The 42,744-nt window shown below is 63.9% G+C and carries 40 protein-coding genes and 1 tRNA gene (1 of these 41 running past the window's edge); 26 read left to right on the top strand and 15 right to left on the bottom strand.

All coding sequences use genetic code 11. From position 1 onward, the window contains the following. Positions 1-165 precede the first annotated feature (165 nt). The 5 genes from ATE70_RS17320 (at position 166) to ATE70_RS17300 (ending at position 4,607) form a co-directional block, all read left to right on the top strand. Positions 166-966 (top strand): dienelactone hydrolase family protein, encoded by an 801-nt coding sequence (locus ATE70_RS17320; protein ID WP_058539085.1) that lies wholly within the window; start codon positions 166-168, stop codon positions 964-966. 48 nt (positions 967-1,014) lie between these two features. Beyond that, positions 1,015-1,731: a ribonuclease PH gene (gene rph, locus ATE70_RS17315; RefSeq protein WP_058539084.1), complete on the top strand. Its 717-nt coding sequence runs from the start codon at positions 1,015-1,017 to the stop codon at positions 1,729-1,731. Position 1,732: 1 nt separating this feature from the next. After that, positions 1,733-2,356, top strand: a complete 624-nt coding sequence (rdgB, locus tag ATE70_RS17310) for an RdgB/HAM1 family non-canonical purine NTP pyrophosphatase (protein WP_058539083.1) — start codon at positions 1,733-1,735, stop codon at positions 2,354-2,356. A 107-nt stretch (positions 2,357-2,463) separates the two neighbouring features. After that, positions 2,464-3,609, top strand: a complete 1,146-nt coding sequence (hemW, locus tag ATE70_RS17305; protein ID WP_058539082.1) for a radical SAM family heme chaperone HemW — start codon at positions 2,464-2,466, stop codon at positions 3,607-3,609. Between the two features lie 107 nt (positions 3,610-3,716). Continuing rightward, entirely contained in the window at positions 3,717-4,607 is an 891-nt protein-coding gene (locus ATE70_RS17300) for a tyrosine recombinase XerC (RefSeq protein ID WP_058539081.1), read from the top strand. On the opposite strand, the gene ATE70_RS17295 is transcribed toward ATE70_RS17300, so the two are convergent. From ATE70_RS17295 to rsmI, 4 genes are all read right to left on the bottom strand, one after another. Next, positions 4,604-5,209, bottom strand: a complete 606-nt coding sequence (locus tag ATE70_RS17295) for a DedA family protein (protein WP_058539080.1) — start codon at positions 5,207-5,209, stop codon at positions 4,604-4,606. The two genes, ATE70_RS17300 and ATE70_RS17295, sit on opposite strands and share 4 nt — an antisense overlap. Before the next feature lie 22 nt (positions 5,210-5,231). After that, a complete protein-coding gene (gene gshB, locus ATE70_RS17290; protein ID WP_058539079.1) occupies positions 5,232-6,182 on the bottom strand; it encodes a glutathione synthase in 951 nt (316 codons plus the stop codon). A gap of 152 nt (positions 6,183-6,334) precedes the next feature. Then, positions 6,335-6,685, bottom strand: coding sequence for a YraN family protein (locus ATE70_RS17285; protein ID WP_058539078.1), 351 nt, complete (start codon positions 6,683-6,685; stop codon positions 6,335-6,337). Beyond that, the gene (gene rsmI, locus ATE70_RS17280; protein WP_058539077.1) at positions 6,682-7,542 is read right to left on the bottom strand and encodes a 16S rRNA (cytidine(1402)-2'-O)-methyltransferase; all 861 of its coding nucleotides are present in this window, start codon (positions 7,540-7,542) and stop codon (positions 6,682-6,684) included. The genes ATE70_RS17285 and rsmI overlap by 4 nt, the downstream gene beginning before the upstream one ends. Positions 7,543-7,603: 61 nt before the next feature. Here rsmI and ATE70_RS17275 point away from each other — a divergent pair, with 61 nt between their 5' ends. Together ATE70_RS17275 and infC are read left to right on the top strand one after the other, a co-directional pair. After that, positions 7,604-8,740, top strand: coding sequence for a penicillin-binding protein activator (locus tag ATE70_RS17275; RefSeq protein ID WP_082639961.1), 1,137 nt, complete (start codon positions 7,604-7,606; stop codon positions 8,738-8,740). A gap of 172 nt (positions 8,741-8,912) precedes the next feature. After that, positions 8,913-9,449, top strand: a complete 537-nt coding sequence (gene infC, locus ATE70_RS17270) for a translation initiation factor IF-3 (RefSeq protein ID WP_037511353.1) — start codon at positions 8,913-8,915, stop codon at positions 9,447-9,449. Between the two features lie 11 nt (positions 9,450-9,460). Here the strand turns inward: infC and ATE70_RS17265 are convergent, their stop codons facing one another. Continuing rightward, positions 9,461-10,159 (bottom strand): NRDE family protein, encoded by a 699-nt coding sequence (locus ATE70_RS17265; protein WP_058539076.1) that lies wholly within the window; start codon positions 10,157-10,159, stop codon positions 9,461-9,463. A 98-nt stretch (positions 10,160-10,257) separates the two neighbouring features. Between ATE70_RS17265 and ATE70_RS17260 the strand changes: the two genes are divergently transcribed. Genes ATE70_RS17260 through ATE70_RS17250 form a run of 3 tightly spaced genes read left to right on the top strand, consistent with a single transcriptional unit; the run spans position 10,258 to position 11,892 of the window. After that, on the top strand, positions 10,258-10,812 hold the full coding sequence (locus tag ATE70_RS17260) for a DUF4287 domain-containing protein (RefSeq protein WP_058539075.1): 555 nt from the start codon (positions 10,258-10,260) through the stop codon (positions 10,810-10,812). Positions 10,813-10,822: 10 nt separating this feature from the next. After that, entirely contained in the window at positions 10,823-11,431 is a 609-nt protein-coding gene (locus tag ATE70_RS17255) for a TetR/AcrR family transcriptional regulator (RefSeq protein ID WP_058539074.1), read from the top strand. 20 nt (positions 11,432-11,451) lie between these two features. Beyond that, positions 11,452-11,892 (top strand): hypothetical protein, encoded by a 441-nt coding sequence (locus ATE70_RS17250; protein ID WP_231732782.1) that lies wholly within the window; start codon positions 11,452-11,454, stop codon positions 11,890-11,892. Positions 11,893-12,009: 117 nt separating this feature from the next. Here ATE70_RS17250 and ATE70_RS17245 read toward each other — a convergent pair whose 3' ends face one another. Continuing rightward, entirely contained in the window at positions 12,010-13,518 is a 1,509-nt protein-coding gene (locus tag ATE70_RS17245) for a S10 family peptidase (protein WP_058539073.1), read from the bottom strand. A gap of 98 nt (positions 13,519-13,616) precedes the next feature. After that, entirely contained in the window at positions 13,617-15,803 is a 2,187-nt protein-coding gene (uvrB, locus tag ATE70_RS17240) for an excinuclease ABC subunit UvrB (protein ID WP_058539072.1), read from the bottom strand. A gap of 88 nt (positions 15,804-15,891) precedes the next feature. Here uvrB and ATE70_RS17235 point away from each other — a divergent pair, with 88 nt between their 5' ends. The 11 genes from ATE70_RS17235 (at position 15,892) to ATE70_RS17185 (ending at position 25,765) form a co-directional block, all read left to right on the top strand. Further along, entirely contained in the window at positions 15,892-16,410 is a 519-nt protein-coding gene (locus ATE70_RS17235) for a DUF3617 domain-containing protein (protein WP_058539071.1), read from the top strand. Between the two features lie 167 nt (positions 16,411-16,577). After that, positions 16,578-17,243: a hypothetical protein gene (locus ATE70_RS17230; RefSeq protein WP_058539070.1), complete on the top strand. Its 666-nt coding sequence runs from the start codon at positions 16,578-16,580 to the stop codon at positions 17,241-17,243. 331 nt (positions 17,244-17,574) lie between these two features. Next, positions 17,575-19,329: a tetratricopeptide repeat protein gene (locus tag ATE70_RS17225; protein ID WP_058539069.1), complete on the top strand. Its 1,755-nt coding sequence runs from the start codon at positions 17,575-17,577 to the stop codon at positions 19,327-19,329. Positions 19,330-19,360: 31 nt separating this feature from the next. After that, positions 19,361-20,560, top strand: coding sequence for a serine hydrolase domain-containing protein (locus ATE70_RS17220; RefSeq protein ID WP_058539068.1), 1,200 nt, complete (start codon positions 19,361-19,363; stop codon positions 20,558-20,560). Between the two features lie 46 nt (positions 20,561-20,606). Then, entirely contained in the window at positions 20,607-20,843 is a 237-nt protein-coding gene (locus ATE70_RS17215) for an acyl carrier protein (protein WP_003039428.1), read from the top strand. Between the two features lie 169 nt (positions 20,844-21,012). Further along, entirely contained in the window at positions 21,013-22,272 is a 1,260-nt protein-coding gene (fabF, locus tag ATE70_RS17210) for a beta-ketoacyl-ACP synthase II (protein ID WP_058539067.1), read from the top strand. A gap of 293 nt (positions 22,273-22,565) precedes the next feature. Next, on the top strand, positions 22,566-23,507 hold the full coding sequence (mltG, locus tag ATE70_RS17205) for an endolytic transglycosylase MltG (RefSeq protein WP_058539066.1): 942 nt from the start codon (positions 22,566-22,568) through the stop codon (positions 23,505-23,507). Between the two features lie 105 nt (positions 23,508-23,612). Continuing rightward, positions 23,613-24,365 (top strand): alpha/beta fold hydrolase, encoded by a 753-nt coding sequence (locus ATE70_RS17200; RefSeq protein ID WP_082639956.1) that lies wholly within the window; start codon positions 23,613-23,615, stop codon positions 24,363-24,365. Between the two features lie 142 nt (positions 24,366-24,507). After that, entirely contained in the window at positions 24,508-25,068 is a 561-nt protein-coding gene (locus ATE70_RS17195) for a peroxiredoxin (protein ID WP_058539065.1), read from the top strand. A 73-nt stretch (positions 25,069-25,141) separates the two neighbouring features. Then, entirely contained in the window at positions 25,142-25,627 is a 486-nt protein-coding gene (locus ATE70_RS17190; protein WP_058539064.1) for a 2'-5' RNA ligase family protein, read from the top strand. Between the two features lie 61 nt (positions 25,628-25,688). Then, positions 25,689-25,765: transfer RNA gene (locus tag ATE70_RS17185), tRNA-Met, on the top strand. A gap of 695 nt (positions 25,766-26,460) precedes the next feature. Here ATE70_RS17185 and ATE70_RS17180 read toward each other — a convergent pair. Then, positions 26,461-27,651, bottom strand: coding sequence for a lipid-transfer protein (locus tag ATE70_RS17180; protein ID WP_058539063.1), 1,191 nt, complete (start codon positions 27,649-27,651; stop codon positions 26,461-26,463). A gap of 135 nt (positions 27,652-27,786) precedes the next feature. Beyond that, positions 27,787-28,680, bottom strand: a complete 894-nt coding sequence (locus tag ATE70_RS17175) for a LysR family transcriptional regulator (protein ID WP_058539062.1) — start codon at positions 28,678-28,680, stop codon at positions 27,787-27,789. A 93-nt stretch (positions 28,681-28,773) separates the two neighbouring features. Here ATE70_RS17175 and ATE70_RS17170 point away from each other — a divergent pair, with 93 nt between their 5' ends. After that, on the top strand, positions 28,774-29,916 hold the full coding sequence (locus tag ATE70_RS17170) for a CaiB/BaiF CoA transferase family protein (protein ID WP_058539061.1): 1,143 nt from the start codon (positions 28,774-28,776) through the stop codon (positions 29,914-29,916). 56 nt (positions 29,917-29,972) lie between these two features. On the opposite strand, the gene ATE70_RS17165 is transcribed toward ATE70_RS17170, so the two are convergent. From ATE70_RS17165 to ATE70_RS17140, 6 genes are all read right to left on the bottom strand, one after another. After that, positions 29,973-32,129, bottom strand: coding sequence for a TonB-dependent receptor (locus tag ATE70_RS17165; protein WP_058539060.1), 2,157 nt, complete (start codon positions 32,127-32,129; stop codon positions 29,973-29,975). A 130-nt stretch (positions 32,130-32,259) separates the two neighbouring features. Then, the gene (locus ATE70_RS17160; protein WP_058539059.1) at positions 32,260-33,039 is read right to left on the bottom strand and encodes an enoyl-CoA hydratase-related protein; all 780 of its coding nucleotides are present in this window, start codon (positions 33,037-33,039) and stop codon (positions 32,260-32,262) included. A 31-nt stretch (positions 33,040-33,070) separates the two neighbouring features. Next, complete coding sequence (locus ATE70_RS17155) at positions 33,071-34,621, bottom strand: acyl-CoA synthetase (RefSeq protein WP_058539058.1); 1,551 nt, start codon at positions 34,619-34,621, stop codon at positions 33,071-33,073. Between the two features lie 52 nt (positions 34,622-34,673). Then, positions 34,674-35,204, bottom strand: coding sequence for a DUF4442 domain-containing protein (locus ATE70_RS17150; RefSeq protein ID WP_082639955.1), 531 nt, complete (start codon positions 35,202-35,204; stop codon positions 34,674-34,676). Beyond that, positions 35,201-37,441 (bottom strand): peroxisomal multifunctional enzyme type 2, encoded by a 2,241-nt coding sequence (locus ATE70_RS17145; RefSeq protein WP_058539056.1) that lies wholly within the window; start codon positions 37,439-37,441, stop codon positions 35,201-35,203. The genes ATE70_RS17150 and ATE70_RS17145 overlap by 4 nt, the downstream gene beginning before the upstream one ends. Positions 37,442-37,470: 29 nt before the next feature. Then, positions 37,471-38,613, bottom strand: a complete 1,143-nt coding sequence (locus ATE70_RS17140) for an acyl-CoA dehydrogenase family protein (RefSeq protein WP_197411500.1) — start codon at positions 38,611-38,613, stop codon at positions 37,471-37,473. A 276-nt stretch (positions 38,614-38,889) separates the two neighbouring features. Here ATE70_RS17140 and ATE70_RS17135 point away from each other — a divergent pair, with 276 nt between their 5' ends. The 4 genes from ATE70_RS17135 to ATE70_RS17120 all read left to right on the top strand — a co-directional run. Beyond that, positions 38,890-39,075, top strand: coding sequence for a hypothetical protein (locus tag ATE70_RS17135; RefSeq protein WP_058539054.1), 186 nt, complete (start codon positions 38,890-38,892; stop codon positions 39,073-39,075). A 312-nt stretch (positions 39,076-39,387) separates the two neighbouring features. After that, positions 39,388-39,999, top strand: coding sequence for a hypothetical protein (locus tag ATE70_RS17130; RefSeq protein ID WP_058539053.1), 612 nt, complete (start codon positions 39,388-39,390; stop codon positions 39,997-39,999). Then, positions 39,996-40,742, top strand: coding sequence for an HAD-IIB family hydrolase (locus ATE70_RS17125; protein WP_058539052.1), 747 nt, complete (start codon positions 39,996-39,998; stop codon positions 40,740-40,742). Before ATE70_RS17130 ends, ATE70_RS17125 begins: the two co-directional genes overlap by 4 nt. A gap of 197 nt (positions 40,743-40,939) precedes the next feature. Further along, positions 40,940-42,744: the 5' portion of a glycosyltransferase family 4 protein gene (locus ATE70_RS17120; protein WP_231732784.1), read on the top strand. The gene runs 466 nt beyond the window's last position; 1,805 of the gene's 2,271 nt are visible here — the first part of the coding sequence; it begins with the start codon at positions 40,940-40,942; its stop codon lies off the right edge, out of view.

The raw sequence follows: 42,744 nt of genomic DNA, 5'->3' as shown, positions 1-42,744 counted from the left end.
GCGGTGGGGAGGGGGACCGCGCCCGGAGGGCGTGGTGGAGGGGCGGCGACGTCGCTTCAAAGCCCCTCCGTCAGCGCTCCGCGCTGCCACCTCCCCATCGCTGCGCGACAGGGAGGATTGCCGTTGCGTGAGATCGTCACTAGCCTCCCCGTGGGAGAGAAAATCATGACGACACCGCCACTCGACCGCGACGACCCGCTCGACGATTTCGACCATCGCGACATCACGCTGCTCGGCCGCAGACATCGTGTCTATACGATGGGTAGCGGTCCCGCCGTCATCGTGATGACCGAAATGCCCGGAATCAGCCCGCATGTCGCGCGTTTTGCGCGCTGGGTCCGCGACGCGGGCTTCACCGTCTATATGCCGCATATTTTCGGCAAGGATGGCGCAGTGCCGACGTCGGGGCAGTTCCTTCTGACCATGGGACGCGCGTGTATCAGCCGTCAGTTCCGTGCCTTTCAGGCCAACGAAAGCTCGCCCGCGACGCAGTGGCTGCGCGCGCTCGCAGCGCAGGCGCATCAGGAATGCGGCGGCAAGGGCGTCGGTGCGATCGGCATGTGCTTCACCGGCAATTTCGCGCTGTCGATGATGCTTGAACCATCGGTGCTTGCGCCGGTGCTGTCGCAGCCGTCGCTGCCGCTGAACGATCCGGCGGGTCTGCACATTCACCCGGACGAATTGGCGGCCGTGAAAGCGCGGATGGACGCCGAGGACCTGACCGTGCTCGCCTATCGCTTCGAAGGCGACAAATATTGCAAGGCGGCGCGTTTCGCGGCGTATGAAGCCGCGCTTGGTGACCGGTTCGTCGGGCGCACGCTCTCCGACAGCGCCGCGAACCCCGATACGCGGTTCGACAATCCGCACAGCGTGGTGACGCTGCACCTGATCGACGAGACGGGCCAACCGACGGTGCAGGCGCGCGACGAAATCCTCGATTTCTTCAAGATGCGGTTGAGCGAATGAGGTCGGCGGCCTAAGGGCCACCGCAATCACCAATCGAAAGGAAATTTCATGCGCCCTTCCGGCCGCGCGCCCGACCAGATGCGTCCCATCGTCATCGAAACCGAATTCACCATCCACGCCGAGGGCAGCGTCCTCGTCAGCTTCGGCAACACCAAGGTGCTGGTGACCGCCAGTGTCGACGAAAAGGTGCCGTCGTGGATGCGCGGCAAGGGCGCGGGTTGGGTGACGGCCGAATATGGCATGCTGCCCCGCGCGACGCACACGCGCGGCAGCCGCGAGGCGGCGAAGGGCAAGCAGTCGGGGCGGACGCAGGAAATCCAGCGGCTTATCGGGCGGTCTTTGCGCGCCGTCGTCGATATGAAGAAGCTCGGCGAGCGCCAGATCATCATCGACTGCGACGTCATCCAGGCCGACGGCGGGACGCGCACCGCGTCGATTTCGGGCGCGTGGGTCGCGCTGCGCTTTGCGGTCGACAAGCTGCTTGCGGCGAAGACGATCGCCGAGGATCCGATCGAGGACAAGGTCGGCGCGATCTCGTGCGGAATCTACAAGGGCACCCCGGTGCTCGACCTCGATTATGACGAGGATTCGGTCGCTGAGGCCGATGGCAATTTCGTGCTGACCGGCAAGGGCCAGATCGTCGAAGTGCAGGCAAGCGCCGAGGGTGCGACCTATGACGAGGAAGGCCTGCTCCGCCTGCTCCGCCTCGCACGCATCGGCTGCGGCGAGATTTTCGCGGCGCAGGACAAGGCGACGGGCCGCTGAGATGACGCGCAGGCTCGCCCCCGGCAGACTGGTGATTGCCAGCCACAACGCAGGAAAGGTGCGCGAGATTCGCGCGCTGCTCGAACCGTTCGGGATCGAACCGGTGTCGGCGGGCGACCTCGGGCTTCCCGAGCCCGAGGAGACGGGGACCAGCTTTCGCGAGAATGCGCTGCTGAAGGCGCATGCGAGCGCGTCCGCAGCGGGACTTCCCGCGCTCGCCGACGACAGCGGGCTCGAGGTCGCGGCGCTCTCTGGCCGGCCCGGCGTCTACACCGCCGACTGGGCCGAGCGGCAATGGTTCGAGGGCAATCCGGGCCGCGACTGGTATATGGCGATGGGCAAGGTCGAAGGCCTGCTTGCCGAACAGGGGCCAGCGGTCGACCGCAGCGCGCGTTTCATCTGCACCCTCGCGCTCGCCTGGCCCGACGGCCATGCCGAAGTGTTCGAGGGCCGGGCTGAGGGCAGCCTGACCTGGCCGCCGCGCGGGAAACTCGGTTTCGGTTATGATCCGGTCTTCGTTCCGGAAGGTAACACACTGACTTATGCCGAAATCGATCCGGCGGAAAAACATGCGATCAGCCACCGCGCCGATGCGTTTGCGAAGCTGGTGGCCGGAGTCTTCTGACCTTCCTTCGTCACCCCGGATCGGGTCCGGGGTCGCCATCGGCCCTGGGGAACTCCGCGAGAGATTCCGGCTTTCGCCGGAATGACGAAAGGGAGTAGGGGGCCAGCATGGCCGAACCGCTCGCCCTTTATGTCCATTGGCCGTTTTGCGTGTCGAAATGCCCCTATTGCGACTTCAACAGCCATGTGCGCGAGAGCGTCGATCAGGCGGTGTGGCGCGACGCGTTGCTCGCCGATCTGCGGCATGAGGCGGCGTTGCTGCCGGGGCGCGCCATCGGGTCGATCTTCTTTGGCGGAGGGACGCCCAGCCTGATGCCGCCCGCCACGGTCGCGGCAGTGATCGCGGCGGCTGGCGATGCGTGGGGGCTCGCGGATGGCGTCGAAATCACGCTGGAGGCGAATCCCAATTCGGTCGAAGTCGCCAATTTCGCCGACCTTGCCGCGGCGGGGGTCAATCGCGTTTCGATAGGGGTTCAGAGCTTCGATTCCGAAGTGCTTGAATTTCTGGGCCGCGCGCACAGCGAGGATGAGGCGCGCCGCGCGATCGCGACGGCGCAGGAGCATTTCGCGCGGGTCAGCTTCGACCTGATCTATGCGCGGCCCGGCCAGTCGATGGCGGCGTGGGAAAGCGAACTGGCGGGCGCGCTCGCCTTCGGCACCGACCATCTTTCGCTCTACCAGCTCACCATCGAACCCGGCACGCGCTTTGCGACGCTCGCGGCAAAGGGCGACCTCACCATTCCCGATGGCGACACCGCCGCCGACCTGTTCGACGCGACGCAGGCGATGACGCGCGCTGCAGGGCTGCCTCGCTATGAGGTGTCGAACCACGCGCGGGTAGGGCAGGAAAGCCGCCACAATCTCGCCTACTGGCGCTACGCCGATTATGCGGGCGTCGGCCCCGGGGCGCATGGCCGAAGGCTGGGCCAAGCGACCGAGCGGCACAAGAAGCCCGAGAATTTCGTCACGGCGGTCGAGCGCAATGGCCATGGGCTCAAGGTCGAAAGCGACCTCCCGGCGCACGAGCGCGCGACCGAGGCGATGCTTATGGGGCTGCGGCTGACCGAAGGCATCGATCTGGCGCGGATCGAGGCGCGCAGCGGGCTGGCGCGCGAGGCGTTCGTCGATGACGGCGCGGTGGCGCGGCTCGCGAAGCAGGGGCTGATGACGTACGATGGCGACCGGCTGATGGTCACCGACGACGGGATTCTCCTGTTGGACTCGATCCTTTCCGAGGTGGTTCGCACAAGCTAAGCTCCACAAACCGTTCGCATGAGCGAAGTCGAGATGCCTATCCGCGTTGCGCCACGCCGATGGGTGTCTCGACTTCGCTCGACACGAACGGAACGAGAGGGACGGGTTTGGCGCAAGAATTGATCCGCGACTGGGATGCCCATCTGGCGCATGAGAAGCGCCGGTCGGAGCATACGCGCCGCGCCTATATCGCAACCGCCGAGCGCTTTTGCGGCTTCCTGTCGCGGCACCGCGGCGGCGGGGTTGACGCACGGATGCTGAAATCCCTGACCCCGAACGACCTCCGTGCTTATTTGGCCGACCGCCGCGCCGAGGGGCTGGGCAATGCATCGGCGGCGCGCGAGCTTTCGGCGCTGCGCGGCTTTCTGCGCTTTGTCGGCGGGTCGGGCGCGAGCGTGCCGCAGATGCGGGGGCCGCGCGTCAAGAAGGGGCTGCCGCGGCCGGTGTCGCCCGCCGAAGCGCTCGCGCTGGCGCAGGATGTCGAGGATAATGCCCGCGAGGGCTGGGTCGGTGCGCGCGATTTTGCGCTGCTGTTGCTGCTCTACGGCGCAGGGCTGCGCATCGGCGAAGCGCTGTCGCTGACAGGCGCGGTATTGCCGCTCGGCGAGACGCTGCGCGTGACGGGCAAACGCGGCAAGACACGGATCGTCCCGATCTTGCCCGCGGTCGCGAGCGCGGTGTCGCGCTACGTTGCGGCTTGCCCTTATCCGATCGCCAAAGAAACGCCGATCTTCCTTGGCGCGCGCGGCGGGCCGCTCCAGCCCGGCGTTGTTCGCGCGAGCGTGCGGTCGGCGCGGCGCGCATTGGGTCTTCCCGAACGCACGACGCCGCACGCGCTGCGTCACAGCTTCGCGACGCATCTGCTCGCGGGTGGCGCCGATTTGCGCAGCCTGCAGGAATTGCTCGGTCATGCGAGCCTTGCCTCGACGCAGGTCTATACCGCGGTCGATGCCGCGCATTTGCTCGACATTTACCGGAATGCGCACCCCAGGGCTTAGTCGGCCTGCTTCGGCTTCCAGGTGATGACGCGGTAGATATAGACGACGACGAGCGAACCGATCGCGACGAGCGCGACGGGGCCAACAAAGGCGTCGAGGTTCGCGAACTTCCCCCCGAACCAGTTGCCCGCGCCCGCGAGCGCGGCGATCCAGATCGTCGATCCGGCCGCGGTCCAAGCCAGGAATTTCGCCTGGTTCATCTTCACCATGCCCGCGGGCAGCGACACCATCGTCCGCGCAACGGGCATGAAGCGCGCGACGAAAATGATCGCGGGGCCATATTTCAGGAAGAAATTGTGGAGCCGCTCGACCTCGGTCCAGTCGAGCGTCAGCCAGCGGCCGTGGCGGTCGATAAAGGGTTTGAGCCGTTCATAGCCGATCCAGCGCCCGATCCCGTACCAGACCCAATTGCCCGCGGTCGTGCCCGCGACCGCGACCGCGACGAGCGTCCAGAAATCGAAATGGCCTTTGGCGACTGCGATGCCGCCGAGCCCCATGATCACTTCGGACGGGATCGGCGGAAACACGTTCTCGAGGAACATGAGGATGAAGATCCCCACATAGCCCCAGTTCTGGATCAGATTGAGAATGAAGTCGGTCATGGCGGGGAAACGCGCGGGCGGCTCAGCCGATCCGGCGGACGATCGCGTCCCAGATCATTCCCGCCGTGTCGCTGTTGTTGAAACGGTCGATCGCGACGATCCCGGTGGGCGAGGTGACGTTGATTTCGGTGAGCCATTCGCCGCCGATCACGTCGATGCCGACGAAGACGAGACCGCGTTCGCCGAGCTGCGGGCCGAGCACGTCGCAAATCTCCTGCTCGCGCGGGGTCAGTTCGGTCGCCTCGGCAAAACCGCCGACCGCGAGGTTGGAGCGGAACTCGCCTTCGCCGGGCTTGCGGTTGATCGCGCCCGCGACCTCGCCATCGACGAGCACGATGCGCTTGTCGCCTTTCGACACGCTCGGCAGGAATTGCTGGACCATGAAGGGTTCGGGCCACACCTGTCCGAACAGCTCGACGAGCGCGCCCAAATTGCTGCCGTCGGCGTCGATGCGGAACACCGCCTTGCCGCCATTTCCGTGGAGCGGCTTGATCACCACCGCGCCATGGCGCGCCTGGAAATCCTTCACCGCGTCGAGGCTGCGTGTCACCATCGTTGGCGGCATGAACTCGGGGAAGTCGAGCACAAACACCTTCTCGGGGGCGTTGCGGACCGAGACGGGGTCGTTCACGACGAGCGTCTCGTTCGCGATGCGTTCGAGCAGCCAGGTGCCGGTGAGATAACCGAGGTCGAAGGGCGGGTCCTGCCGCATCAGCACGACATCGACGTCGCGGCCGAGGTCGAGCAGAACTTCGTCGCCGAACTTGTAATGCGCGCCGGCTTCGCGCTGCGCCTCGAGGATGCGGTGCGCTTTCGTCGTCAGCCGTCCGGCCTCCCATGTCAGGCCGCGTACATCGTAATGATAGAGCTCATAGCCGCGTTCGAGCGCCTTCAGGATCAGCGCGAAACTGCTGTCGCCCCCGATGTTGATTCCATCCATCGGGTCCATTTGTACCGCGGCGCGCAGGGTCATCTTCTTCTCCTCAAGGCGTGCGCCATCAGACAGCACCCCCAACCTGAATCGTCATCCCGGCGCAGGCCGGGATCTCATCGTTGCAACAGAGCGCGCCGGCGAGATCCCGGCCTGCGCCGGGATGACGAGAATGGAGCGTTGTTGCCGCACCCCTAAGGCTGCCATACGTGGACCAGATGGCGTGGCAGGCGCCTTGGCGCAAGGAGCATCACGTCGATCCTGATGTCGTCGCGCGGGCCGGCGAAGCGCGGGCGCAGCATTTCGGCGGCGGCGGCGACGCGGCGCAGGCGATAATGGTCGATCGCAAGGTCGAGGTCGGCGGCGCGGTCGCGCCATTTGACCTCGATGAAGGCGATCGTGCGGCCGCGCCGCGCGACAAGGTCGACCTCGCCGACGGGGACGCGGAGCCGTTCGCCGATGATGCGCCAGCCGTGGAGGCGGAGCCACCAGGCGGCGCGGCGCTCGGCCTTGCGTCCGCGTGCTTCGGCGGCGGCGCGGTTCAAGCCTGCTCTTTCAGCGTGAGTGCGCGCGCATAGACGTCATGGCGGTCGAGCCCGAAGCGTTTGGCGACCGCCTTCGCCGCCTGCGCGACGGGCTTGTCGGCCATCGCTTCGCGCAGCGCCGCGTCGAGCGTATCGTCGTCGGCTTCTTCGGCCACGGCTTCGCCGGGCGGGCCGACGATCACGACGATCTCGCCCTTCGGCGGCGCATCGGCATAGCGCGCGGAAAGCTCGGTCAGCGTGCCGGTGACGCATTGCTCGAACATCTTGCTGATCTCGCGCGCGACCGCCGCCTCGCGGTTGCCGAGTCCTTCGGCCATTGCGGCGAGCGACGCCGACAGCCGCGGCCCGCTTTCATAGAAAACCAGAGTCGCGCGCAGCCCCGCGAATTCGGCGAGCGTGTCGGCGCGCGCCTTCGCCTTGTTCGGCAGGAAGCCCGCGAAGAGGAAGCGGTCGCTCGGCAGGCCCGACAGGGTGATCGCGGCGATCGCGGCGCACGGGCCGGGCAGGGTGGTGACGTGCCGCCCCGCCGCGCGCGCGTCGCGAACGAGCTTGTAGCCGGGGTCCGAAATCAGCGGGGTTCCGGCATCCGACACCAAAACGACAATTTCGCTCTCCATACGCGCAACCAGCGCGGCGCGGGTGCGTTCGTCGCTATGATCATGATAGGGGGTCATCGGCACACGCAAACCCAGATGCGACAGCAATTTCGCGGTCACGCGCGTATCCTCTGCGGCGATCACGCCGGCGGAGGCGAGTGTCGTCGCCGCGCGCGCGCTGATGTCGCCAAGGTTGCCGATGGGCGTCGCGACGATATAGAGACCGGGCAAGGGAGAATCTGAGATGTTCGAATCTGGCATGACGCCGAAAATGGCAGAAACTGCCGACCAGCGCCAAAATAAAGCACCGGCCCGCCGCCAAATGTTGCGCGGGCTCGGCGTGATGGCGATGGCGGGTCTGCTCGCGGCGTGTCAGGTGGTGCCGAAGTCGAACGGCCCGGCGACCCCGCCGCCGCCCACCAACCCCGACGACAATGTTGGCCCCGGCCTGCCGACCGACACCGATCGCCACCGCGTCGCATTGCTCGTGCCGCAGACGGGGCCGAACGCTGACGTCGGCACCGCGATCGCCAATGCGACGACGCTCGCTTTGCTCGATTCGCGCACCGAACGCGTCCGCATCACCACCTATGATACCGCGCTCGGCGCGGCCGCGGCGGCGCGGCAGGCGGTCGCCGACGGCAACAAGCTGATCCTCGGCCCGCTGCTCAGCGAAGATGTCACCGTGGTGGCGCCGATCGCGCGCGCGGCGAAAGTGCCGGTGCTGAGCTTCTCGAACGACAGCAGCGTTGCGGGCAACGGCGTCTTCATCATGGGCTTCGTCCCCGGCCAGTCGGTCGAGCGCGTCGTCGCTTTCTCGCGGTCGAAGGGTCATCAGCGATTCGGCGCGCTGGTGCCCAAGAATGTCTATGGCGACCGTTCGGCGGCGGCGTTCCGCGCCGCGGTGGCCGAAGCGGGCGGCACGCTCGTCGCGGTCGAAAGCTATGACCGCAGCGCGACCGCGCTGACGGGTGCGGCGCGGCGCCTCGCCAACGCCGGCGCGATGGACGCGGTGTTGATCGCCGACAGCGGCGGCAACGCCATTCGCGCGGTGCCGGTGATCAAGACCACGGGGAACAAGCAGATCCTCGGCACCGAACTGTGGAACACCGACGCCGCACTCGGCAGCAGCGCGGTGATGCGGGGGTCGTGGTTCGCCAGCGTGTCGGACGGCCTCTACGGCCAGCTCGCGACCAAATATCGTACCCGCTTCGGCAAGACGCCGTACCGGCTTGCCAGCCTCGGCTATGATTCGGTGCTGCTGACGGTGCGCATCGCGCGCGACTGGAAACCGGGCACCAATTTTCCCGCGAACCGCCTGCTCGCCGCCGACGGTTTCGGCGGCATCGACGGCATCTTCCGTTTCAGTAACAGGGGTATCGCCGAACGCGCGCTCGAGGTCAGCGAAATCGGCGCGGGCGGCTTCCGCGTCGTCGATCCCGCGCCGACCAAATGGTAGCCGCCGGCTGACAGTGGCAGACTGGCCACAGTCGGCCCGAAAAGCGTTATAAGGTGAGCGCGGCGGCCTTTACGACGGCGCTTTGATCACTATATGACCACCACGCGTGTTTTTGCGTCGATGCTGCACGCCCTTTTTAAACGACCCAGGAGATACAGCTATACCACCGCCCATGACCCGTCGCCCAATGGCACCGATGCCGCCCAAAAACGGCCCGCGTTACAATGAATTTATCGCCTCCCCCAAAGTCCGCGTGATCGACGAGGAAGGCGAAAATCTGGGCGTGATGCTGACGGCCGAAGCGATTGAGCAGGCGGCTTCCGTCGGGCTGGACCTGGTTGAAGTATCCCCGAACGCCGATCCGCCGGTGTGCAAGTTCCTCGACGTCGGCAAGTTCAAATATGAGGCGCAGAAGAAGGCGAACCTCGCGCGCAAGAGCCAGAAGACGCAGGAAATCAAAGAGATCAAGATGCGTCCGAATATCGACGATCATGATTTCGACGTGAAGATGAAGAAGGTCTTCGATTTCCTTGGCGAAGGCGACAAGGTCAAGATGACCATGCGCTTCCGCGGCCGCGAAATGAGCCACACCCAGCTCGGTCTCAACGTGCTCCAGCGCGTCGCCGAACTGACGTCGGAAATCGCGAAGGTCGAGGCGCACCCGCGCACCGAAGGTCGCCAGATGCTGATGGTGATCGCGCCGAAATAAGCGCGACCGGCTCAGCCGATACGAAATTCGAGGGCGGTCGTTCCAGCGGGACGGCCGCCCTTTTCGTATCGCCGCTCGATCATCCTGACGTCGCCCGCCGCCGACACCGCGACGAGCGTCGAGGCGCGAGTGCCATAGACGTCGCCGCGCAGGAACAGCGCGGGGTCGTCCTCGGCCATCAGCGTGTCGAGCAGGATTTCGGGATCGCCGCCGGCCGCGACCGTCGCTTCGAGCGCAAGGCGCAGCCGCTCGGCGCGCGGGCAGGGCGCGTCGACGGGTTCGTTAGCGAGCGCATGGACGCCGGGCTCGAGCGGCATGATCAGCGGGACCGGCCGGTTGGTGAGCAGCCGCGTTTTGCCGTCGCCCACCGCGAAGAGGTTGAACGCGTTGAAGCGTGGCAGATCCCCGGCCGCGGGGTCGGCGAAGCGCCCTTCGCCGCGCAGCATGTCCGACACCAGCGCGCCGCGCGATTCCTTGGCGGGGTCGGGCATCGCCCCGCGGACATTGGTGACGACCACGGCGCCGCCGCTGGGGCGATGAACCCCGAGCCATGTGCCGCCGGCCTGCAGATCGCGGCCGGCGACGATGCCGCTGCCGTCGCCCCATTCGGCGAGCGGCGCGGCGGGGCGCGCGTGGAGCTCGTCGCGATTGCCGATGAGGATGAGGGGCCAGTCGGGATGGGCTTTGTGAGCAAGGGCGACGACGCACATGCCAGTGCATATCGGGCCTCGCCACCCGCTTGCCAAGCCTCTTGACAAAACGCTTGGTTGAATGTTCAATCAACTCATCTTGACGAGGGAGAACGGCGATGGCCGACGAATTCGAGAAGATGGGCGAAAGCCTCCGTGCCAAGACGGGCAAGGGGCTGGACGAATGGGTCGCTGCGGCGCGCGCGACCGGCATCGCCGGCCATATGGCGCTGGTGAACCACCTGAAATCCGAACATGGGCTCGGGCACGGCTATGCCAATATGATCGTCCATGCCGCCAACGAGTCGTCGTCGCTGTCGCAGGACGATGATGCGCTGGTCGCGGCCGCGTTCGACGGGGCGAGGGCGCATTGGCGGCCGCTATACGACCGGCTGGTCACGCTCGTGCAGGGGTTTGGCGACGATGTCGAACTGGCGCCGAAGAAGGGCTATGTCAGCCTGCGCCGCAAGAAGCAGTTCGCGCTGCTCCAGCCGTCGACCAAGGACCGCTTCGATATTGGCCTCGCGCTCAAGGGCGAGGAACCCGTCGGAAAGCTCGAAACCGCGGGCAGCTGGAATGCAATGGTCTCGCACCGCGTGCGCATCGCCGCGGATGAAGAGGCGGGCGACGATGTGGTGGGCTGGCTCCGCGGCGCCTATGATCGCGCCGGATAGGGGAAGGCCATTGAACGCCGCCGACACCCGCCAGCGCATATTGATGACAGCGATGGAGCTGTTCTGGGAGAAGGGCTATCTCTCGACCTCGGTCGCCGACATTCTTTCGCGCAGCCAGGTCCATTCGGGCAGCCTCTATCATTTCTTTCCCGGCAAGCAGGACGTGCTCGTCGGCGTGCTCGAACTCTATCGCGACGGGATCGACGAAATGCTGCTCGCCCCCAATTGGGAGGGGGTCGACGATCCGATCGACAAGATTTTCGCGCTGCTCGCCGGCTATCGCACGCACCTGATCGTTACCGATTGCACTTATGGCTGCCCGATCGGCAGCCTCGCGCTCGAGATCCACGAGCCCGACCCGGTGGTGCGCGACCTGATGGCGGCGAATTTTACGGGCTGGTCCACCGCGATCGCGGGTTGCTTCAATGCAGCGGCCGATCGCCTGCCGAAGGGCGCCGATCGCAAGGCGCTCGGCGAATTCGTGCTGACGGTGATGGAGGGCGCGGTGATGCAGGCACGCACCTATCGCGACATCGGCTATTTCGACCGCAACATTGCTGTATTGCGTGACTATATCACCACGTTGATGGCGACGGCAAAGGATGATAGCTTCGCCTGACTTTCTGGAGGGGGAGACTTATGATGACCGAAGTGCGCAAAACGCCCTGGCACCTGTGGGTGGTCGGGGTGGTGTCGCTGATCTGGAACGCCTTCGGCGCGATGGATTATACGATGACCAAAATGGGCAACGCCGAATATCTCGCGGCCTTCACACCCGAACAGCAGGCCTATTTCGCCAGCTTTCCCGTCTGGGCGAACATCGGTTGGGCGCTCGGGGTATGGGGGGCGCTGCTCGGGTCGCTGCTGCTGCTCGTGCGCAGCCGCCACGCGGTGACGGCATTCCTCGTCTCGCTGATCGGGCTGGCGCTCAGCAGCGTCTATCAGTTTGGCATGCATTATGGCGATCTGATGCGCATGTTCGGCGCCTTCCCGATGATTTTCACCGCAGTGATCTGGGTGATCGCGATCGCGCTCTTCCTTTACGCACGGTCGCAAGCGGCAAGGGGCGTGCTGCGCTGAGCGGAGGTTCCGCACTTTCGTCATTCCCGCGAAAGCGGGAACCCAGCAGCAACGGTGGCTCGCTGGGTCCCCGCTTTCGCGGGGATGACGAAGCAGGAAGTAATCGGGCTTCCGGTATCAGCGCCCCCGGATGAAGGCGCGGATATCGGCCGACAATTTGTGCCGGTCCTCGTCGCGAATATACATCATGTGGCCCGCGCCATAATAGGTGTAGCTGATGCGATCCTGCGGGATGCCGGTGCGCGACAGCGCATATTCGGCGGCGAAAAAGGGCGTCGCGAAATCATAATAGCCCTGTGCGACGAGCACTTTCAGCCCCGAATTTTCGCGTAGCGCCTGCCCGATATAGGGCGCGACATTCAGATAGCTATTGGTGTCGCGGTCGCCGATCCGCCAATCCCATTGCCCGCCGATGCGGCCGATCGACTGATATTCGCGGTCGGTCTTGAACCCCAGCCCGTCGCGGCTCCAGCTGTTGATCGCGGCGGTATAGCTCGCGTCGATGCCATAGAAGCTCGGGTCGTTGTCGGGGCCTTCGCCGGCGCTGTCATAATCCTTGCCGGTATAGCGGCTGTCGAGGCGGCCGACGGTCAGCCCGCGGTCGCGCAGCAACTCCTTGTAGAAGCGGTTCGGCGTAACGCGCAGGTCGGCGTTTTCGAGATAGGTTTCCGAGAGGCCGGTGAAGCGCGAAAGCTCGCGGCGGATCGCGGCGCGTTCCTCGCCCTGCAATTTCTGGCCCTTGAGCAAGGCGGTCGCATAGGGCCCGATCGCCCATTGCCGCGCTTCCTCGACGAACCCCTCGACCGACGGCGCGGTCGCCTTGCCATGATAGAGCGCGGTCGCGGCCATCGAGGGCAGGTTGGTGATCGGCGACAGCTCGTTGCCCGGCGTGTCGGCGCCCGCCGCGAAATCGAGCACCGTCGAGATCAGGATGATGCCGTTCAGCGCGACGTCGTTGTAGGTCTCGTTCATCAGCTGGTTCGCGACCGCCGCCGAGCGCGTCGTGCCATAGCTTTCGCCGCCGAGATATTTGGGGCTGTTCCAGCGGCCATTGTCGTTCAGCCAGCGGCGGATCACCTCGGCGACGAGCTTTGCGTCCTGCGTGACGCCGTAATAATCCTTGGGGTCGGCCTTGCCGATCAGGTGCGAAAAGCCCGTGCCCGGCGGATCGATGAAGACGACGTCGGTGACGTCGAGCAGCGCGTCGGGATTGTCGACGATCGGGTAGGGCGGGGCGCCATCGTCGACGCCGGTGCCGGGGATCGCGACGCGCTTCGGCCCGAATGCGCCCATCATCAGCCAGACGGTGCCCGATCCGGGGCCGCCGTTGAACAGGAAGGTGATCGGCCGGCCCGGATCGCGCGGTTCCTTGACATAGGATGTGGTGACGACCGCCACCTCGGGCACGCCGTCCTTGTTCTTGATGATCGTCTCGCCGATCGTCGCGGCATAGTTGATCCGCTGGCCGCCGAAGGTGCCCGATAGCTTGGTGGTGCGGACCTGCGGTTCGTAGTCGGCGGGCTTTTCAGCCTTCGCCTTGTCGTCAGCGGGCTTGTCCTGCGCGTAAAGCGCGGCAGGCGTGGTGGCGGCAAGCGCCAGGACAATAAGCGACAGACCTGTTTTCATTGATGACTCTCCCCGGTTTCGGGGCGGACCCTAAGCAGCGGCCAGAGGCGGGGCAAGAGCGCTTGTCGGAAAACGTATACGTTTTGTCGAAGCGAAGACTATCGCCCCCACTTGGTCTTGCTCTGCTTCCCGAACCGCCCCTTGCGGGTGCCCGGCTTGCCCTCGTTCGACCGCCCGACGCGCGGCGCGACTTGTTGGTCGGCGGGTAGGCCGAGCTCGTCGGCCTCCAGCTTGCGGATTTCATCGCGCAGGCGCCCGGCTTCCTCGAACTCAAGGTCCGCCGCCGCATCGCGCATCTTCTTTTCGAGGTCCTGGATATAGGCGCGCAGATTGTGCCCGACCATGTGCGTCGGCTTGTCCTCGCCGATGTCGATCGTCACCTGATCCTTCGACGCGACGTGGGCGATGATGTCGCCGATGTTGCGTTTGATCGTCGTCGGGGTGATGCCGTGCGCGACATTATATTCGGTCTGCTTTTCGCGGCGGCGATCGGTTTCGCGCATCGCGCGTTCCATGCTGCCGGTGATGCGGTCGGCGTAGAGGATGACGCGGCCGTCGACGTTGCGTGCGGCGCGGCCGATGGTCTGGACGAGGCTGGTCTCGCTGCGCAGGAAGCCTTCCTTGTCGGCGTCGAGGATCGCGACGAGCCCGCACTCGGGAATATCGAGCCCTTCGCGGAGCAGGTTGATGCCGATGAGCACGTCGAACACCCCGAGTCTCAAATCACGGATGATCTCGATGCGCTCGAGCGTCTCGACGTCCGAGTGCATGTAGCGGACCTTGAGACCCGCTTCGTGGAGGAATTCGGTGAGGTCTTCGGCCATGCGCTTGGTCAGCGTCGTGACGAGCGTGCGATAGCCCGCGGCGGCGGTCTTTTTCGCCTCGACGATCAAATCGTCGACCTGCTCCTCGACCGGCTTGATCTCGACCGGCGGGTCGATCAGGCCGGTGGGGCGGATGACCTGTTCGGCGAACACGCCCTGCGTGCGGTCCATCTCCCAGGTTCCCGGCGTCGCCGATACGCTGACCGTCTGCGGGCGCATCATGTCCCATTCGGCGAAGCGCAGCGGCCGGTTGTCGATACAGCTCGGCAGGCGGAAGCCATATTCGGCGAGGGTGATCTTGCGGCGGTGATCGCCCTTCGACATCGCGCCGATCTGCGGGATCGTCTGGTGGCTCTCGTCAACAAAGAGCAGCGCGTTGTCGGGAAGATATTCGAACAGGGTCGGCGGCGGTTCGCCGGGCAGGCGGCCGGTCAGGAAGCGGCTGTAATTTTCGATGCCCGCGCAGCTCCCCGTCGCGGCGATCATTTCGAGGTCGAAATTGGTGCGCTGTTCGAGCCGCTGGGCTTCGAGCAGCCGGCCCTCGGCTTCCAGCTCCTTCAGCCGCTCGGTCAGCTCATGCCGGATCGCCTCGCTCGCTTGCTTCAGGGTCGGGCCGGGGGTCACATAGTGGCTGTTGGCAAAGACGCGGACATAGTTGAGGGTCGCGATCTTCTTGCCGGTCAGCGGGTCGAACTCGGTGATCTCCTCGATCTCGTCGCCGAAGAAGCTGACGCGCCACGCCATATCCTCATAGTGCGACGGGAAGATTTCGAGAGAGTCGCCGCGCACGCGGAAATTGCCGCGCGCGAACGCCTGATCGTTGCGCTTATACTGCAGCGCGACGAGCTTGCGGATGATTTCGCGATTGTCGGCGACCTGACCCTTTTTGAGGTCGAAGATCATCGCCGAATAGGTCTCGACCGAGCCGATGCCATAGAGACACGACACCGATGCGACGATGATGACGTCGTCGCGTTCGAGCAGCGCGCGCGTCGCCGAGTGGCGCATGCGGTCGATCGCCTCGTTTACGCTCGACTCTTTCTCGATGTAGGTGTCCGACCGCGGCACATAGGCTTCGGGCTGGTAATAGTCGTAATAGCTGACGAAATATTCGACCGCATTGTTCGGGAAGAAGCTTTTGAACTCGCCATAGAGCTGCGCCGCGAGGATCTTGTTCGGCGCGAGGATCAGCGCGGGGCGCTGCAATTCGTCGATGACCTTCGCCATCGTGAAGGTCTTGCCCGATCCGGTGACCCCGAGCAGCACCTGGTCGCGCTCGCCGTCGAGCGCGGTGGAGACGAGTTCCTTGATCGCGGTCGGCTGGTCGCCCGCGGGTTCATAGTCGCTAACCAGTTCAAATCGTTTGCCGCCTTCGACCTTGTCGGGGCGCGCGGGGCGATGCGGGACATAGCCCTCCGCCGTGTCGATTTCATCGAGCGATGTACGAATCTGAATTGCCATTGCTGCCAATATGGTATCGATGGGGCGGGTCCACAATCGCAATGAATCAAAACAGAACCCCCGAACGAACAGTCACAGGAGACAGGGTATGAAGAAATTTCTGACGGTCGCCGCGATCGGCGCCCTCATCGCGGTGTCGGGTTGCGGCAAGAGCGAGAATGCGGCCGCCAGCGGTCCGGTGAAGCGCGAAGCCGGTAACTGGAAGACCGACGTCAAGCTGGTGAAGTTCGAAATGCCCGGCATGCCGCCCGAGGCGAAGGACCAGATGACGAAGATGATGGAAGGCGCCAGCGGCATGGACCAGTGCTTCACGCAGGAGCAGGTCGACAAGGAAGACATCGCGGCCGAACTCGCGAAGGGCCCGGGCAACGGCGGCGAATGCAAATGGTCGAAGAAGGATGTCGCGGGCGGCAAGATCGACATTGCCGGCACCTGCACGCAGAACGGCCAGACGGTCGACATGGCGATGGCGGGCACGATGGAAGCCAAGAAGAACGACGTGACCATCACGACCAAGGGCAAGGCCCCGACCGGCGGCGACATGGAAATGGTCATGCAGATGACCAGCGTTCACACCGGGCCGTGCAAGGCACCGGCCACGACCTAAGCCCTCTATCTTTTGACGAAAAATGATGGGGCGTCGGTGGAAACCGGCGCCCCTTTCGTATATGCAGAAAAAAATGGGGTCGCAAATATGCTTGGTTATGGGACGTTGGGCGCCGACGAGCTGACACCTGTGTCCGTTCGCGCCTTGCGCATCGAAGCCGTCTGAATTTGACCGGCTGGCTCGACCGCCGCGGGACCCCGCTCTGGCTCGGCCTCGCCGCCGGGCTGCTCGCGGTCGCGGCGGGATTGCTGGTGGGCGGCGATGCCGCCGAGCGCGCGGGGCTGGCAGCGCGATGGACCGCCCGCGCCGGCCTGCCGCTCTTCCTCGTCGCGTTTCTCGCATCGACGCTGGTGCGCCGCTGGCCGGACGCGACAACGCACGCGCTGCTTCGCCGACGGCGGCAATGGGGGCTGGGCTTCGCGCTCGCCCACACGATCCACCTCGTTGCGCTGGGCATTAACGTCATCGTCTATGCGCCGGGTCGGACCTGGCAGTCGCTCATCGGCGGCGGCCTCGCCTATGTCATCCTCTATCTGATGGCGCTGACCTCGACCGACGGGTGGCAGCGGCGGCTGGGCCAATGGTGGGGGCACCTGCACCGGTTCGGAATCTATTATATCTGGTTCATTTTTACCGCGAGCTACGCCGGGCGTGCCTTTGGCGCCGATCCGGACAAGCAGGTTGTCGGTATGGTCTTTGGCACCGTCATGGTCGCGGCGCTCGCGCTGCGCCTGTGGCCAGCACGGCGCGTTGAACGGAGAGCGAGGGATGTCGACTTGCCGGGCGACAGAACAGGTGGGGCTGTCGGGCCGCCCGGCGAAGTCTTGAAATGAGGCCTGAGGGGGATCGAAGGGTGCCAGGGACCAGCTCGCACCTTTCGCCTTTTGGCCTCAACACCGCGTCATCGTAGGAATGCCGCGATGCCCAAAGGATGCCACAGTTTCGAAACTGTGGCAGTTACAAGGGGTCACATGCCGTTATGTTGCCATTTGATAACCAATCCTTAACCCGTTTTCGCGTTTTTCCTCGCAGATTGGCGCACGGCTTTTCTTCTGATATGGCGTAAGGTTTCCTTGTTACCGTTACGTCAAAGTAACAATGGGTGGCCGTGCTTGTTGATTGGCGTATCACCCGCACCGCCCGCCAGGGGTATTTGAGGGTAGCATGGACCAGGCGAAAACGAACGAGACACAGGACCCCGCCGAGGTCGATCGGATCATCGCGGGAGAACTCGAGCGCCTGCTCGATTCCCCGATGTTCACCCGCTCGCCAGTGCTGTCGCGGCTGCTGCAATTCCTTGTCGAGCACCGCCTTCGCGGCGGGCGCAGCTCGCCCAAGGCTTATGCCATCGCGACCGAGGCGCTCGGCCGCAGCGAAGATTTCGACCCCGCCGTCGACAGCTATCCGCGCGTCATGGTGGGGCGGCTGCGCAGCCTTCTCGACCGCTATTATGCCGATACGCCCTGGGTCCACCGGTTGCGCGTTCCGCAGGGCAGCTATGAAGTCGTCGTCCAGTATCGCGCGGCGCCCCCCTCGGCGCGGTCGGCCGACGACCCGGCGGGCGATGATGACGTCAAGACGGCAGGCGCCGCAGGGCGGACGACGGGGCGCGGCGGCGTCGTCCGGCGCGCGCCCGATCGCGGCGCCCACTTTGGTCGCTGGATCGTCGTCCTCATCCTCCTCGCGCTCGCGCTCTTCACGCTCTGGACGCTCCGCGGCGGCGACCGGCTGTTCGTCGGCGACCCGGTGCCGGTCCCCTTGCTCGAAGTCAGCGCGCCGGCCGCGGGAAATCTGCCCCAATCGCGCGCGCTCGCCCGGGCGCTCGATGGAAAGCTGCGCGACGGGCTGCGGCGCTTCGATCTCGTCGACCTCCTGAGTTCGAAGGCGCCGGGCAGTGCGGTCACCGGCAAAAGCGACTATCGGCTCGACACATCGCTCGTCCGCACGGTCGAGGGCAACACCGACGTCACGCTCGTTCTCAACCGCGTCGCGGACCAGCGCGCCATCTGGTCGCAACAACTGCGCCTGACGCAGGATGAAACGCCCGAATTTACCGCCATCGAGCCGCTGATCGCGCAGCTTGCCGGGGATTATGGCGTGATCGTGCGCGACCAGGTTCAGCGCCAGCCCGACAATTTCTCGCCCGGGTTCCCGTGCCTCGCGCAGTTCAACCGGGTGCGCCAGATGCGCAATACCGCGAACGTGAAACAGGTCGACGCCTGCCTGCGCGCGACCCTCAAGGCCAACCCGCGCGATCCCGTCACGCTCACCGCACTGTCGCTCGTGCGCTATGGCGACTGGCAGCCGCAGCGGATGACGCCGGCGGGGCGCGAGGCGTTTGCCGAAGCGCGGGCGCTGGCGCAGCGCTCGTATGAAAGCAGCCCCAATTCGTCGGCGGGCATGTTCGCGATGGCGCGCGCCAATTTCTATACGGGCAATTGTGCGGCCGGCAATGCGATGGGCGACGCCGCGATCGCGCTCAATCCCTATGATGCCGACATGGCGGGCTTTCTCGGCCTGTTCAAGCTGACATGCGGGATGGGGCCCGAGGGCGAGCTGTTGCTCCGGCGGTCGCTCCAGCTCGATTCTTCCTATCCCGGCGTTCCGGCGGTCACACTCGCTTTCACCCTGTCGGAGCGCGGTGACCAAGATGAGGCGCGGCGGATCCTCGATCAGATGCCGTCGCCGAGCAATATGGAGCCGCAATATATGATGGTGCGCGCGATCGTGCAGGCGCGGCAGGGCCAGGTGGCGGAAGCCCGCGCGCAATGGCAGCGCCTGCTCGCCTATACGCGCCAGCCCGCCGATGCGACGCCCGAACGGGTGCTGGGCCGGTTCATCATCACCCCGGTGGTGATCCAGCGCGCCTCGGCCGCGCTTCGCGATTCGGGCGTCGTTGCGGCCAAGGCGGCGCCTTGACGCTGCGCCGCGTGCTGCGCAGAGTGGCGCCATGCTCTCGCTTCTAGCCCTGCTGACTTCGGTCGCGTCGCCCGCCCCCGCCGCCGTGGCAGTGCATTTCAACCGCGAAGGACAGGTCGAGGCGCGCGTCGCCCAGGGGCTGGCCGACCGGGCGAGCGGCCGCGCGATCACGCCCGACGATCCGGTGCGCGTCGCTTCTGTCTCCAAGCTGATCGTCGCGCTCGGCGTGCTGCGGCTGGTCGAGGCGGGCAAGCTCGATCTCGACCGCGACGTGTCGGACTATCTCGGCTGGCGGCTGCGCCATCCCGCTTATCCCGACCGGCCGATCAGCCTGGCGCAGTTGCTGGGGCACCGGTCCGGGCTCAACGACGAAACCGACTATGCACTGCCGCTGGATGCCGATCTCGAAACCGCGCTCCGCAGTCCCGCCGCGTGGGACAAGGCGCGTCCGCCGGGGGGCGACTTCGCCTATGCCAATTTCAACTACCCGGTCGTTGCCGCCGCGATCGAGGGGGCAACCGGCGAGCGGTTCGACCAGGCGATGACGCGGCTCGTTTTTCGTCCGCTCGGTCTCGATGCCTGCTTCAACTGGCCGACGTGCAGCGACGCCGCGGTCGCGCGGGCCGTCGTGCTGCACGATGCCGACGGCAATGTCGTGCGCGACGATCTGAAGGGCGCGCGACCCGCCTGTCCGGTCGTGCCGGCGGCGAACGGCGGCTGCGACCTCGGCACTTATCGCCTCGCCCGCCACGGCGCGGGGTTCAGCCCGCAAGGCGGGGTTCGCATCTCGGCGAACGGCCTCGCGCGGATCGGCATCATGCTGCTGCGCCGCGGCGATGGCTTTCTGAAACCCGAAAGCCTTGCCCGGCTCGAAGCGATGGCGCGCGTCCGCCCCACAAGCGGCGAGGGGACGGGCGGCTTTTTCTGCGAATATGGCATAGCTATGCACAGCACCGGCGGCCCGGCGCTTCGCGACCCCGCCTGCCGCGACGACCTGTTCGGCGACGGCCGTCTGCGCCGCGGCCATTCGGGGGATGCCTATGGATTGCGCTCGGGCCTGTGGTTCGACCTTGAAGGCGGCGATGGCATTGCCTATTTCGTCACGCAGGTGCCGGAGGGGCAGAAAGGGACACGGTCGGCATATAGCGCTGCAGAGGAAGTCTTGGTCGACGCGGCGCTTCGCCGCACGGCCGATGCCAGCCCTCTTGCCAGCCCCGCCCACGGGCACTAGGGCAATTTTCAACATTCACGACATAGTCAGAAAAAAGGAACTGTGCATGAGCGATTCGGCCGAAAAGGTTAAAAAGATCGTCGTCGAACATCTGGGCGTCGAAGCCGACAAGGTCACCGAAGAAGCGAGCTTCATCGACGATCTGGGCGCCGACAGCCTCGACATCGTCGAGCTGGTGATGGCGTTCGAAGAAGAATTCGGCGTCGAAATCCCCGACGATGCGGCGGAAAAGATCGCCACCGTCAAGGATGCGATCGACTATATCGAAGCGAACAAGGGCTGATCGGGCCCGGTCCGGCCTAGCCGGACGCGGCGGCGACGCCGCCCACGCGTTTCCGGCTTCCCGGTCCCGAGCGTTCGCGCGCAGTGGCCGGGAAGCTTTTTTTATGGATATGCGTTTTCAAACGTGACGCGGCGCCCTGCGGGGGCAGGGGCCGATGAAAGGAATGACTATGCGCCGGGTTGTGGTGACGGGTTTGGGTTTGGTGACGCCGCTGGGCGCCGATGTGGAAACCACATGGGCCAATCTGCTCGCGGGCAAATCGGGCGCCGGGACGATCACCCATTTCGATGCGTCGGACCAGAAATGCACGATCGCGTGCGAAGTGAAGGGCCCTGACCATGAATATGGTTTCGACCCCGGCAAGCGCGTCGATCACAAGGTCCAGCGCCAGGTCGATCCCTTCATCATCTATGGCATCGACGCCGCGGGGCAGGCGATCGAGGACGCGGGCCTTGAGGACATGTCCGAGGAAATGAAACTGCGCGCCGGCTGCTCGATCGGTTCGGGAATCGGCGGGCTGCCGGGCATCGAAAGCGAAAGCCTGCTGCTCGCCGAAAAGGGTCCGGGCCGCGTTTCGCCGCACTTCGTCCACGGCCGTTTGATCAACCTGATCTCGGGTCAGGTCAGCATCAAATACGGCCTGCAGGGTCCGAACCACGCGGTCGTCACCGCCTGCTCGACCGGCGCGCATTCGATCGGCGACGCCGCGCGGATGATCCGCGACGACGATGCCGACATCATGCTCGCGGGCGGCGCCGAGGCGACGATCTGCCCGATCGGCATCGCGGGCTTCGCGCAGGCGCGCGCGCTCAACATGAGCTATAATGACCGGCCCGAACAGGCGAGCCGCCCCTATGACAAGGACCGCGACGGTTTTGTGATGGGCGAGGGCGCGGGTGTCGTCGTGCTCGAGGAATATGAGCATGCCAAGGCGCGCGGCGCGAAGATTTACGCCGAAGTCGTCGGCTACGGACTGTCGGGCGATGCCTATCATGTGACCGCGCCGCACCCCGACGGTTCGGGCGCGTATCGTTCGATGGAAATGGCGCTGAAAAAGGCGGGCATGACCGTCGCCGACATCGACTATATCAACGCGCACGGAACCTCGACGATGGCCGACACGATCGAACTTGGCGCGGTCAAGCGGCTGTTCGGCAATGAAATCGCCAATGTGTCGATGAGCTCGACCAAGTCGGCGATCGGCCACCTGCTCGGCGGCGCGGGCGCGGTCGAGACGATCTTCTGCATCCTCGCGATCCGCGACCAGATCGTTCCGCCGACGCTCAACCTCGACAATCCCGATGAAGGCACCGACGGCGTCGACCTCGTCCCGCACACGGCGAAGAAGCGCGAAGTGAAGGCCGCGCTCAACAACAGCTTCGGTTTCGGCGGCACCAACGCCAGCGTCATCGTCAAGGCGGTCGACTGATTATTCGATCCTCCCTGCGGCGAAGCCGTGGGGAGGGGGACCGCTCGCGAAGCGAGTGGTGGAGGGGTCGCGACATCGCGATATGGCCCCTCCGTCAGCGCTTCGCGCTGCCACCTCCCCATCGCTGCGCGACAGGGAGGATCAAAACCTCTTTCCTACATTGCACCGCCATGCTCTAGCAGCAGGGCGTTCGCAGAGGCTTCGCTTAAAGCCACAAAGGACACAAAAAGACGATGCACATGCGGGTCTTTTGTGGCTTTAAGCAGGGGCCATCCAACCGACGGGAGAAAAGCGTGCATCCGTTCCGCTGGCTGACGATCACGATCTTGGCCCTGCTGCTCGCCGCCTGCTCGGGCGGCGCGCCCAAGGATGCCGAAATCGTCATCCCGCCGGGCGCCAGCATCGCGAAAGCAGGGCAGATTCTCGAAGACGCTGGCCTTGTCTCGGCATCGAGCTTTCGCAACGAAGCGCGCTTCTTCGGCTCGGACGACCCGATCAAGCCCGGCGAATACAAGGTCGAGAAGGGGATGGACGCGGGCGACATTCTCGAGCTCTTCCAGTCGGGCAAGACGATCCAGCGCATGGTCATGATCCCCGAGGGCATGCCCTCGATCATGGTGTGGGACCGGCTGATGGCCGAAAAGCGGCTGAAGGGCGAAATCCCGGTTCCCGCCGAGGGCAGCATCCTACCCGACAGCTACGCCTTCACCACCGGCGAGACCCGCGCCGCGGTCGTGAAGCGCATGCAGGCGGCGATGGACAAGGCGTTCAACGAGCTTTGGGCCAAACGCACGCCGCGCACTGCGGTCAAGGACCGCAACCAGGCGATGACGCTGGCGTCGATCGTCGAAAAGGAAACCGGCGTCGCCGCCGAGCGCCGCACCGTCGCGGGCGTCTATACCAACCGCCTCGGCGTCGGCATGCGGCTTCAGGCCGACCCGACGATCATCTATCCGATCACCAAGGGTAAACCGCTCGGGCGCCGCATATTACGCTCCGAAATCCAGGCGGTGAACGGGTACAACACCTACAGCATGATCGGCCTGCCGCAGGGCCCGATCGCCAACCCCGGCAAGGCCTCGATCGCCGCGGTGCTCGATCCCGAAGCGAACGACTATCTCTTCTTTGTCGCGAAGGGCGACGGCGGTCACATCTTCGCGCGCACGCTCGCCGAACATAATGCCAATGTGCAGAAATGGTATCAGCTGCGGCGCGACCGCGGGGAGATGGAGTAGCGATCCCCAAAAGATCGTCATCCCGGCGAAGGCCGGGATCTCGACATTGCGGATCAGAGCCACGGTGAGATCCCGGCCTTCGCCGGGATGACGAACGGGGGACCAATGGTGACCGCGAAGCTCTTCATCCACGGGGTCCCCGACAGCCCCGCCATCTGGCGTCCGCTGCTCGCCGCGCTCGACCTCGGCGACACCCCGGTCGTGGTGCCCGCGCTTCCCGGCTTCACCGCTCCGCTGCCTGCCGGTTTTGCCGCGACCAAGGAAGCCTATGCCGACTGGGCGGTGGAGCAGACGGAGGCGCTGGTCGCGGCGCACGGCCCGATCGACATCGTCGGCCACGACTGGGGCGCGCTCATCGCGCAGCGCGCCGCGATGCTGCGCCCCGATTTGATCCGCAGCTGGGCGGTTTCGAACGCGGTGATCGATCCCGAATATCGCGGCCACCGGATCGCGCGCATCTGGAACACGCCGGTGCTGGGCGAAATCTTCATGGCGCTCAGCAAACCCGGCAAGCTTGCCGAAGGGCTGGCGGCGCAGGGTATGCCCGCCGACATCGCGCACGAAGAGGCGGCGCAATGGGCGAACAAGGACAAGCGCCGCGCGATCCTGAAACTTTATCGTTCGGCAAACGGGCTCAGTTTCGAGCATGACTGGGCGCGCGATATCGGCAAGCTGCCCGCGAACGGCACGCTGATCTGGGGCGAGGGCGATCCCTATGTCGAACTGTCGGTGGCGCAGCGCTTCGCCGCGAACACCGGCACACCGCTGACGGTGATCGAAAGGGCAGGGCATTGGGCGATCGCCGAACGGCCTGCCGAAGTCGCCGCCGCGCTGCGCAGATTCTGGGCCAGCCTATAGCTCCTCACCCGCATCCGGCATTCGAATTTTTGCAATCCGAGTTAATCGATAAATCCGATCAACCTTTGCCAATTTATCGATTGGACCGCAGCAGCCTTTCATGCGCTTAGGCGCACGAAACCAACAACAGAAAGGCTCTCCCATGATCAATCAGCCCGTTCCCGCCGTCACGCTCAAGACCCGCGTGCGCGACGAAGCCGTCGACGGCCCGAACCCGTTCCGCTGGCAGGATGTCGACACCGGCGAGCTGTTCGGCACCGGCCGCCACATCCTGTTCGGCCTGCCCGGCGCCTACACCCCGACCTGCTCGAACGAGCAGTGCCCGGGCTTCGAACGCCTGCACGGCGACTTCGCCGCTGCCGGCGTCGCCGATATCCATTGCATCAGCGTCAACGACGCCTTCGTCATGTACAACTGGGGCAAGAACCTCGGCGTCGAAAATGTGAAGATGGTTCCCGACGGCTCGGGCGCGTTCACGCGCCGCATGGGCATGCTGATCAACAAGGATCACCTTGGCTTCGGCATGCGCAGCTGGCGCTACACCGCGATCGTCGATGACGGCGTCGTGGTCCAGATGTTCGTCGAACCCGGCATCAACGACGTCGGCACCGACGCCGATCCCTATGTCGAATCGACCCCCGAAAAGGCGCTCGAGTGGGTGAAGGCGAACCCGTACCAGGGCAAGCTGTCGCAGGCGGCTTAAACCGATAAGCGGCCCGGCATCCCCCCCTCCCGTCCGGGCCGCTGGCGCCGTACCCATCATCGTGACCGCGACGATGGGTGCGGCGGACCAGCTTGCGTTCAACAATCTGCGCGCTGCTTATTATCCGCATGAGCGCAATCATCTCGCGGCGCACATCACGCTGTTTCAACAGCTGCCGCCCTCGTGCCTCGATGAACTCGACCGGCTGATTCGCCGTATCGCCGCCGACACGCCGCCTCCCGCCGCAAACCTGCGCGAGATCTATTCGCTCGGCGGCGGCGTCGCCTTTCGCATCGACAGCGCAGACCTGCTGGCGATTCGCGAACGCATAGCCGACCATTTCACCGGGATGCTGACGCTGCAGGACCAGGGAACGCCGCGGCTCCACGTCACCGTCCAGAACAAGGTGGAACCCGCACAGGCGCGCGCGCTCCTCGCCGAACTCGCCGCCGGCTTCCGGCCGCGCGCGCTGACGATCGCGGGTCTCGCCGCGCATCACTACCTCGGCGGCCCGTGGCAACCGGCCTTCGCACGCAATTTTCGCGGAGTGCGCACATGATATTGACCAGCGCGAATGCCCTGCCTATAGGCGCTGCTCGCCCATCGCGGCGGCCCTTCGGGGCGGAGTAGCTCAGCTGGTTAGAGCAGCGGAATCATAATCCGCGTGTCGGGGGTTCGAGTCCCTCCTCCGCTACCAACTTATCTAAGTTTTTGAATTAATTAGCTAATTTGTGGAGCAGCTGGTTGCCACATCTATCGGCCGTCCCATCTGAAATCCTGAGGGCCGGACTTTGGCTTTCGGCTCCGGGCGGGGTTGGTCGAACCCGCAGATTCGCGAAGATCGAGCGCGCGTTGCTGTTTCATGTCGGTGATCGAGGACGGGCTGTGCCAGCCTGTCATGAGGCCAGTCTGGCCGAGCTGGAATGCGAAGAGGCTGAGATCGGCGCGCGCTTGCCGTCCGCGAGATAGCCGAACCCAGAAGTAGGGCATAAAAGCCTGGATTTCTTGACGATGGAAAATGCCAGGAGCGCATTCAAATCAATGAACGTCGCTCTCCAGAGATGTCGGATGGCGATCGTGTGTCGGGGCTGACGGCGGAGGCAACATTCGGTGAGAATGGATGTGTCGTTCGGCAGGAGTCATTGGCATCGATGGGGGCCTGTTCGTCCCTAAATGCCCGCTTTTTATGATTTGAGCCTAGAAGCAGACTGTCTCCAACCGGCCATCTCCACCAGTTCAAGTCCCGCGATATTCGTCATTGAACTATGTGTTTTTCGTCGAGCGGATATCCTGGCTGGGGTGTGCCGTCTGGATTCCAGCCGGGGCGGCTCAGCATCGACTGCTTTGTCACTATGCTGAGCCTTCCGACCATTTTTGCTAGAAGTTACAAGCTCAGACCTTTTCGTACAGCGTGACAACGCATGCTCCGCCAAGGCCGAGATTATGCTGAAGTGCGTGGCGTACACCATCGACCTGGCGTGCGTCGGCAGTACCGCGAAGTTGATGGGTCAATTCATAACATTGAGCAAGGCCGGTGGCGCCGAGCGGGTGGCCCTTGGACAAAAGCCCGCCTGACGGATTGGTGACGACGCGCCCGCCATAGCTGTTGTCGCCATCGGCGATGAATTTCTGCGCCCCGCCTTGGGGGCAAAGGCCGAGCCCTTCATAGGTGATCAGTTCGTTATGCGCGAAGCAGTCGTGCAGTTCGACGACGCGGATGTCTTCGGGGCCGACGCCGGCGGCCTCATAGACCTGCCGCGCCGCCCGGCCGGTCATGTCGTAGCCGACAACTTGCATCATGTCGTTGGCATCGAAGGTCGAGGGCTGGTCCGAAACCATTGCCTGTGCGGCAATGCGGACGCCGGGCGTGAGGCCGTTGCGTTTGGCAAATTCGGGCGAGACGAGGATGGCGGCTGCGGCGCCGCAGGTCGGCGGGCAGGCCATCGGGCGCGTCATCACGCCGGGCCAGATTAGCTGTTCGCCGAGCACATCGGCCTCGCTCATTTCCTTGCGGAACACCGAAAGCGGATTGTTCACCGCATGGCGGCTCGCCTTGGCGCGGATCTTGGCGAAATCCTCCATCGTCGTGCCATATTTCTGCATGTGCGAGAGCCCGGCTCCGCCGAAATATTTGAGCGCGAGGGGGAGTTCGGTATCGACCAGCGCATCGGTTGCGGTGTTGAAGTCGACAAAAGGGCTCGGTCGGTCGGTAAAGGTTGCACCGAGCGCGCCCGGCGTCATCTGTTCGAAGCCGACCGCGATGGCGCAATCCACCGCGCCGCTCGCGACCGCCTGCCGCGCCAGATAGAGCGCGGTCGAACCCGTCGAGCAATTATTGTTGACGTTGAACACCGGAATGCCGGTCAGCCCGACCTGATAGACGACGCGCTGGCCGCAACAGCTGTCGCCATAGACATAGCCGGCATAAGCCTGTTCCACATCGGCATAGTCGATGCCGCCGTCGGCGAGCGCGAGGCGGATCGCTTGCGATCCCATCTCATCATAGGCGGGACCGGCGCCCGGCTTGGTGAAGGGGACCATGCCCACACCGGCGACAAGGACTTCGCGTTCAGATTTGGCCATTTTTCTTCTCTCCGACAGATTCATTGTTCCGTGGAGGCGTATCGGATGCCCGCCGACGTTGGGTCCAATTCAAAATAGTAGAGAACTATTCGTTTATGGAATAGTGCTCGACATCGGGACCGGAGTGGACGCAGCTTAGCCCAGCCTCTCGCGCACTTGGGCGATCATTGCCCTGGTCGCTGGCTTTGCGGGCCAGCGGGCCCGCACCGCGCAGCATAGCGGCGGCCCTTCGAAAAAATTCGTATCCCGCAGGGCCACGAACCGTTCCCGGAATCGCCGGCTGTTCGCAAATTCGACGGCAACGAAACCGATGGTATCCGACGAGGCGACGACGCGCTCGATGAGCGGGAAAAAATCCATCACATGCAGGCGGTCACCCAAGGCTTGCCCGCTTGCTTCATACATCCGGCGTACCGCGGTTGTGTAGGGTTCGGAGGACGAAGGGACGACGAAATCGAACTGGGTGAGCGTCTCCACCGTCACCGGGCCCATGGCAAGGATCGGATGCTCGCGGCGGACAAACGGTACGGCGTCGAGCACGCCCATCTTCTCGCACTTGAACTGGGCCCAGTTGGCGAATGCCGCGTGCATGCCGAAAGCCACATCGATGTCGCCGCGCGTCAGGAGCTGGACCCCCCGTTCGCTGGACCCCGTCACCATCTCGATGCGAATGCTGGGGCGACGGTGCAGCAGTGCGAGGAGCGGCTCGGTCAGCATCCACTCGAGCGAGCCCGGGAAGATGCCGATGCGCAAAAGCCCCTTGTACGGGTCGGCGCTTCGCTCGGTGTCGCCCACCAGTTCGGCGGCATCGGACAGGAGACGCGAGGCGCGGTCGATGAAATCGCGCCCCTCTTCGGTCAGCAGCGCGCCGCGCGAGGTCCGGTGAAACAAGGGATAGCCAAGCTGCCGCTCAAGATCGGCGACGCTCTTGGTCACCGCCGATTGGGTGACGCCGACATCGTCCGCCGCGCGCGAGAAGGAACCGAGCTTTCCCACCGCCACGGCATGCTTCAATCGGGAATCGAACATATCATTCCTCTCAGGCATGATCGATGATGATAATGAATTAGAGCAAATAGGCCGGTTCCGCCAATCTTTCCCTTTTCAACGAGGAGAGGATTTATGGCCGGACCTTTGGCTGGACTGCGGATTATCGAGATTGCCGGCATCGGGCCGGGGCCGTTTTGCGGCATGATGCTCGCCGATCATGGCGCGGAGGTGATCCGTATCGAACGGCCGGGCGACGGTCCGGGCTTCGCGCCCGGGGTTGCCGACGACATATTGGTGCGCTCGCGGCGGTCGGTCATGATTGATCTCAAAACGCCCGAGGGCATCGCGATTATCCGTGATCTGTGTCGCACGGCCGACGGCCTGATCGAGGGGTTTCGTCCGGGGGTGATGGAGCGCTTGGGTCTTGGGCCGGACGTCCTGTTGCAGGACAATCCGCGCCTCGTTTACGGCCGGATGACCGGCTGGGGGCAGGAGGGCCCCTACGCACACACTGCAGGGCACGACATCAACTATATCGCGCTTTCGGGCAATCTGCACACCTATGGGCGCGCGGGCCAGAAGCCGACACCGCCCGCCAATGCCGTCGGCGATTTCGGCGGCGGCGGGATGATGCTCGCTTTCGGAATGGTGAGCGCGATCCTTCATGCCCGCCAAAGCGGCCAGGGTCAGGCAATCGACTGTGCGATGGTCGATGGCGCCGCGGTGCTGGCGAGCATGATCTGGTCCTTCTATGGAAATGGTCACTGGCGGGATGAGCGCGGCGCCAATCTGCTTGATACGGGGGCTCCGTTTTACGACAGCTATGAAACCGCGGACGGCAAGTTCATTGCCATCGGTCCGGTCGAGCCGCAATTTTACCGGGAACTGCTTCGGTTGGTCGAAGCGACGGACCTGCCGTCCAATCATTTCGACGCCAGGACATGGCCGGAGATGGGGGCCAGCCTTGACCAACTGTTCCGGATGCGGACCCGGCAAGAGTGGTGCGCCCTGCTCGAGGGTTCCGATGCCTGTTTCGCGCCGGTGTTGTCGCTGTCCGAGGCGCCGCTGCATCCACATAATCAGCAACGCGGCACCTTCCTTTGTGTCGACGGCAAAATCCAGCCCGCTCCGGCACCGCGCTACACCCGGACTGTGACCGAAAAGCCCCGGATGTCGCGCGCAGCGGGCGAGGATAGCGCAGAAGTGCTCTCCTCGGTGGGCTATGACGTCGCGCACATCGCCGACCTGAAGGCGCGGGGTATCATTGGCGGCTAAAAAAACGAGGCGCGGCCGGAGAGAGGAGGAGATCGGCCGCGCCTCGTTTCGGTGCGTCAGAAGCTGACCGCCACCTCGCCACCGATCACGCGCCCCTTGTTGAGTGGCGAGAAGCTGGCGCCAACCCCGCCAAAGGCCGCCGGGAGCTGTACATCGCTTCCAATCGTGGCCTCGTTCAGCAGGTTGCGGCCATAGATGGAGAATTTCCAGTGGTTGTCCGCTGTCGCGAGCGTCAGGCTCGCATCGAGCATGTCCGCACCCTGGAGGAAACCTTGATTATTATCGGTGAAGGCTGCCTTGTCACGATGGTTGTAGCTTACCCGCGCGGTCGCCGTACCCAGAGAACCGAGGCGCTGGTCGTAGGTCAGGCCGGCGCCATAGGTCCAGGGTGACAGGCGAGGCAGTTTGAGTCTGCGATCGACGCCGTTGATCACGCCATCGCCGCTGAGGTCAAACTGGACATTGCGGTATTGGCCGTCGACATAACCGACCTGGCCCGACAGCGCGAGGTTCGGGAGAATGAAGAACAGCCCCTCGGCCTCGATCCCCTTGATCGTCGCATCGGCGGTGTTGCGGATCACCTGGCTTGCGCCGAGCGGCCCCGGCAGGACGATCTCGCGCTGCAGATCCTTGATCCGGTTGTAGAAGCCCGCAACATTGATCCGGTTGCGACCGAACTGCTGCTTCACGCCAAGTTCGAAACTGTCCTGCACTTCCTGGTCGAACGGCCCCGGCGGTACGTTCGGATCGGTGTTGCGCAGATTATAGCCGCCGCTGCGAAAGCCGCGGGTGTAGACGCCATAGACCTGCGTATCGTCGCCGGGTTGCCATTGCAGGCCGATCTTGGGGGTGAAGCCCTTCCATTTGTCGCTGTCGGCGAAGTTGGTCGTGCAGATGATCGTATCGAGATTGCAGCCATTGGGCCGGAGCGTCGACACTTGCACGGTCTTGCGCTCCCAGGTGTAGCGACCACCGAGGTTCAGCGTCAGCGTCTCGCTCAGATGCCAGTCCGCCGAAGCGAACACGCCCCAGGTCGTCTGATCCTGGGCGCCGCCGCCTGAGACGATCTGCCGACCTCCGAGGAGGGTACGGCGCTCGCCATAGCGAATATCCTGCGTGAAATAATAGAGGCCCGTCGTGACATCGACATCACCGAATTTTCCGGCATAGCGCAGTTCGTCGCTGAGCTGGCTTTGAGCGATCTCGATGTCGGCATGGAAGAGCGACAGGGGCGTGGCATCGATGTCGGATGACGCGGAGGACCGATAGCGCCGATAACCCGCGATATTAGTGATGACGCCCTCGCCGAAGCGGACGTCGACATTGGTCTCGGCGCTCGCCTGATCCCATTTGTTGTCGTAAAAACCGCGATTGTTGACCGAGAAGTCGAAGCTGTCGCGGCGGAACAGTCCATGATTTTGGCCTGCTGGGCCGTCGCCCTTGGTTTCGCCATGCTCATAGCGAATATCCATGCGGAAATCCTCGCCGCCCCGGATCGATAGGGCGGGGCGGATAATCAGATCCTTCGCCTTGCCAAAGCTCTTGCCGTCGAAACGATTGCGGAACCAGCCATCGTCGTCGCTGTAATAGACCGCGAGTTTTGCTGCCACGACATCGTCGACAATCGGCCCCGTCACGACGCCACTAACGGTCTTTTTGAGGCCGGTCTCGACCGAGGCTTTGCCCCGGAATTCAAGATCGAAGCTCGGCCGCGACGTGCGGACGACGACCGCGCCGCCGGTGACATTGCGGCCGAAGAGCAGACCTTGCGGGCCGCGCAGCACTTCCAGTCCCTCGAGGTCGAAATTGTCGAACAGGACGCCGGCGTTGATGCCGAGATAGACGCCATCGATGAAGACGCCGACCGTCGGGTCGATCGACGGGATCGAACTGTTGATGCCAAGCCCGCGGATCGAAAAATTCGCATAGCCGGGCGTCGAGCCAACATCTTCGAGCTGGACGTTGGGAACATCATAGCTCAGGCTTTGCAGATTCTGGACAAACTTGGCGTCGAGCTGCGCCTCGCCATAGGCGGTCACCGCGATCGGCACATCCTGGACATTCTCGCCATAGCCTTTCTTGGTGGCGGTCACGATGATCTCGTCGGCGAGCGCGCTGGTCGATCCTTGCGGGGCCGGATCGGTTCCGGTTTGCGCGAATGCAGTCCCAGGACACAATAGCGATGCGCTCGCCAGCAGCCAATATTTCCTCATGAGCAATATCCTCTCCCTCAATATTTTGTTTTTCGAGGTTGAGTGTCGTGCGCCGGGTGCAAGGCGTCCAATTCAAACTGCTACTGAGTTATTCCTGACAGTCATATCGCGACATTGGATCGCGGCAATCTCATGCGCCGCAGAAATTCGGCGAGCGACGTTCGCGAAAAGACGTCACGCCTTCCCGGAAGTCCCTGGTCTGGGCAGCGGCGTGTTGGTCGAGTCCCTCCATCGCGAGCGTCTCGGAAAAGCTCTGATTCAGCGCGGCGCGCATGCCGTGCCGGATAAGCCGGTACGACGTTGTCGCACCCTTGGCGAGCCGATCCGCCAGCGTGCGGGCGGTTCCGGCAAGTTCTTCATCGTCGACACAGGCATGGATCATGCCCCAGTCGCAGGCCTGGTCGGCACTGATCTTTTCGCCGAGCAACAGCATTCTGCCAGCGCGCTGGAGGCCGATCAGCCTTGGAATGATCCAGGTCGCCCCGGCATCGGGCACGAGTCCGATATTGGCGAACGACTGGTAGAAATAGGCAGAGCGGGCCGCGACGACGAAATCCCCGTACAGGGCAAGCGAACACCCCGCGCCCGCCGCCGGCCCGTTCACCGCGGTAACGATGGGAATGGGGAGGTTTGCGAGCTTCTCGAAGGCGGGATTGAGCTGCTCGACGAACATTTGGCCTATGTCGCGGGCGAACGCATCCAGATCCATCTCCTGAAGGTCGGCGCCGGTCGAAAACCCGCGCCCGTTGCCCGTGAGCAGCAGGCAACGCGCGCCTTCTTCCACCACCCGATCGAGTATGGCCGACAAATCGTCGATCATATCGAACGTCAGGGCATTCAACCGGTCGGGGCGATTGAATGTGATCGTCGCGACGTCGCCGTCGAGCGCGTACAGAATGGCATCAGACATAGTTGCATTTCGCTTTCGGCATGGGGGTGGCTCAGGCCGCGTCCTGTTTCGTCCAGTAGGGCGCGCGCAATTCGGTTTTCAGCACCTTGCCCGCCGCCGAAAGCGGTAGCGGTTGTTCGCGAACCTCGCATGAGCGCGGGCATTTATAGCCGGCGATCAGCGTCTTGCAGTGCGCGATCAACATATCGAGGGTTAGGGATTCCCCCGCGCGCGGGACGATGATCGCATGCACGCGCTCGCCCCATTGATCGTCGGGCACGGCAATCACCGCGCAATCCGCAACGGCGGGATGTTTTAGCACCGCATTCTCGACCTCGGCGGAAAAGACATTTTCGCCGCCCGAGATGATCATGTCCTTGACCCGGTCGACGATGAACAGGAAGCCGTCGGCATCCATATAGCCGGCGTCGCCGGTCAGCACCCAATGGTCGATGATGGTCGCGGCAGTGACCTCGGGTTTGTTCCAATATCCCATCATGATATTGGGGCCGCGAACCCAGACTTGGCCGACCTCGCCGCGCGCCAGTTCGCTGCCGTCGTCCGCGGCGACTTTCACATCGATCCCGGGGAGCGCATGGCCGACCGAGCCGAGTTTGGACATGTCGCCGTCCAGCCGTTGATATTCGGGAGAGAGGACCGTCGCTCCCGGCGACAGCTCGGTCTGGCCATAGCCGTGAAAAAGCTGCGCATCGGGCAACGCCGCGATGGCGCGGCGCAAAATCGGTTCGGGCATCGGCGCGGCGCCATAGACAAGCGTCCGGATCGACGACAGGTCGCCGCCATGCTCGTCGCAATGATCGAGCAGCATTTTCACCATCGTCGGAACCAGCAGGATATCGGTGATCCGGTCGGCCGCGATCGCATCGCAGACGAGGGCAGGAACAAAGCCGGGGATGATCGAATGGGACCCGCCGAAAAATGTGGTGGAGAACATCATGGCTGCCGCCGCCATATGAAAGAGCGGGGGGGCATGTAAGGTGATGGAGTGACGACCGGGTCGCGTGATCGCGCCCATCGATTGCACGCTAGAGACAAGCCCCGCGTGGCTCAGCATGACACCCTTGGGGAACCCCGTCGTCCCGCCGGTATACATGATCGCCGCCAGCGCCTCGCCGCCGTGCCGCAGGTCCTCGATCGGGGCGGCCTCGGCGATCAGCCGCTCATAGTCCTGCGCCCAGTCGGGAGATATTCCTTCGCCAGCGTAAATAAGATGGCGCAGCGACGCAGCCTCATCGCGCAACGCCGCCGCCTGATCGGTGAAGCTGTCGTCGAACAGCAGTACCGACGGCGTCGAGTCGTCGAGCGAATAGAGGATTTCCGCCATGCTCCAGCGCGTGTTCACCGGGACCGCGACGGCGCCGATCCAGAACAGCGCATAATAATGTTCGACATAGCGATCCGAATTATGCGCCAGCATCGACACCCGGTCGCCCGGCCCCACGCCCAGTGCACGGAGCGCCCCGGCAAGCCGGGCGACGCGGTCGCCAAATTCACACCAGTTTCTTTTGCGGCCCTGGAACGATGTCGCAGTGCCACTGCCGTTGATCTGAACCGATCGGTGAACGCCTTGAGTCAGGTACATATAATTCCTCTCCACAGCCGCTCTTATGGCGGTCCGTCATTCCAACCGGTCGCTACATTCCGGCACGGCCCAGCCGCACGTCCGCTTTGGCAGGGCGCAGGGGGCGCACGACATAGACGGCTTCGGTCACCGCCACTGTTGCACCGCCTTCGTCCCGAACGACGGCGTGAAGGTGAAACGTCGCATCCTGTCCGTCCCCCATCATCTGTTCGATCCGCCGGGCCTCGCGCTCGTCGAACAGGGCTTCGGCGACGATCGCCGACCGGGCCGGGCGCTGGAAATCGATCGAGACCGACTGGACGGCACCGTACATTTTGTCCAGTTGCTCCAGGCCGAAAACGGCCATGACCACCAGACCGCCCAGAACCTCGGCCGCGGCCCATTGCAAAGCTGCATGGACGGTGTTCAGGTGGTTGCCATTCTCGCGGTTCAGCGGGATGCGCACCCGATAGATGCCGTCACGCACCGATTCCACGGTCAGGCCGGCATGCTCGTAGATCGGGAAGATCCGCCGCAGGGCGGCTTCCACTTCAGTCTCGCTGGCGGCCATTTCCATCTCCTGTCCTTGACCCATGCGGATCATGTCACATTACCCGCGAGCCGTCTTGCCTTGGCCTTGTCGTACTGATCAGGATCGATCACCGAGAGTTCGCTAAGCTTGTTCGACGCCATCACGTCGCCGCCCACCTTCATCTGTCCGCCGAAAAAGAGCTTCTGGACGTCGGCGAGCGGGGCGGTCACGACGGTATGCAGCAGGTCCGCGTCGAGTTCGATCGTGCAGTCGGCCTTGTCGGCGATGCCTTCGCGAACGGCATCGGCCCCGGTCTTCAGATCGAGCACCCAGTGGGATTCGGGGTTGTTGAGCTTGAACTGAAAGGCGGTGTCGACCTTGGCGGCAAGCTCGGGGTGTCCCGCGACATGATCGGCGATCACAGCGAACACGTCCTGCGGGATAACCTTGTCGGGTTGAACCGCAGCCGCCGCGTCGGTGTCCTGGCTTGCGGCCTTCGGCTTGCGAACCGGAATCTCGTCATAGAATTCGACCACGGCATTTTTGATCACGACCTTGCCGCGTTCCTTGACGCTCGTCTCGACGATCACGCGATTGTCGGCTTCCTTCCACATCTTTGTCACCAGCGTCTCGCCGGGGAAGACCGGCTCGGCGAAGCGCACCTTGATGCTCTTGAACTTGCGCGGATCATTGCCGAGCATCGCCTTCACCACATGGCGGCCGACATGGCCGAAGGTGCAAAGGCCGTGCAAGATCGGCTTGTCATAGCCGAACGCCTTGGCAAACGCGGGGTCGGCGTGGAGCGGGTTCCAGTCGCCCGACAGGCGATAGAGCAAGGTCTGGTTGGCATCGGTCGCTTCCTCGACGATGGCGTCGGGCTCGCGCGCCGGTGGCACATTAATGTCTGCCGAGGGGCCGCGCTCGCCGCCCCAGCCGCCCGCGCCCCTCACGAAGGACGTCATCTCGTTATAGACGAGTTCTTCGCCATGCTCATCGACCGTGCTGACGCCGAACACCACAACGGCGTGGGGATCCTTGTCATAGGCCTGCTTGAACTTGAAGATATGCTTGAGCTTCGCCGATTTGGGAAGCGGCCCGCGCACTTCGGTATATTGTTCGCCATGGAGTATTCGGTCAAAGCCATAGCTCATCCCTGGAAGCTTCAGTCCGCCGTCCTTCGCCTTGGCGAGCATCGCGTTCGATTGCGGCATCACGCCCCAGGTCGGCAGGGCATGGAAATCGCCGAGCTCATAGACGAACTTGCGCTCGTCATCGTCCATCGGATCGCGCGCGGCGCCAACGCCCAGCGCATAGATGGCGAGGTCGCGCTCGTCATAGGCGGATTCGAGGACCAGCTCCTCGCGCATCGCGACATCGAGATCGATGAATTCATTGCCGCCGAGCGTCTTCGTGTTCACCGCCTGCATCACCGCGGTGAAGGTGTCGTTGACGGTCACGGGATGTTCGGCGTCGGCGAAATCGCTGATCTTGTTCCATTGCCGGGCGACATCGTCGGGTGTGAAGGCGCGATCGGTGCCGAAGCTGTAGCCGCGGGTGCGTTCCCAGCGCAGCTTGGAGATATAACCCGCGCCGACCTCGAACAGCCCCTTGGTTTCGGTGCAGCTCTCATGCGCGAGCCATCCGACCAGCGGGCTGACCGCCTCGGGCTTGAGATTGGCGAGAAATTCTTCGGGAAAGGCGGTTTCAGTGAGGCGTGAGGCCGCGATCGGCGCGATCGTATTGACGAGGATATTCTTCGCGCGCCCTTCTTCGGCCAGCGTGTTGGCCAGGCCATAGATGCCAAGCTTCGCGGCCGAATAATTGGCCTGGCCGAAATTGCCATAGATGCCCGCCGCCGAGGTGGTCATGACGATGCGACCATAGGCCTTGTCGCGCAAGATCGGCCAGGCGGCGTGGGTGACGGCCTTGGTTCCGTTCAGATGAATGCGCACGATCATATCCCAGTCGGCGTCGGTCATCTTCGCGAAGCTCGTATCGCGCAGGATGCCGGCGTTGTTGACGAGGACATCGATGGTCCCGAACGCATCGAGCGCGGTCTGGACGATCTTCGCGCCATCCTCGACCGAGTCATAATTGGCGATGGCGTCGCCGCCCAACGCCTTGATCTCCTCGACCACGGCATCGGCCGCGGCGGATGATTTGCCGCCGCCGGCGATGTCGCCGCCCAGATCGTTGACGACGACCTTCGCGCCGCGCGCACCGAACATCAGTGCATGCTGGCGGCCAAGCCCGGCGCCCGCGCCGGTGATGATGACGACCTTGTTATCGTAACGGAGTTGTTCAGTCATTTTTCTGTCCACTTGCTTATAGGGGCGCGTCAAAGCGAGCGCGCGATGATGGTCTTCATGATTTCGCTGGTGCCGCCAAAGATGCGGCCGACCCGAACATCGGCGTAGAGCCGCGCGATGGGATATTCGGTCATATAGCCATAGCCGCCGAACAGCTGCAGGCACTCGTCGATGACCTGACATTGCTGCTCGGAAATCCAGAGTTTCGCCATCGCCGCGGTGGCCGCGTCGAGCTCGCCGGCCAGCAGTCGAACGATCATCTGATCGACGAAGGTCCGCGCGACGCTGGCGACCGTGGCGCATTCGGCCAGTTTGAACTGGGTGTTCTGGAATTCGAAGAGCGGCTTGCCGAACGCCTTGCGCTCTCTGGTATAGGCCGTCGTCATGCGGACCGCTTCTTCGATGTGGATCGCGCCCATGATCGCCAGTTGCAGCCGCTCCCACGCGAGCTGGATCATGAGCTGGGTAAAGCCCTGGCCTTCGACGGTGCCGAGCAGGTTGCCCATGGGCACGCGAACGCCATCGAAGAACAGCTCGGACGTGTCCTGCGCGCTCATTCCGATCTTGTGGAGATTGCGGCCGCGGCGAAACCCCTGCGCCTGATCGGCGTCATCGGCTTCGACGACGATGAGCGACAGGCTTTTCGCCCCCGCTTCGCTGCCGGTCCGCGCGACGACGATGACAAGGTCGGCATTCTGGCCGTTGCTGATGAAGGTCTTGGACCCATCGATCATATAGTGACCGCCCTCGCGTTTCGCAGTCGTGCGGACCGCTTGCAGATCGGACCCGGTACCCGGCTCGGTCATCGCGATCGCGCCGATCTTCTCGCCCGACGCCAGCGCCGGCAGCCACCGCAGCTTCTGCTCCTCGGTGCCATAGGAAAGGATATAATGCGCGACGATGCCGGCATGCACGCCGACCCCGCCGCCAAGGCCGCCCGTCAGGCCGGCCCGGGCCATTTCCTCGAAGATGACGATGTCATGGGCGTAGGTACCGCCCGCGCCGCCATAGGCTTCGGGGATGCTCGCACAGAGTAGCCCCGCTTCGCCCATCTTGCGCCACGACGCTCGATCGACAATGCCTTCGGCTTCCCAGCGTTCGCGCTGCGGCACCATCTCCTGCGCCAGAAAGCGCGACGCAGCATCGCGAAGCAGCGACAACTCTTCATTCATCCAAGGGGAATTGCTTCCGGACATTCAGCTCTCCAAACCCATCGCCTTTGTCCGCCGTCGTGACAGCAGGTGCGATTGGGCTCGAGGGTGTTGGAAAGCTCGGCGACGGTCCAATTCATTCTAATGAGATCATATGCCTATCAGGAATATTGGAACCGCTAGCGCCCATGGACATTGGCCGGGCGCGCTTCGAGTTAATTGGGAAAACCGGCCGACGACCGTTCTGATTGATGCGCCAAATTTCCGGATCGCGCCTAGCAGCAGCAAGCCCTGCTGATGATGCACGAGGTCGAGGCGATTGAGAAGCAGCGCGACAGCATTCGCAGTCAGGCGGACATCGAAGCCGAGCGCTTGGAGCAGGAAGCGGAGGCGGGGCGCAAGGTGTCCGACGGGGCGCTGAAGCGGCGATATCGCCAAAATGGGGGCTGGAAAGTTAGGCCGGCCGTCCGTAACCGGCCATAGCCCGCCTGCAATAGGCATCCAACCACTGCCGCAAAAGGGCTCCGCTACCGCGAAGCCCTCTCATCCTCTGCGTTGATGACCAAAGGAAGCCCCATCGACTTTCCGGGTCGCGTGGAAAGCCTCTGCCGATCGAGGCTAGGCCTATTCTGCGGGGAGTCGAGTCATATGAGCGGCCACCCGCCGATCATCGACAATTATAAATTCACGCTCATTGTATTTGGAGCCCTGCAACCCCACCTCCATGGCATCGCCCGCTTCCACCGCGTGCCGGCGACTGAGAGACCGCTGCGCTCCCGCTAAAGGAGCTAAGCTATGGACCTCAATCAACTTCTCCACCACCATCAGATGGCCTTGATGGCCGTCAGCCAGGGACGACACGATGGGCAGGCGATGCCCAGTTTCGACCTGCCGCGTTATTATGCCAAACGCATCAACGAATATCGCGAGCGTCGCGGACTGAGCGGCGACGCCGAGGCCATTGCCGATCTTGCCATACCATCCACGGACGCGGTCGATGCGCAGGGCGGTTTGGTCGGTGATGTGCTGATCGCCGAATTGCTGATGGCAAAGGCATTCGAGAAGGCGAAAGGCCAGCATCCATCTGGGGCGGTTGACGGAGCGGACGGTCGGCCGCTCGACATTCGCGCCACGCTGCTGGCCGTCGGGCGCGACTTTTATCGCTCCCTGGGTGTGGAGGATGGCGCTCTCGCAGCCGCAATCGACGAGGCGGCGTCGCGCTCGGCGTGGGAAGACGAGGGAGGGAGCCTGCGCCCGCCGGCCGACGACGAGGATGGCATCATCCGGACCTATGTCGAACAATTCGCGGTGGGGACCTATCGCTATTCGAACCTTGTCGACGCCAAAGCCTCCGTGCGGCGGCAGCGCGAGGCGGCAAGAGTCGAAGCCGGACAGACGCCTGTATGAAGCGGCTGATCGCTTTCGATCTCGACGGGACGCTCGCCGAGAGCAAGCAGCCGCTCGATAACGCGATGGGAGACGCACTTGCCGACCTCATGGGTGTTGCCGAGGTTGCTATAATCTCGGGCGGCGACTGGCCGCAGTTCGACAAACAGGTGGCGACGCGCCTTCCCGAGCGCGCGGACCGCGCGCGGCTGTGGCTCATGCCGACGACCGGCACCAAGCTTTACACCTTCCGTTCGGGCGCGTGGCAGGCGCGTTATGCCGAAATCTTCGCCGACGAAGAGAAGCAGCGCATATTCGAAGCCTTCGATGCGGCGCTTCGGGCGACCGGGTTCGTTCCCGAAGCCGTCTGGGGAGAACGGGTCGAGGATCGGGGGAGCCAGATCACATTCTCGGCATTGGGTCAGGAAGCGCCCATCGATGCCAAGGAAAAATGGGATCCCGATTTCGCGAAGCGCAAGGTGATCCAAGCCGACCTTCGCCAACGTCTGCCGGGTCTGTCGATCAATATGGGCGGCGCTACGTCGATCGATGTCACGCGCGAAGGCGTCGACAAGGCCTATGGCCTGACGAAGCTGAGCGACGAAAGTGGTATCGAACTGGGTGCGATGCTCTTCATCGGCGATGCGATATTCCCGGGCGGCAATGACTATCCGGCCAAGGCGCTGGGACTGGACACGATCTCCGTTCGCGATCCGGGCGAAACGCTTGCGATCATCGAAATCATCGTCGCCTGTCTGAGGTGAAAATGTGGCCGCGACATTCGGCCGGCGTGACCGGGATTGCCCCCTACGGCTACCGGCGAGGTGCGTGCCAAGGGGAACAAATGCGCCGCTGAATTGTTCTGTTTCGAGATGTCTGCAGTCTGTTGCGCGTCTCTAAACAACCGAAAACCTGTTGGGTGAGGCCTTCTGTCACATCATTTTTTGGAAGGTAATTGCCTGTGTACGAAACGCTCGATCGCACATCGTTCAATGAAGGCCAGGAGGCGTGCCAAACGCTCCGGCCGGAAGCATTGGCTACCGCCCGGCTCGCTCTTGTCGGCGGCTTTCTTCCCAGGCGCTGCGGCATCGCGACCTTCACGGCGGACATTCGTTCGTCGCTTGGCGAAGCTGCTCCCGACCTCGCGGTCGACGTCTATGCGATGGCGCCCGCGGCCGTCCCGACCATTTTCGATCGGGTCGTTCGCGGCGTCATAACCGAAGGTGACGCGGCCAGCTTCGTCGAAGCGGCGCGGCAAATCGAGGCGAGCCGCGCCGACATTGTATGGCTGCAGCACGAGTTCGGGCTCTTCGGCGGACTGGCGGGCGATATGATCCTCGAACTGGTGGATCGGGTTTCCGCACCCCTGATCATCACCCTTCACACCGTGCTCGCCGAACCCGACGCCGATCAGCGCCGTGTCATGGACCGTCTGATTGCGCGCGCGACCAAGCTGGTCGTCATGTCCGAGCGCTCGCGCGATCTGCTGCGGACTATCTATCGCGCCGACGAAGAGCAGATCGCTTTGATTGCGCATGGCGTTCCCGACCGGCCCTTCGGCCGCGCGTCGCAGTTCAAGCCGCGGTTCGGGTTCGAGGGTAAAGGCGTCGCGCTGACCTTCGGGCTTTTGTCGCCAGGCAAAGGGATTGAGGCGGTCATCGAGGCGTTGCCCGCGATCGTCGAGGATCATCCGGATTTCCTCTATTGTATCGCCGGGGCCACGCATCCCAATCTTCTGGCGCATGAAGGCGAAGCCTATCGCGAACGGCTTCAGGCGCTTGCCGTCTCGCTCGGCGTCGAAGCGCATGTCCGCTGGATCGATGCATTCATGGAGACTGGCGAGCTCCTCGACCTGATCGAGGCGGCCGACATTTATGTGACGCCTTATACCGGCGCGCAGCAGTCGACCTCGGGCACGCTCTCCTATGCAATGGCGCTCGGCAAGGCCGTCATCTCGACGCCCTATGTCCATGCCGTCGAATTGCTCGCCGACGATCATGGCGTGCTGGTGCCCTTCAACGATAGCGGGGCGATCGCGAACGAGATCAAATATCTGCTCGGCGATCCCGAGAGGCTGCTCACGCTGCAGAAGCGCGCTTATGCGCGCAGCCGTGACATGATCTGGCCAGTCTTCGCGGCGCGGACCCACGCATTGATCGAAGAGAACCGCGTCGTGCCGAAGGCAACGCCAATTCCGAATCGGATCGGCGTCGAAGGCCTTTTGCGCATTTGTGACGACACCGGCATTCTGCAGCACAGCATCCACATGATTCCGGACCGCGCGCACGGCTATTGCGTCGATGACAATGCCCGCGCGCTGATGTTGATGCATCGGCTGGACGACGATGCGCTCCGTCAATGCGGGCAATTGACCTCGGTCTTCGCTTCTTTCGTCCAGCATGCCTGGAACACGGACAGAGGCGAGTTTCGCAACTTCATGGGGTTCGGACGGAACTGGCTTGAGGACGTCGGCTCGGAGGATAGCTGTGGGCGAACCCTCTGGGCACTTGGCGCGACGGCGCGCGAGGCGCGCGATCCCGGTTTACGCCAATGGGCGCGTGAACTGTTCGAGCGGACGGCCCCCTCCGCGCTGGAGTATAATTCGCCGCGCGCGATCGCTTTCGCGATGCTCGGTGCCGATTATATGCTGTCGGGCGATCCCCGGCATGGGCCTGCGAACCGGATATTGCAGCGAGGCGCTGATCGGCTGCTCGCGCTGTATGACGCGGCGGCACGTCCCGATTGGCATTGGTTCGAACCCGTTCT

Origin of the sequence: Sphingopyxis sp. H053 (genome assembly GCF_001468225.1) — a bacterium.
Taxonomy (GTDB): Bacteria; Pseudomonadota; Alphaproteobacteria; order Sphingomonadales; family Sphingomonadaceae; genus Sphingopyxis.
This window is presented reverse-complemented; position numbering and strand designations above follow the sequence as displayed.

Coding starts and splice junctions, on each gene's coding strand:
- ATE70_RS17320 (WP_058539085.1), top strand. CDS start 166: ATGACGACACCGCCACTCGACCGCGACGACCCGCTCGACGATTTCGAC.
- rph (WP_058539084.1), top strand. CDS start 1,015: ATGCGCCCTTCCGGCCGCGCGCCCGACCAGATGCGTCCCATCGTCATC.
- rdgB (WP_058539083.1), top strand. CDS start 1,733: ATGACGCGCAGGCTCGCCCCCGGCAGACTGGTGATTGCCAGCCACAAC.
- hemW (WP_058539082.1), top strand. CDS start 2,464: ATGGCCGAACCGCTCGCCCTTTATGTCCATTGGCCGTTTTGCGTGTCG.
- ATE70_RS17295 (WP_058539080.1), bottom strand. CDS start 5,209: ATGACCGACTTCATTCTCAATCTGATCCAGAACTGGGGCTATGTGGGG.
- gshB (WP_058539079.1), bottom strand. CDS start 6,182: ATGACCCTGCGCGCCGCGGTACAAATGGACCCGATGGATGGAATCAAC.
- rsmI (WP_058539077.1), bottom strand. CDS start 7,542: ATGCCAGATTCGAACATCTCAGATTCTCCCTTGCCCGGTCTCTATATC.
- ATE70_RS17275 (WP_082639961.1), top strand. CDS start 7,604: ATGTTGCGCGGGCTCGGCGTGATGGCGATGGCGGGTCTGCTCGCGGCG.
- infC (WP_037511353.1), top strand. CDS start 8,913: ATGACCCGTCGCCCAATGGCACCGATGCCGCCCAAAAACGGCCCGCGT.
- ATE70_RS17265 (WP_058539076.1), bottom strand. CDS start 10,159: ATGTGCGTCGTCGCCCTTGCTCACAAAGCCCATCCCGACTGGCCCCTC.
- ATE70_RS17260 (WP_058539075.1), top strand. CDS start 10,258: ATGGCCGACGAATTCGAGAAGATGGGCGAAAGCCTCCGTGCCAAGACG.
- ATE70_RS17250 (WP_231732782.1), top strand. CDS start 11,452: ATGATGACCGAAGTGCGCAAAACGCCCTGGCACCTGTGGGTGGTCGGG.
- ATE70_RS17245 (WP_058539073.1), bottom strand. CDS start 13,518: ATGAAAACAGGTCTGTCGCTTATTGTCCTGGCGCTTGCCGCCACCACG.
- uvrB (WP_058539072.1), bottom strand. CDS start 15,803: ATGGCAATTCAGATTCGTACATCGCTCGATGAAATCGACACGGCGGAG.
- ATE70_RS17235 (WP_058539071.1), top strand. CDS start 15,892: ATGAAGAAATTTCTGACGGTCGCCGCGATCGGCGCCCTCATCGCGGTG.
- ATE70_RS17225 (WP_058539069.1), top strand. CDS start 17,575: ATGGACCAGGCGAAAACGAACGAGACACAGGACCCCGCCGAGGTCGAT.
- ATE70_RS17220 (WP_058539068.1), top strand. CDS start 19,361: ATGCTCTCGCTTCTAGCCCTGCTGACTTCGGTCGCGTCGCCCGCCCCC.
- ATE70_RS17215 (WP_003039428.1), top strand. CDS start 20,607: ATGAGCGATTCGGCCGAAAAGGTTAAAAAGATCGTCGTCGAACATCTG.
- fabF (WP_058539067.1), top strand. CDS start 21,013: ATGCGCCGGGTTGTGGTGACGGGTTTGGGTTTGGTGACGCCGCTGGGC.
- ATE70_RS17200 (WP_082639956.1), top strand. CDS start 23,613: ATGGTGACCGCGAAGCTCTTCATCCACGGGGTCCCCGACAGCCCCGCC.
- ATE70_RS17195 (WP_058539065.1), top strand. CDS start 24,508: ATGATCAATCAGCCCGTTCCCGCCGTCACGCTCAAGACCCGCGTGCGC.
- ATE70_RS17190 (WP_058539064.1), top strand. CDS start 25,142: ATGGGTGCGGCGGACCAGCTTGCGTTCAACAATCTGCGCGCTGCTTAT.
- ATE70_RS17180 (WP_058539063.1), bottom strand. CDS start 27,651: ATGGCCAAATCTGAACGCGAAGTCCTTGTCGCCGGTGTGGGCATGGTC.
- ATE70_RS17175 (WP_058539062.1), bottom strand. CDS start 28,680: ATGTTCGATTCCCGATTGAAGCATGCCGTGGCGGTGGGAAAGCTCGGT.
- ATE70_RS17170 (WP_058539061.1), top strand. CDS start 28,774: ATGGCCGGACCTTTGGCTGGACTGCGGATTATCGAGATTGCCGGCATC.
- ATE70_RS17165 (WP_058539060.1), bottom strand. CDS start 32,129: ATGAGGAAATATTGGCTGCTGGCGAGCGCATCGCTATTGTGTCCTGGG.
- ATE70_RS17160 (WP_058539059.1), bottom strand. CDS start 33,039: ATGTCTGATGCCATTCTGTACGCGCTCGACGGCGACGTCGCGACGATC.
- ATE70_RS17155 (WP_058539058.1), bottom strand. CDS start 34,621: ATGTACCTGACTCAAGGCGTTCACCGATCGGTTCAGATCAACGGCAGT.
- ATE70_RS17150 (WP_082639955.1), bottom strand. CDS start 35,204: ATGATCCGCATGGGTCAAGGACAGGAGATGGAAATGGCCGCCAGCGAG.
- ATE70_RS17145 (WP_058539056.1), bottom strand. CDS start 37,441: ATGACTGAACAACTCCGTTACGATAACAAGGTCGTCATCATCACCGGC.
- ATE70_RS17140 (WP_197411500.1), bottom strand. CDS start 38,613: ATGAATGAAGAGTTGTCGCTGCTTCGCGATGCTGCGTCGCGCTTTCTG.
- ATE70_RS17135 (WP_058539054.1), top strand. CDS start 38,890: ATGATGCACGAGGTCGAGGCGATTGAGAAGCAGCGCGACAGCATTCGC.
- ATE70_RS17130 (WP_058539053.1), top strand. CDS start 39,388: ATGGACCTCAATCAACTTCTCCACCACCATCAGATGGCCTTGATGGCC.
- ATE70_RS17125 (WP_058539052.1), top strand. CDS start 39,996: ATGAAGCGGCTGATCGCTTTCGATCTCGACGGGACGCTCGCCGAGAGC.